Annotated in this window: 56 protein-coding genes, 1 tRNA gene and 1 other annotated feature (2 of these 58 cut by a window edge); of the genes, 4 read left to right on the top strand and 53 right to left on the bottom strand. The window is 55.8% G+C overall.

What is annotated here, in order from left to right; all coding sequences use genetic code 11:
* From GT003_RS32810 to GT003_RS02535, 23 genes are all read right to left on the bottom strand, one after another.
* Positions 1 to 1,050 carry the 5' portion of a LysM peptidoglycan-binding domain-containing protein gene (locus GT003_RS32810; RefSeq protein WP_161694084.1) on the bottom strand. 636 nt of this gene lie to the left of the window's left edge, so the window shows 1,050 of its 1,686 coding nt (coding positions 1-1,050); the start codon lies at positions 1,048 to 1,050; its stop codon lies off the left edge, out of view.
* Positions 1,051 to 1,258: 208 nt separating this feature from the next.
* Positions 1,259 to 2,134 (bottom strand): prephenate dehydratase, encoded by an 876-nt coding sequence (pheA, locus tag GT003_RS02640; protein ID WP_161694082.1) that lies wholly within the window; start codon positions 2,132 to 2,134, stop codon positions 1,259 to 1,261.
* The gene (gene thrB, locus GT003_RS02635) at positions 2,131 to 3,108 is read right to left on the bottom strand and encodes a homoserine kinase (RefSeq protein WP_161694080.1); all 978 of its coding nucleotides are present in this window, start codon (positions 3,106 to 3,108) and stop codon (positions 2,131 to 2,133) included. The genes pheA and thrB overlap by 4 nt, the downstream gene beginning before the upstream one ends.
* Before the next feature lie 139 nt (positions 3,109 to 3,247).
* Positions 3,248 to 4,534: a homoserine dehydrogenase gene (locus GT003_RS02630; RefSeq protein WP_161694077.1), complete on the bottom strand. Its 1,287-nt coding sequence runs from the start codon at positions 4,532 to 4,534 to the stop codon at positions 3,248 to 3,250.
* A 25-nt stretch (positions 4,535 to 4,559) separates the two neighbouring features.
* A complete protein-coding gene (locus GT003_RS02625; RefSeq protein WP_161694075.1) occupies positions 4,560 to 4,997 on the bottom strand; it encodes an ACT domain-containing protein in 438 nt (145 codons plus the stop codon).
* A 172-nt stretch (positions 4,998 to 5,169) separates the two neighbouring features.
* Positions 5,170 to 6,519, bottom strand: a complete 1,350-nt coding sequence (gene obgE, locus GT003_RS02620; RefSeq protein ID WP_161694073.1) for a GTPase ObgE — start codon at positions 6,517 to 6,519, stop codon at positions 5,170 to 5,172.
* A gap of 17 nt (positions 6,520 to 6,536) precedes the next feature.
* A complete protein-coding gene (locus GT003_RS02615) occupies positions 6,537 to 7,265 on the bottom strand; it encodes a Spo0B domain-containing protein (protein ID WP_161694071.1) in 729 nt (242 codons plus the stop codon).
* Positions 7,266 to 7,397: 132 nt separating this feature from the next.
* Positions 7,398 to 7,703, bottom strand: a complete 306-nt coding sequence (gene rpmA, locus GT003_RS02610) for a 50S ribosomal protein L27 (protein ID WP_090641680.1) — start codon at positions 7,701 to 7,703, stop codon at positions 7,398 to 7,400.
* Between the two features lie 14 nt (positions 7,704 to 7,717).
* Entirely contained in the window at positions 7,718 to 8,059 is a 342-nt protein-coding gene (locus tag GT003_RS02605) for a ribosomal-processing cysteine protease Prp (protein WP_161694069.1), read from the bottom strand.
* An 11-nt stretch (positions 8,060 to 8,070) separates the two neighbouring features.
* Positions 8,071 to 8,382 carry a 50S ribosomal protein L21 gene (gene rplU / locus GT003_RS02600; RefSeq protein ID WP_161694067.1) on the bottom strand — a complete coding sequence of 104 codons (312 nt, stop codon included), beginning with the start codon at positions 8,380 to 8,382 and terminating at the stop codon, positions 8,071 to 8,073.
* Between the two features lie 202 nt (positions 8,383 to 8,584).
* Positions 8,585 to 9,820 carry an Rne/Rng family ribonuclease gene (locus GT003_RS02595; RefSeq protein WP_161694065.1) on the bottom strand — a complete coding sequence of 412 codons (1,236 nt, stop codon included), beginning with the start codon at positions 9,818 to 9,820 and terminating at the stop codon, positions 8,585 to 8,587.
* A gap of 43 nt (positions 9,821 to 9,863) precedes the next feature.
* Positions 9,864 to 10,751 (bottom strand): M50 family metallopeptidase, encoded by an 888-nt coding sequence (locus GT003_RS02590; protein ID WP_161694063.1) that lies wholly within the window; start codon positions 10,749 to 10,751, stop codon positions 9,864 to 9,866.
* Positions 10,744 to 11,736 carry a M23 family metallopeptidase gene (locus GT003_RS02585; RefSeq protein WP_161694061.1) on the bottom strand — a complete coding sequence of 331 codons (993 nt, stop codon included), beginning with the start codon at positions 11,734 to 11,736 and terminating at the stop codon, positions 10,744 to 10,746. The genes GT003_RS02590 and GT003_RS02585 overlap by 8 nt, the downstream gene beginning before the upstream one ends.
* A 133-nt stretch (positions 11,737 to 11,869) precedes the next feature.
* Positions 11,870 to 13,018 (bottom strand): FtsW/RodA/SpoVE family cell cycle protein, encoded by a 1,149-nt coding sequence (locus GT003_RS02580; RefSeq protein WP_161694059.1) that lies wholly within the window; start codon positions 13,016 to 13,018, stop codon positions 11,870 to 11,872.
* 7 nt (positions 13,019 to 13,025) lie between these two features.
* On the bottom strand, positions 13,026 to 13,817 hold the full coding sequence (minD, locus tag GT003_RS02575; RefSeq protein WP_161694057.1) for a septum site-determining protein MinD: 792 nt from the start codon (positions 13,815 to 13,817) through the stop codon (positions 13,026 to 13,028).
* Positions 13,818 to 13,834: 17 nt separating this feature from the next.
* Positions 13,835 to 14,494 carry a septum site-determining protein MinC gene (gene minC, locus GT003_RS02570; protein WP_338045860.1) on the bottom strand — a complete coding sequence of 220 codons (660 nt, stop codon included), beginning with the start codon at positions 14,492 to 14,494 and terminating at the stop codon, positions 13,835 to 13,837.
* Between the two features lie 66 nt (positions 14,495 to 14,560).
* Positions 14,561 to 15,085, bottom strand: coding sequence for a rod shape-determining protein MreD (gene mreD / locus GT003_RS02565; RefSeq protein WP_161694053.1), 525 nt, complete (start codon positions 15,083 to 15,085; stop codon positions 14,561 to 14,563).
* Positions 15,082 to 15,945 carry a rod shape-determining protein MreC gene (gene mreC / locus GT003_RS02560; RefSeq protein ID WP_161694051.1) on the bottom strand — a complete coding sequence of 288 codons (864 nt, stop codon included), beginning with the start codon at positions 15,943 to 15,945 and terminating at the stop codon, positions 15,082 to 15,084. Before mreC ends, mreD begins: the two co-directional genes overlap by 4 nt.
* A gap of 114 nt (positions 15,946 to 16,059) precedes the next feature.
* The gene (locus tag GT003_RS02555; RefSeq protein WP_161694049.1) at positions 16,060 to 17,094 is read right to left on the bottom strand and encodes a rod shape-determining protein; all 1,035 of its coding nucleotides are present in this window, start codon (positions 17,092 to 17,094) and stop codon (positions 16,060 to 16,062) included.
* Positions 17,095 to 17,138: 44 nt separating this feature from the next.
* Complete coding sequence (radC, locus tag GT003_RS02550; protein WP_161694047.1) at positions 17,139 to 17,831, bottom strand: RadC family protein; 693 nt, start codon at positions 17,829 to 17,831, stop codon at positions 17,139 to 17,141.
* 60 nt (positions 17,832 to 17,891) lie between these two features.
* Complete coding sequence (locus GT003_RS02545) at positions 17,892 to 18,521, bottom strand: Maf family protein (RefSeq protein ID WP_161694045.1); 630 nt, start codon at positions 18,519 to 18,521, stop codon at positions 17,892 to 17,894.
* Between the two features lie 34 nt (positions 18,522 to 18,555).
* On the bottom strand, positions 18,556 to 18,798 hold the full coding sequence (locus GT003_RS02540) for a DUF4321 domain-containing protein (protein ID WP_161694043.1): 243 nt from the start codon (positions 18,796 to 18,798) through the stop codon (positions 18,556 to 18,558).
* 62 nt (positions 18,799 to 18,860) lie between these two features.
* Positions 18,861 to 20,315: an SPOR domain-containing protein gene (locus GT003_RS02535; protein ID WP_161694041.1), complete on the bottom strand. Its 1,455-nt coding sequence runs from the start codon at positions 20,313 to 20,315 to the stop codon at positions 18,861 to 18,863.
* A gap of 140 nt (positions 20,316 to 20,455) precedes the next feature.
* Between GT003_RS02535 and GT003_RS02530 the strand changes: the two genes are divergently transcribed.
* Positions 20,456 to 20,788, top strand: a complete 333-nt coding sequence (locus GT003_RS02530; RefSeq protein WP_161694039.1) for an ArsR/SmtB family transcription factor — start codon at positions 20,456 to 20,458, stop codon at positions 20,786 to 20,788.
* A 155-nt stretch (positions 20,789 to 20,943) separates the two neighbouring features.
* Here GT003_RS02530 and GT003_RS02525 read toward each other — a convergent pair whose 3' ends face one another.
* From GT003_RS02525 to GT003_RS02415, 23 genes are all read right to left on the bottom strand, one after another.
* Positions 20,944 to 21,120, bottom strand: coding sequence for a hypothetical protein (locus GT003_RS02525; protein WP_161694037.1), 177 nt, complete (start codon positions 21,118 to 21,120; stop codon positions 20,944 to 20,946).
* A 114-nt stretch (positions 21,121 to 21,234) separates the two neighbouring features.
* Positions 21,235 to 22,629 (bottom strand): UDP-N-acetylmuramate--L-alanine ligase, encoded by a 1,395-nt coding sequence (gene murC, locus GT003_RS02520; protein WP_161694035.1) that lies wholly within the window; start codon positions 22,627 to 22,629, stop codon positions 21,235 to 21,237.
* 7 nt (positions 22,630 to 22,636) lie between these two features.
* A complete protein-coding gene (locus GT003_RS02515) occupies positions 22,637 to 24,013 on the bottom strand; it encodes a bifunctional folylpolyglutamate synthase/dihydrofolate synthase (RefSeq protein ID WP_161694033.1) in 1,377 nt (458 codons plus the stop codon).
* 6 nt (positions 24,014 to 24,019) lie between these two features.
* A complete protein-coding gene (locus GT003_RS02510; RefSeq protein ID WP_161694031.1) occupies positions 24,020 to 26,680 on the bottom strand; it encodes a valine--tRNA ligase in 2,661 nt (886 codons plus the stop codon).
* A 162-nt stretch (positions 26,681 to 26,842) separates the two neighbouring features.
* Positions 26,843 to 27,083, bottom strand: a binding site (T-box leader).
* Positions 27,084 to 27,230: 147 nt separating this feature from the next.
* A complete protein-coding gene (locus GT003_RS02505) occupies positions 27,231 to 28,736 on the bottom strand; it encodes a LysM peptidoglycan-binding domain-containing protein (RefSeq protein ID WP_161694029.1) in 1,506 nt (501 codons plus the stop codon).
* A gap of 193 nt (positions 28,737 to 28,929) precedes the next feature.
* The gene (locus tag GT003_RS02500; RefSeq protein WP_239565634.1) at positions 28,930 to 29,946 is read right to left on the bottom strand and encodes an RluA family pseudouridine synthase; all 1,017 of its coding nucleotides are present in this window, start codon (positions 29,944 to 29,946) and stop codon (positions 28,930 to 28,932) included.
* A 40-nt stretch (positions 29,947 to 29,986) separates the two neighbouring features.
* Positions 29,987 to 31,288 carry a glutamate-1-semialdehyde 2,1-aminomutase gene (hemL, locus tag GT003_RS02495; protein WP_161694027.1) on the bottom strand — a complete coding sequence of 434 codons (1,302 nt, stop codon included), beginning with the start codon at positions 31,286 to 31,288 and terminating at the stop codon, positions 29,987 to 29,989.
* Positions 31,289 to 31,371: 83 nt separating this feature from the next.
* On the bottom strand, positions 31,372 to 32,367 hold the full coding sequence (hemB, locus tag GT003_RS02490; RefSeq protein ID WP_161694025.1) for a porphobilinogen synthase: 996 nt from the start codon (positions 32,365 to 32,367) through the stop codon (positions 31,372 to 31,374).
* Between the two features lie 3 nt (positions 32,368 to 32,370).
* Positions 32,371 to 33,954 (bottom strand): uroporphyrinogen-III C-methyltransferase, encoded by a 1,584-nt coding sequence (cobA, locus tag GT003_RS02485; RefSeq protein WP_161694022.1) that lies wholly within the window; start codon positions 33,952 to 33,954, stop codon positions 32,371 to 32,373.
* Positions 33,951 to 34,913, bottom strand: coding sequence for a hydroxymethylbilane synthase (gene hemC / locus GT003_RS02480; RefSeq protein ID WP_161694021.1), 963 nt, complete (start codon positions 34,911 to 34,913; stop codon positions 33,951 to 33,953). The genes cobA and hemC overlap by 4 nt, the downstream gene beginning before the upstream one ends.
* 4 nt (positions 34,914 to 34,917) lie before the next feature.
* Positions 34,918 to 35,601: a precorrin-2 dehydrogenase/sirohydrochlorin ferrochelatase family protein gene (locus GT003_RS02475; protein WP_161694019.1), complete on the bottom strand. Its 684-nt coding sequence runs from the start codon at positions 35,599 to 35,601 to the stop codon at positions 34,918 to 34,920.
* Between the two features lie 64 nt (positions 35,602 to 35,665).
* Positions 35,666 to 36,484 (bottom strand): cytochrome C assembly family protein, encoded by an 819-nt coding sequence (locus GT003_RS02470; protein ID WP_161694017.1) that lies wholly within the window; start codon positions 36,482 to 36,484, stop codon positions 35,666 to 35,668.
* A 28-nt stretch (positions 36,485 to 36,512) separates the two neighbouring features.
* Entirely contained in the window at positions 36,513 to 37,898 is a 1,386-nt protein-coding gene (hemA, locus tag GT003_RS02465) for a glutamyl-tRNA reductase (RefSeq protein ID WP_161694015.1), read from the bottom strand.
* Positions 37,899 to 38,122: 224 nt separating this feature from the next.
* A complete protein-coding gene (gene speD, locus GT003_RS02460) occupies positions 38,123 to 38,521 on the bottom strand; it encodes an adenosylmethionine decarboxylase (RefSeq protein WP_161694013.1) in 399 nt (132 codons plus the stop codon).
* Positions 38,522 to 38,854: 333 nt separating this feature from the next.
* Complete coding sequence (locus GT003_RS02455) at positions 38,855 to 39,445, bottom strand: non-ribosomal peptide synthetase module (RefSeq protein ID WP_161694011.1); 591 nt, start codon at positions 39,443 to 39,445, stop codon at positions 38,855 to 38,857.
* Between the two features lie 168 nt (positions 39,446 to 39,613).
* On the bottom strand, positions 39,614 to 40,243 hold the full coding sequence (gene yihA / locus GT003_RS02450; RefSeq protein ID WP_161694009.1) for a ribosome biogenesis GTP-binding protein YihA/YsxC: 630 nt from the start codon (positions 40,241 to 40,243) through the stop codon (positions 39,614 to 39,616).
* Positions 40,244 to 40,261: 18 nt separating this feature from the next.
* Positions 40,262 to 42,616 carry an endopeptidase La gene (lon, locus tag GT003_RS02445; protein WP_161694007.1) on the bottom strand — a complete coding sequence of 785 codons (2,355 nt, stop codon included), beginning with the start codon at positions 42,614 to 42,616 and terminating at the stop codon, positions 40,262 to 40,264.
* Between the two features lie 86 nt (positions 42,617 to 42,702).
* Positions 42,703 to 44,409, bottom strand: coding sequence for an ATP-dependent protease LonB (gene lonB / locus GT003_RS02440; protein WP_161694005.1), 1,707 nt, complete (start codon positions 44,407 to 44,409; stop codon positions 42,703 to 42,705).
* A gap of 149 nt (positions 44,410 to 44,558) precedes the next feature.
* Positions 44,559 to 45,680 (bottom strand): flavodoxin-dependent (E)-4-hydroxy-3-methylbut-2-enyl-diphosphate synthase, encoded by a 1,122-nt coding sequence (gene ispG, locus GT003_RS02435; protein ID WP_161694003.1) that lies wholly within the window; start codon positions 45,678 to 45,680, stop codon positions 44,559 to 44,561.
* A gap of 101 nt (positions 45,681 to 45,781) precedes the next feature.
* The gene (gene clpX / locus GT003_RS02430; RefSeq protein ID WP_161694001.1) at positions 45,782 to 47,038 is read right to left on the bottom strand and encodes an ATP-dependent protease ATP-binding subunit ClpX; all 1,257 of its coding nucleotides are present in this window, start codon (positions 47,036 to 47,038) and stop codon (positions 45,782 to 45,784) included.
* A 49-nt stretch (positions 47,039 to 47,087) separates the two neighbouring features.
* Complete coding sequence (clpP, locus tag GT003_RS02425) at positions 47,088 to 47,669, bottom strand: ATP-dependent Clp endopeptidase proteolytic subunit ClpP (protein ID WP_161694000.1); 582 nt, start codon at positions 47,667 to 47,669, stop codon at positions 47,088 to 47,090.
* Positions 47,670 to 47,940: 271 nt separating this feature from the next.
* Positions 47,941 to 49,242 carry a trigger factor gene (tig, locus tag GT003_RS02420; RefSeq protein ID WP_161693998.1) on the bottom strand — a complete coding sequence of 434 codons (1,302 nt, stop codon included), beginning with the start codon at positions 49,240 to 49,242 and terminating at the stop codon, positions 47,941 to 47,943.
* A gap of 91 nt (positions 49,243 to 49,333) precedes the next feature.
* On the bottom strand, positions 49,334 to 50,224 hold the full coding sequence (locus GT003_RS02415; RefSeq protein ID WP_161693996.1) for a hypothetical protein: 891 nt from the start codon (positions 50,222 to 50,224) through the stop codon (positions 49,334 to 49,336).
* A gap of 330 nt (positions 50,225 to 50,554) precedes the next feature.
* Between GT003_RS02415 and GT003_RS02410 the strand changes: the two genes are divergently transcribed.
* Positions 50,555 to 50,631, top strand: a tRNA-Arg gene (locus tag GT003_RS02410).
* 199 nt (positions 50,632 to 50,830) lie between these two features.
* Here the strand turns inward: GT003_RS02410 and GT003_RS02405 are convergent.
* From GT003_RS02405 to GT003_RS02390, 4 genes are read right to left on the bottom strand one after another with little or no spacing between them, the layout of a single operon-like run.
* Complete coding sequence (locus tag GT003_RS02405; RefSeq protein ID WP_161693994.1) at positions 50,831 to 51,202, bottom strand: LytTR family DNA-binding domain-containing protein; 372 nt, start codon at positions 51,200 to 51,202, stop codon at positions 50,831 to 50,833.
* Between the two features lie 56 nt (positions 51,203 to 51,258).
* Positions 51,259 to 51,381, bottom strand: a complete 123-nt coding sequence (locus GT003_RS02400) for a cyclic lactone autoinducer peptide (protein ID WP_338045861.1) — start codon at positions 51,379 to 51,381, stop codon at positions 51,259 to 51,261.
* Positions 51,374 to 51,907: an accessory gene regulator ArgB-like protein gene (locus tag GT003_RS02395; RefSeq protein WP_161693992.1), complete on the bottom strand. Its 534-nt coding sequence runs from the start codon at positions 51,905 to 51,907 to the stop codon at positions 51,374 to 51,376. Before GT003_RS02395 ends, GT003_RS02400 begins: the two co-directional genes overlap by 8 nt.
* A complete protein-coding gene (locus GT003_RS02390; RefSeq protein ID WP_161693990.1) occupies positions 51,904 to 52,536 on the bottom strand; it encodes a hypothetical protein in 633 nt (210 codons plus the stop codon). The genes GT003_RS02395 and GT003_RS02390 overlap by 4 nt, the downstream gene beginning before the upstream one ends.
* Before the next feature lie 463 nt (positions 52,537 to 52,999).
* On the opposite strand from GT003_RS02390, the gene GT003_RS02385 reads away from it, so the two are divergent.
* Entirely contained in the window at positions 53,000 to 53,872 is an 873-nt protein-coding gene (locus tag GT003_RS02385) for an SDR family oxidoreductase (protein WP_161693988.1), read from the top strand.
* Between the two features lie 109 nt (positions 53,873 to 53,981).
* Here GT003_RS02385 and GT003_RS02380 read toward each other — a convergent pair whose 3' ends face one another.
* The 3 genes from GT003_RS02380 to GT003_RS02370 all read right to left on the bottom strand — a co-directional run bounded on the left by GT003_RS02380 (position 53,982) and on the right by GT003_RS02370 (position 56,120).
* Positions 53,982 to 55,313 carry a 5'-deoxyadenosine deaminase gene (locus GT003_RS02380; RefSeq protein ID WP_161693986.1) on the bottom strand — a complete coding sequence of 444 codons (1,332 nt, stop codon included), beginning with the start codon at positions 55,311 to 55,313 and terminating at the stop codon, positions 53,982 to 53,984.
* A gap of 106 nt (positions 55,314 to 55,419) precedes the next feature.
* On the bottom strand, positions 55,420 to 55,767 hold the full coding sequence (locus GT003_RS02375) for a hypothetical protein (protein ID WP_161693984.1): 348 nt from the start codon (positions 55,765 to 55,767) through the stop codon (positions 55,420 to 55,422).
* On the bottom strand, positions 55,764 to 56,120 hold the full coding sequence (locus GT003_RS02370) for a hypothetical protein (RefSeq protein WP_239565635.1): 357 nt from the start codon (positions 56,118 to 56,120) through the stop codon (positions 55,764 to 55,766). The genes GT003_RS02375 and GT003_RS02370 overlap by 4 nt, the downstream gene beginning before the upstream one ends.
* Positions 56,121 to 56,307: 187 nt before the next feature.
* Between GT003_RS02370 and asnB the strand changes: the two genes are divergently transcribed.
* A protein-coding gene (gene asnB, locus GT003_RS02365; RefSeq protein WP_161694307.1) for an asparagine synthase (glutamine-hydrolyzing) crosses the window boundary here: on the top strand, positions 56,308 to 57,671 show its 5' portion. It continues 481 nt past the right edge of the window; only the first 1,364 of its 1,845 coding nucleotides appear in the window; its start codon is at positions 56,308 to 56,310; its stop codon lies off the right edge, out of view.

Genomic DNA, 57,671 nt, shown 5'->3' with positions numbered 1-57,671 from the left:
GTAACCATAGCCGCCCGTCATCGCCGGGGATACCATCGTCGGCTGCTCGTAACCGTAGCCGCCCGTCATTGCCGGCGATACCATCGTCGGCTGTTCGTAACCGTAACCGCCCGTCATCGCCGGCGATACCATTGTCGGCTGACCGTAGCCATAACCGCCCGTCATTGCCGGCGATACCATCGTCGGTTGACCATAGCCATAGCCGCCCGTCATCGCTGGCGATACCATCGATGGCTGCTCGTAGCCATAGCCGCCCGTCATTGCCGGCGATACCATCGTCGGCTGATGGTAGCCATAACCGCCTGTGGATGCCGGAGCGACGCTTGTCGGCTGGCTGTATCCGTAGCCGCTGTGAATCGGCGCTGACGATACCGGAGCCGCCTGCATGTCATGAAGCGACATGACCTCTGTAGCAGGAATACCGTATTGCTTGAACAAATCCACGCTTTGCTCGTAAGGCTTGTGAACGGGATATTTCTTCTCCGCAATCGGCACTTCCGTCGGTACCGGCATCGGAGTCGGCACCGGTTCTGGCATAGGCATAGGTGTCGTGTCCGCTTTCGGACCTGTAGGTTTCTTGCCCGTAGGTATTTTAACGGTCGGAATTTTACCCATCAACCCTTGAACGCCATGCATGACCGAAGCCGGATGAAGCGGATGATGGCCCGTTCCCGATTTGTGATGACCCGATTCCGTATCATGCATCTCCGGCATCGTGCTCGGCATGCCTGGTTTCGGAATGTTCACCACTTCGCCGGTCAGCAGCACGTTCGGGTTTTTGAGCTGCGGATTGGCTTTGATCATATCGCCGAGCGGAACGCCCCATGCCTTAGACAGTTTCCAAAGCGTATCCCCCTGCTGCACGACATGCTGGTGCATGATCTCCATGTCGCCGCCATGTCCTGCGGGAACTTTGATTTTCATGCCGATGTCGATTTCGTCCGGATTCGAGATGGATGGGTTGAGCTTTAAAATTTCTTCCAGCGATACGTTATACTTCTGCGCTATCATGTACAGCGTATCGCCCTTTTTCACAATATGAATTTTCACCCGCCAAAAACCTCCTGTCACGTTTTACGCCTTAGGCAGACGCGGCAAACGCCCGTTATCAATCCCTACATCCTATGCAGGAGGTGGGCGGGTGTCACCCTCCCGTACAAAAAAAAATTGAAGCACCCATAGGCCTAAACGCCTTAGGAGAGCTTCAATCTTCGTGCAGCAAGCGCTTTTTGAGGGTCATTCGCTCGCGTCGTTCAGGTTAACGCGGCGCGTAGGTGAAGCTTGGATAGCTGCCCAGCACGCGAACCTGGCATCCAATAGCTTCGATTTCGGCAATGGCTGACGGGAGCAGCACGGAGTCCATTGACATCTCGATATCGATCAAGAAGTAATAATTGCCTAATTTCTTCTTCGTCGGCCGCGATTCGATACGGGACAGGTTGATCCGGCGCCAGGAGAATGCGGAGAGCACCTGATGCAGCGCACCCGGATAATCTTCCGGCAGCGTAATCAGAATGCTTGTCTTGTGCTTCTCCGATTCCCGCAGCGTGAAGGGCTCCGGCCCCGCGAGCAGGAAACGGGTGTAATTGTTGTCATGGTCGGTAACGGCCGTCTCTAGCAGATCGAGATCATTGTCCGCCGCGGCGGACACTTGGCCGATCGCCGCCCAACCGCGTCCCGGGTTGTCGCGTACGTTGCGGACCGCCTCGGAAGTGCTTCCGACATGCTCCAGTTCGGCATGAGGGAGATGACGTTTCAAATATTGCGTGCACTGCGCCATGGCGACGGGATGACTCATGACTTTTACGATGCGGTCGTAAGCCAGCTCGCCGTTCTCCCCGTTCAGCTCGGCAGATGCACCGATCAAGTTTTGAATGGAAGGGTAGATCCATTCCGCTTGAATCGGCAAATTCACCTCGTCGACGAGCCAATCGGTATGCAGGCTGACGGAACCGTCGATCGTGTTCTCGATCGGAATGACGGCATAATTCGTTTTCCCTTCCGCCGTGGACAGAAATACGTCTGCGATCATCCGATGATACTCGTATCGAATATCGACGCCGAAGCCGTTCAGCATATGCCTGGCCGCTTCGTCGGACGTCGAACCTTTCGTCAAACACGCTACGCTAATCATGCCTTGACTTCTCCTTTGATTCGTTCCATGAACGGTACTGTCTTGCCTGCTTCGAAGGTGGTGAGCTCGGGACCGTCCAAAGCGGGCGCAAGCCACATCGTTTGAGCCTCGATACCGTGCTGCTTCAGCGTATTCAGCAGGAAGGCTTCCAGCTCCGCTTTCCTAGCGCTGCGGCGGTCGACGAGCGTCAGCAGGGTCGGTCCGGCGCCGCTCAGCGCCACGCCAAGCGCCCCGCGGCTCGTCGCCTGCTCCAGTATCTCCGACATGCCCGGCACGAGCGGTGCACGATAGGGCTGATGCAGCTTATCGCGCATGGCGAATGAGATCAATTCCAGATTCCCGCTGGCGAAAGCCGCGACGAGCAGCGAACTGCTCGCTACGTTGAAGACGGCGTCCTTCATATCGAGCTTGTCGGGCAGCGCATGTCGCGCCTTCTCCGTGGACAACTGGAAGGACGGAATCGCCACCAGCACTTCCAAATTTTCGTGAGGGGCGATACGAACCTTCTCCGCGCGGGTCCCGTCCCATGCGGAGACGACGATTCCCCCGAACAACGAGGCCCCGACGTTATCGGGATGGCCTTCCAGCTCGGAAGCCATCTGGAACAGCTTGTCCTCGCTAAGCGGACTGCCCGCCAGCGCATTCGCCGCCACGAGCGCGCCGACGATGGCAGAAGCGCTGCTTCCCAGGCCGCGCGTCAGTGGTATGTCGCTGTACATGGCGATACGAAGCTCCGGGATGTTGACGCCGGCTTCCTCGAACACCATCTGCGCGACTTTGTAAATCAAGTTCGTCTTGTTCGTCGGAATGCCGTTTAACCCGTCACCGTACAGCTCGATGACCGTTTCTCCGTCCTTGGTCGCTTCCATCTCGATCCATGCATATAGCGACAGCGCCATGCCAAGCGTGTCGAAGCCCGGACCGAGATTCGCCGTGCTGGCCGGAACTCTAACCAATACCTGGCCGTTTATCATACTCCCGCACCCTCCAGATGACGGATGGCGTAATGAACTCATAACCGCAGCTGCTTGTCATGGTTTCTTCATCCGTTAACGTAATGTACTTCACAAGCTATGCGATCTCGAATACGCCTTGCCGATGTCCGGTCGGCTGTTAGCCTTCAACCCGGTAAACGCTCTTGATGGCCTTCACCACTTCCATGCTCGCAAGCGACTTCAAGACGCGGGATGCTGCTGCTTTGTTCGCATCATGCGTAATAATGATGATTTCCGCTTCCGGATTGCTCGGATTCGGCTGCTGCAGCACGGATTCCAGGCTGACCTCATGCTCCGCGAATGCTTGCGTAATCCGGGCAAGGACACCGGCGCGATCCTGTACGTGCAGCAGCATGAAATATTTCGAAGCAATCTGCTCGTCGGTCTTGAGCTTCTTTTCTTTGTACGCAAGTTTCGCCTGCTTCCCGTTCACGCCAAGCTTCAGGTTCTTCACGACCGCGACAAGGTCGGCAACGATGGACGTAGCCGTCGGCATTTCGCCCGCACCCGCGCCGTAGAACATCGTTTCGCCGACGGCTTCGCCATAGACATAAACGGCATTATACACCCCGTTGACGGATGCGATCGGATGCGACGCCTTTACCATCGTCGGCTGTACCGAGACGCTGATAAAGTCGTCCTGACGCTCTGCGATGCCAAGCAGCTTCACTTCGTAGCCAAGCCGCTTGGCATACAAAATATCTTCGCGGCTGATTGCCGAAATGCCCTTTACGTCTACGTCTTCAAGCGCGACATTCGCACGGAAGCCGAGCGTGGCGAGAATCGTCATTTTACGAGCGGCATCGAGGCCTTCCACGTCGGAAGTCGGATCGGCTTCGGCATAACCAAGCTCCTGCGCCTCTTTCAGAACATCGCCGTATGCCGCGCCTTCCTTGCTCATCTTGGTTAAGATATAGTTCGTCGTTCCGTTCACGATGCCCATGATCTTAGTAATGCGATCGGAGGAGAAGCCCTCGACCAGCGTCCGGATGATCGGAATGCCCCCGGCTACGCTTGCTTCATACAAGACATCGCAGCCGTTCTCATGAGCCGCCGCAAGTATCTCGGGTCCGTGCAGCGCCATCAAATCTTTGTTGGCCGTTACGACATGCTTGCCGCGGGAGAGCGCTTCGAGAATGTAGCCTTTCGTCGTCTCGATGCCGCCCATCACTTCAACGATCACGTCGATCTCCGGATCATGAATGATGTCCCATGCGTCTTCCGTCAATTTATCCGGAGAAATGCCGATGGAGCGCGCTTTGTTCTTGTTCTGTACAAGCACTCGCTCGATGACGATCGGCGAACCTACTTGGCTCTGCAGGTCGCTCTGATGTCCTTCCACGATGCGCACGACACCCGTTCCTACGGTTCCCAGGCCAAGCAATCCTACTTTAATCGGTTTCATTCCGTCCTACCTCCAAATATATAATCTAGCCTTGCCCGATGATGGACGCCTTGCGAACGCCGTCCTGCCTGCGGAGCGCATCCATGAACTCGGACATCGTTCCGCTCATTAGAGAGGTATCCACGGAAATCACAACATTGGCAAGTCCCTGCAGCGGTATCGTTTGATGAATCGTCAGCACGTTTCCTTCGTAGCCGGCCACGAGGCCGAGCACCTTGGACAGCACGCCGGAGCGATGGTCCAGATCCATGGAAACGGTGGCGATCGTTTCCCGCTTGAGCTGATTCTGCGTGTATACGCCGTCTTTGTACTTATAGAACGCGCTTCGGCTCAAACCGACTCGCTCGGCCGCTTCGTGAACGGTCGCCGCTTCGCCGCGGCGGAGCATTTCCTTGACCTGAATGGTCTTCACGATCGCTTCCGGCAGCATATCCTCGCGTACGACATAATAGCGTTCCTCCACGGGCCGTCCTCCCAACAAAGACATCTGTTCTTCTATAGAGGACATTATATCGAATATTCGACCATGCGGCAATAGTCATTTCCACGAAACAAGCCGGTTTCTCCATAAAAAAACTGTCGAAGCCATGCTTGCAGTCGACCCGCAAACACAGCTCCGGCAGCTGTTCGTGATGCTATTCGTTGTAATAGAAGTCGCTTCCCTCGAAGAATTCGAACGTAAAGTCCGCGATTCGAACGATATCGCCATCTTTCGCGCCGATCTTGCGCAATTCCGCGTCGACGCCCATCATCCGCAGCGTACGCGCGAAACGCATGATCGCGTCGTAGGAATTGTTCAGATTCACGCGTTTCATGAACTTCTCGATATACGCGCTCTCGACGTAGAACCCTTCGTTCTCCTTGCCGACCGTGAAGGAACGATCCTCGTCCTTGTCCAGCGTATAGACCTTGCGCTCCGCGACGTCGCGCACTTCTTCGATCTGGCGCGTTTCCGGCACGGTTTCGAGCAGATCCATCGCCTTGTACAGCAGCTCTTGAACGCCCTGCTTCGTTAGCGATGACATCGCCACCACTTGATGCTTCGGCGATTCGTCCTCGTCAGCGTCACCATCGGCGTCCGCTTGCAGCTGTTCCAGGAATATCTCCAGGTTCGCTGCGGAATCGGGCATGTCCATTTTGTTCGCCACGATGATCTGCGGTCGTTCCGCAAGAAGCGGGTTGTACAATTCGAGCTCCTGGTTGATCGTCACCCAATCCTCGTACGGATCGCGTCCCTCCGAGCCCGACATGTCGAGCACGTGCAAAATAATGCGCGTGCGTTCCACGTGGCGCAGGAAGTCGTGACCTAGTCCGACGCCCTCATGCGCGCCTTCGATAAGCCCGGGCAGATCCGCCATGACGAAGCTGCGGCCGTCTCCTACGTCGACGACGCCGAGATTCGGCGAAATCGTCGTAAAGTGGTAGGCGCCGATCTTCGGCTGCGCCGCCGATACGATCGACAGCAGCGTCGACTTGCCAACGCTCGGAAAGCCGACGAGGCCTACGTCCGCCATCACTTTCAGTTCCAGGATGATCCAGCGTTCTACGCCTTCCTCGCCGTTCTCGGCAAAATCCGGCGCAGGATTGCTTGCCGTCGCGAACCGGCAATTGCCGCGTCCGCCGCGTCCGCCCTTGGCCACGATGATCTCCGAGCCGTGCTTCGTCATATCGGCAATGATCTCGCCGGAATCATCATCGAGGATGACCGTACCGGGCGGAATACGGATAACCGTGTTCTCCGCGTTCGATCCGTGCATCGTCTTAACTTTGCCGCGCTCGCCCCGCTCGCCTTTGAAATGCTTCTGGTAGCGGAAATCCATCAGGGTCCGCAGCCCGTTGTCCACGCGGAATATGACGTCGCCGCCTTTACCGCCGTCGCCGCCGGCCGGCCCGCCGTTCGGCACGTATTTCTCCCGGCGGTACGACACGATTCCATTCCCGCCGTCGCCGCCTTTTACGAATATTTTCGCCTTATCGACAAACATCTCTTTACGTCCTCCGTTTATGTCCCAAGCTGCGCTTCCAGCATCAGCATCCCTTTGCCGTAATCCGCATCCGCCACCTGCAGCGGAGAGCCTTGAAGCGCACGCTCGCAATTCGATTTCCAGTCGCTGCTCGATTGAAGTATGCCGTCGAAATGAAACGACAGCTGCAGCTTCTTCCCGTCCATGGATAAATCCATCAGCAGCCGGGACGCGTCGCCGCTGCCCGATGCCGCAGCGGAACGGTACGCTTGAATAAGCTCTATGATCGCATTCGCCGCGCGTTCCTTCTCCGGAAGCAGCTCGGCCAAATTCACTTCGCCCTCGATGTCCATGTCGATGATCATGGAATTGGTCCGGGTCCGGAAAGACTGCAGAAACATGACCAGTGACGGAACGCCGAGCTTCGCGATCTTGCTTTCGCTCGTCATCCGTTCCTTTATCTGTTCCACGCACTGAATCGTCTTATCCGTCTTCCCCATGCGAATGTAGCCAAAGATAATTTGCAGATCATTCATCCAATCGTGCCGATGATGATTCAACGTTGCAATTGCCGTTTGCTGCAAGCTCCGTTCCAGCACTTCCAGCCTACGGGCTTGCTCGCGCGCGAGAGAGCGGTTCCACAATACCGCCGCCGCTGCGGTCCATGCCAAGAATACGGCCAGCAGCCACCGCTGCGTCGGCCAACTAAGCGCTGCCGCCGCCGGCAAAATGACGGAAACGGCCGCAAACATTCGGATGCGGTTCATGATCGAGCCTACTTTCCTATTCTTTCCTAGTCTTAACCAGTATAGCACGAGTAAGAGGAAAGTTCATCCGGGGCCGAAGCGCCGAATAAAAAAAAGAAAACCCCGGTCTGCATGCAGACCGGGGCGTGTTGCTTATTCCGCTGCAGCGACAGCAGCAGCTGCAACCGGGTAAACGCTGACTTTCTTACGGTCGCGTCCCCAACGTTCGTATTTCACGACGCCTTCTACTTTCGCGAAGAGCGTATCGTCTTTACCGATACCAACGTTGTTGCCCGGATGAACTTTCGTTCCGCGTTGACGAACGAGGATGCTGCCAGCCGTTACCGTTTGGCCATCGGCACGTTTAGCGCCGAGACGTTTGGATTGGCTGTCGCGTCCGTTCTTTGTGGAACCTACACCTTTCTTCGAAGCGAAGAGTTGGAGATTCAGTTTCAACATGGATGTTCCCTCCTTTATTCACGAAATAGTTGACGAATGACAACAAACTTCCCGTACGAGGCTGCGATAGAGTCCAGCATCACGATCATACTTTCCAGCAGGAGCTGCATCTTCGCATCGGAATCTGCAGTCTCTCCAACCGGGATTTCGGATCGCAGCCAGCCGCTCTTCATCGAAGCCGGGAGTTCGCACCCCGCGAGCGCTTCGATTGCATTCACCGTGCCGACCGATACGGCCGACACCCCTGCGCAGACAATGTCCTTGCCGGGCTTGGCGAAACCAGCATGTCCCTCTATCGCAAACGATACGATCCGCGATTCGGCGGCAGACCGCCGCTCAATGTTGACCGTAATCATAGGATAACCTCTTAAGCTTGAATCTTGCCAATCGTAACTTTGGAGTACGGTTGACGATGACCTTGCTTCCGGCGGTAGTTTTTCTTCGCTTTATATTTAAAAACGATGATTTTTTGACCTCTGCCGTGTTTCTCGACAGTCGCCGTTACGGTAGCGCCGGAAACGACCGGTGTACCTGTAACGAATTCTTCGCCTTTGGAAACAGCCAATACGCGGTCGAACGTTACGCTCTCGCCTTCAGCAGCATCCAGTTTCTCGATGTAAAGAACGTCGCCTTCTTGCACTTTGTATTGCTTTCCACCCGTTTCAATGATCGCAAACATGTGTTGCACCTCCTTATTTCGAAGACTCGCCTGATGCAGGTGCCGAGAAAGAGGACTGACGCGGGCTTATGTACCTGTTCGGAGCGGTATTTGTCCTGCAATTCCAACTTCTCAATCGCAGACACCATAATATCTTAGCATACATTATATTCGATAGCAATGCATATTTTGGGCCAATGCCGGTTTACCCTGGCACCGTTCGCTACGATCGCGCTTCGTCCCGATGGCCGACCGAATCCTTCACGGGCAATATCTTCTGCTCGCGGACTTTCTTGCGCGTCATCTCCAGCAGTCCAAGCCTTGTCCAGCCGACGACCTGACATTTCGTCCGGTCGGAGCGGACGCGGCGCTCCAGCAGGTGCATCACCTGTTCGCGGTGCTGCTCTTCTTCCATGTCGATGAAATCAACGATGATGATGCCGCCGACATCCCGCAGCCGCAGCAGCCTCGCAATCTGCTCGGCCGCCTCCACATTCGTGCGGAATACCGTATCCTCGAGATCGGATGTGCCGACAAAACGTCCCGTATTGACGTCGACCACCGTCAGCGCCTCGGTTTGGTCCCATACGAGATCACCGCCGCACTTGAGCCGATAACGCCGCTGCGACGCTTCCTGAAGCTGTTCGTGAATATGATTCAGCTGAAAGAGCGAAGCGCCGCCGATCTGCGGCTCGAACAACCGAAGGCGCGGCAGCATGGCAGGTGCCAGCCGCTTCATCGTCGCCCTCGTCTTCCTGTAGACGGAACCGTCGTCGATCCAGATCTCGTCGATCTCGGTCGTCAGCAGGTCGCGCACGAGCCGGTGCACGAGATCCGCATCCCGGTGAACGAGCGTCGGCGCAGAAGCCGTCTCTCCCCGCTGCCGGATTTCATGCCAATGCTCCCTGAGAAACTGCACGTCCTGCTGAAGGGACTCCAGACTCTCCCCCTCGGCAGCCGTGCGCAGGATAACGCCTTCGCCTGGCAGGCGAATCCGCTCGCCGACGGCGCGCATGCGCGATCGTTCCGCTTCGGTCGAGACTTTCTTGGAAACGCCTATGTAGTCTGCGATCGGCATATAAACCAAATAGCGGCCAGGCAGCGAAAAATGCGTGGTAACTCGGGCGCCTTTGCCTCCAAGCGGTTCCTTCATTACCTGCACGAGAAGTTCCTGTCCAGGCTGAAGCAATTGGCCGATCTGCGGTTTTTCCTTCGGCTGCCGTTCCAGATGCGGATGAAGCACGTCGTCGATATATAAGAACGCGTTCTTCGGAAGTCCGATATCGACGAAAGCCGCCTGCATGCCCGGCAGCACGTTCACGACGCGGCCCTTATAAATACTTCCGACCAGTTGACCCGCATGTTCGGTTTTTTCCATGTAGTATTCATACAATGACGATTCATCGATAATCGCGATTTGCAGCATGTCTTTTTGACCGTGAACCAGCATTTTTTTCATTCCCATGACCTCCTGCCTCAGTCGGTCTCCACGGATACCTATTTTACATGAAAAGCTCCAAGACTGCACGGTCTGCTTTTCCGTCCGAGAGAAACCCGCTGACAAGCCGCTGTTCCGGCAGCACGGCCAGTATATCCCCTTTCTCCTCCATGACGACGATCAGATGATAGCTGTCCCGCTTAAACAGCCGCAGCGCAGCGAGCACGGTATACCCCTTCGGCACAATAATAGGAAACGCCAATGTTCCCCGCGAGACGGCACGGGTCGACGAAAGCGCCCTGTTCGTTAGAAAGCGCAGAAATAGAAACGGAATATTGCGATAAGCCGTCCAATTCGTAAGCAGCAGAAACAAGCCGACGGCGATCAGGTTGAGGTGAAGATGCACCGCGTTCCCGCTTAGCACGGCAGGCACGACGGCGCATACAATCATTAAAGCGCTAAAGAGCAGGCTAATCCTAGTACCCCAAACAAGCGTTCCGTGAAACGTCAGCGTGCGGCTAAGTCCCGCTTGCATCAGCTTCCCGCCGTCCAGCGGCAAAATCGGCAGCAAATTGAACAAGCCGATCATGAGGTTCGCTTGGCAGACGTACGCCGCCCAATCGTGCTGCCACAGTCCCAGCTGCCCCAGCAGCCAGGCGGCGCCCGCCATCCACGCGTTCTGCAGCGGTCCGGCAATCGCGACAAGCGCTTCTTCCCTAGCCGGCAGCCCGCTCCCGTCCTCGACCTCCGCCACCCCGCCGAAGGGCAGCAGCTTTACCTCGCGAACCGTCCAGCCAAAGCCTCGAGCAGCGATAACGTGGCCAAGCTCGTGAACGAGCACGATCGCAAACAACGTCAGCAGTTCGACGAAATAGCCCGTAAGAACAGAAGCGAGCATAATGAGCACGAAGAGCGGGTGAACGGACCACCGGATGCCGCCAAGTTTAATCAATCGGAACGACGTCCGCCGGATTGACGTATCGGCCTTGCTCCTTTACCGCGAAGAATAACAGGCTTTGGCTGCCATCCTCCGCCTTCGTCTCCGACAGCTTGCCGAGCGTCTTGCCCGCCTCGACCCAATCATTGGCGGATACGATGACGCTGCCAAGCCGGCCATATACGGTTACGCGCCCCCCAGCATGCTGCACCATGACGGTCGCGCCCTCGGTATCGCCGTTATTGGAAACGAGTATGACGCGTCCGGTTTCCGCGGCGAGCACCGACTGTTCCGGCTTGCCGGCGATTTCGACGCCGCTCAGCGTTTCCGCGAACGAGCGCACGACCGCGCCATTCGGGAGCGGCGAAACGATCGGCATCTCGACGGCGCCTTCGGCAAGCCGGGACTCCTCGTCCTTGCTGCCGAAGAACGGGATGAACGAAGGGGCACCCGCAAACCATTTCTTATAAAGAGACGCCGAAGCGTTAAAGTCCATATTCTCCGTTAGAGCGGCTGTTACCGCTTCTTGGCCTTTCTTCGCGGCGGGCATTTGCGTCTGGAACATCAGGTACACGATAACGAACAGCGCTGCTGCAATGACGGACTGAATGAACAGCCCGCGCACGATGAAGCGGCCGCCGGTCTCCGATGGATCGGGCGGAGGCCCTCCCGCCTTGCTCGCCCGGATATCCTTGCTTGGCAGCGGCGCAATGTTCCAACCGGCCGTTTGCCATGGATTGGGGTTCGCCTTCCACAGCCGTTCCGGATCTTCCTCGCGCAGCCGTACCGGATGTACCGAATGTTCCTGCATGTTCTCCACACGGCTGTCCGCCTGCGCGGGCTGCGGCAAAATCGGTTGTGCCTGAAGCCTCTTCGTCTGCGGCTCCAGCAGCTGAGGCTCTACGGAATGCCGCCCCGCCTGTGCTTGTGCGGCGTTACTCTCCATAATCCGGCGAATGCGCTCTTGTCTGCGTTCGCGGATGCCGTTTCGGGTATCCATCGCCAATCCCTCCACCTTTATACAGCTTGTTCACTCCAGTATATGAGACGCTTGGACGGGTTATGAGTTCGCCTGGAACACCGAAACGCTTGAATGCCGGAATGAAAGAAAACCGCCCGGCAGCGCCGGACGGTTAGGTAGCTAGTTCGTATTTCTCCTGATGGACTTTCACGCTGAATACGAGGCCGATGCAAAGCATGTTCAGCAGCAGCGACGTGCCGCCGTAGCTGATGAACGGCAGCGTGATGCCCGTAATCGGCATCAGGCCGATCATCATGCCGATGTTTTGGAAGACTTGGAAGACGTACATCGATACGATCCCGATCACGATGAATGATCCTCGCAAGTCATAACACTGGAAGGCGATAATGATCATCCTATAAATCAACAGGAAGTAGAGCATGAGCACGACCGCGGCGCCTTGGAAGCCGAACTCCTCGCCGATGACGACGAAGATCGCGTCCGAGTATGGATACGGAATGAATTTGCGGTTTTTGGACTCGCCCTTCATGTACCCATCGCCCATCAGCCCGCCTGAGCCGATCGCGATCTTGGCCTTGTTCGCCTGGTACACTTCCTTCTCGGAAGCGGTCTCCGGATTGAAAAAGCCGTTGATCCGCTCGTACCAATGGAGTTTGTGGTTCTTCGCCGCATAATCGTGGATCTCCGTGTTATAGGTATTAAACAAGAACATGAACAGCATGATCCCGCCTATGACGACGCCAAGACCAAGCAGGACGTGCGTATAACGGACGTTGCCGATCCACAGCATGCCCAGCACGATGACGAGATAGATAATGGCATTCCCGAGATCCGGCTGAATCATGACGAGCGCGAACGGCACGAACGAGAAGAACGCCACCACGAACAAATCCTGCCGCACGCGAAGCGGCTCGCCCTGGCGGCGGCCCATTAAGTAGGCGACGGTAATGATCAGAATCAGCTTGACCATCTCGGCGGGCTGGAACTGGAGGCCGCCCGGAAGCGGAAACCAGCTCTTCGCGCCGTTGATTTCCGGTGCCGTCAAATAGACGACGACGAGCAGAATCAAGCCGATGCCGTACAGAACGTACCACGCCTTCAAATAGATTCGGTAATCGAGCAAGGCTGCGACAATCGCGACGAAAAACCCAAGACCGTAGAAAATGATCGTCTTCGTGTCATAGCCGGCGTACTCCGGATTGCCGTACGTGGCGCTATGCACGAGCATCGTGCTCACGACCCCAAAGGCCAGCAGAATGACGATCATGCCCACATCGATTTTTTTCAGTTTATTCAGCACTTCACAATCATCCTATTCCAAGAAACTTGCGGAAACGCTTCATGACGCCGGCCTTCTCTTCCAATTGCATGAGGGGAACCATATCGCCCAGCATCCGCCTGGAAATATTGCGGTAAGCGATCGCCGCGCGCGAGGAAGGGTCCATGACCGTCGGTTCCCCGGCATTCGCGGAGCGGATGACCTTCTCGTCGTCGGGTACGATGCCGAGCAGGTCGATCGCAAGCACCTGGCAGATTTCGTCGATATCCAGCATTTCCCCGGATTTCACCATATTCACTCGAATGCGGTTGATGACGAGACGCGCTGGGACCTGCGACTGCTCAAGCAAGCCGATTACACGGTCCGCGTCGCGAACGGCCGCGTTCTCGGGCGTCGTCACGACAATGGCGCGGTCCGCCCCGGCAATCGCATTGCGGAATCCCTGTTCGATACCGGCGGGGCAGTCGATGATGACGTATTCGAACTCTTTCTTCAGCTCGAGAATCATATCTTTCACCTGCTCGGGCGTAACCGCGTTCTTATCCTTCGTTTGGGCAGCCGGCAGCATGTACAGCTCTTCGAACCGCTTATCCTTCACCAGTGCCTGGTTCAGCCTGCAGCGCCCTTCCGCGACATCGATCAAATCATAAATGATCCGATTCTCCAGACCCATGACCACGTCCAGATTGCGCAGGCCGATATCGGTATCCACCATGCATACCTTTTTGCCAAGCAAAGCAAGCGCAGTCCCGATATTGGCCGATGTCGTCGTTTTGCCGACGCCGCCTTTCCCCGATGTAACCACAATCGCTTCTCCCATGACTTCACACTCCCCGCTCAAGCTCTAAACACGATCGGCAGCCTGCGTATCCGCTGCAGCTGCGTCAACTTATCGATCTTCATTACACCTTCGCTCAGAAACGCAAACTCCATCAGCGCATCGCCCGTCATCCACTCGTCCGGCGGACGGCTGATGACATCGTCGATGCGCAGCTGCGTCGGTCGCAGCAGCGATGCTGCGATGACGGCTTCCTTGCGGCCTTCGCAGCCGGCATGCGCCAGTCCGCGGAGAGCGCCGAGCACATAAATGTCGCCCGTGCAGAGCACCGTGCCGCCAGGGTTTACGTCCCCCATCAGCAGCAGGTTTCCGTCATGCTCCATCGTTTGGCCGGAGCGCACGATACCTGTGAGCACTTTAATATTATTGCCGTCCTCGGGCTTCTCAGGGGCGATTGCTTCGCTCTCGACCGATTGCACAAGCAAATTGCCCTGCTGGCGAATCGTCGCCCTAATCCGTTCTTTATCTTCCTCGGTCACATGACGGGAGCCCAGCTTTACTTGGACATGAACGATAGGACCTGTCAGCAGCTGTTGATGCGACTTTTCCAATTTGTACTGCAGTTCGTCCAGCAAGATGGAAAACTCGCAATTGTCGTCAAGGAGAAAGATCAAGCCTTCTTTGACGCCTTTTATCGTAATATGCTGCTTCTCGGTCACGCTCGTCCCACCCCTCTCTCTATACGATTCTTTCATCCGCGCGCTTATTCCTGCATGGGAGCTGTCCTAAACTTCTTCTTCTTCGGTTTTGGGCTTGAGGCTGCCCTCGAACCAACGTCTTGCCGGTATGTACAGCGCCAATGCGAATAATAACTGAAGAAACAAGCTCGGAATGATGTGCTGGTACAGCGAATATTCATAAGTGAGGTCCGTAAGCCGGAATACCTTGTAAATGAAATAGACGACCGTATCGTAAACGAGAGTGGATAAGCCGATCATGGACAGCGCCATCAACAGCGTGCTGCGTTTGCGCTCCAGAAGAAGGCCCGTCATATAACCGACGAGCCCCATCGAGAAGGAATGAACGCCGATAATCCGGCCATAGAAGGCCAGGTCCTGCAGCAATCCGAAGGAAAGGCCGAGCAGCAGCGAGGCATGGCGTCCCCGGTATAGCGCGGCGAATAATACGAAAGCCAGCGTAAAATGAGGAATAATGCGCCCGACGAGATCGCCGGGAATCAGCCAATAGAAGATCGTCCCCTCGGAGAGGAAGAAGAGCAGCATGACGATGATAATGCGCTGCATGCTCATGGCGCCGTGTCTCCCGTATCCGGCGTTTGAACGACGAATACTTCCCTCAAATGATCGAAATCCGCAGCCGGCGTAATCGTCGCCGTATACGTAAGGCCGAAGTCTCCCACTTGGCTGCTGTCGACCGTGCCGATGACCATTCCGCGAGGGAAGACGTTGCCTTTGCCTGAGGAAATGACCGTATCGCCCTTCTTAAGCGGATCGTGCTCGGATATTTTGGACATGGACAGCTTGCCTGTTTCCGTATCGTAGTTATCCACGATGCCGAACGATTCTTCTTCCTTGCCGAGCACGGTCGCCGCGATCAGCTTCGTATCCGCCGAATTGACGTTCAGCTTCGTGATCGGCATGACGGACGAGAAGAACGGATCGACCCGAGTGATCAAGCCGACCAAGCCTTTGTTCGTCACGACGGCCATGTTCGGCTTGATGCCGTCCTTGGAACCCAGATTGATGCGGATCGTCTCGTCGTACGGGTCGGTGCTGACGGCTATGACCTGCGCGATGAGATATTTGTAATTGTCCAGCTGTCTCTGGCGCTCGGTGAAATGGAGATCGTCCTGAAGCTTTTTTAATTTGTCTTCCATGCCGTTGTATTTGATGCTGTCCCGCGCGTACGCGGCGGCGGCGATGCGCAGCTGCTCGTTCTCCTTGTAAACCTCGCGCATATGGGAGAGATCGTGAATCAGGTTCGATACATAACCAGCAGGCCTGTACAGCCATTGTTGGAAGAAGCCCGACGTATCGAGCGCGAAATTCTCCGGCCACGTCAGCTTCTTCCGGTCGCCGATGGAGAAGCCCATTACGGCGACGAAGAGAATAAACACGATCATGAGCACAAACATCCGTCTGTTGCGCATCCAATTAAACACTTCGCTTCACCCGCCCATTCCATGCTGAAAGCCGAACGACCCTCATGCTCGTTCAACCGATCAGCGTCGCTCATCCGTTTTCCCCTAAGTCCACGTGCCGGATTACTTCTTGGAACGGGAAACTGGGCCTCCGCGTGTTTTGAACAAATCGATGTGGTCAAGCGCCCTGCCCGTTCCGATCGCTACGCAGTCAAGCGGATTTTCGGCAACGATGACCGGCATGCCCGTCTCGCGAGCCAGCAGCTTGTCCAGGTTTTTGAGCAGCGCGCCGCCGCCCGTAAGAACGATACCGCGGTCCATGATATCCGCGGACAACTCAGGCGGACATTTCTCCAGCGTGATTTTGACGGCGTCCACGATCGCATTGACCGTATCCGCAAGCGCCTCGCAAATTTCGTCGGATGAAATCGGAAGCGTCTTCGGCAGTCCGGACACGAGGTCGCGGCCGCGGATCTCGATCGTTTCCTGCTGTTCCGGGGCAAGCGCCGCGCCGATTTCCATCTTCAATTGTTCCGATGTCCGTTCCCCGATCATCAGATTGTACATCCGCTTGATGTACTGAATGATCGCTTCGTCCATTTCGTCGCCGGCAATGCGGATGGAACGGCTCGTCACGATGCCGCCCAGCGAAATAACCGCCACTTCCGTCGTGCCGCCGCCGATATCCACGACCATGCTTCCGGTCGGCTCCCAAACCGGCAGATCCGCGCCGATCGCCGCCGCGAACGGCTCTTCGATCGTGAATGCTTCCCGGGCGCCAGCTTGAACGGTTGCGTCTTTAACGGCGCGCTGTTCTACGGCCGTGATGCCGGAAGGCACGCAAACCATGACGTTCGGATGGCGCGGGAACAAAGAACGGCTTTTCTGCGCTTGGCGAATGAAATACTTGATCATTGTTGAAGTCGTATCGAAATCCGCGATAACGCCGTCTTTCATTGGACGGATCGCGCGGATGTTGCCAGGCGTACGACCGATCATCTTCTTCGCATGCTCGCCGACAGCCTCGATTTTCTTTGTATCGGTACGAAGAGCAACCACGGAAGGCTCTCTTACGACAATTCCTTTTCCTTTGACATAAACCAGCGTGTTAGCCGTACCCAAATCGATTCCTAAATCCTTCGAAAAACCACCAAACATAGTTGTATCTTCCTTTCTTTCGTAAGACAATCCCTCTTATTATATTACATGTGGCCTTGCTCCTTCAAACTTATAAAGCGATTGTCACCTATTACCAAATGATCCAGCACGTCGATGCCGACAAGCTCGCCCGCTTCCGTCAAACGCTTGGTAAGCGCAATGTCCTCGGGGCTCGGCGTTGGATCGCCGCTGGGGTGATTATGCATGCAAATCAACGAAGAACTGCTGAGCTTGATGGCCGCGCGAAACACCTCGCGAGGATGGACAAGCGTCGCGTTCAACGTACCTACGGATAACGTTTCGGTCGCTATGACTTGGTTCTTCGTATTCAGAAACAAACAGATGAAGTGCTCCTGCTTCAAATATCGGAGCTCCTCCATCATCAATCCGGCGGCATCCGCGGGCCTTCTAATCGTCGGCAGCTCGCCCTGCTGGCTGCGTGCCAGACGGCGCCCGAGCTCAATCCCGGCGCGCAGCTGCACGGCTTTCGCAGGTCCGATTCCGCGTATCTCGGTGAGCTCCGCGATGCTCATATCCACGAGACCGCGCAGGCTGCCGCATTGATGAAGTATACGGGAAGCTAGAAGAACGGCGGATTCGCTCTTCGTTCCCGTACGCAGCAATATCGCAAGCAATTCCGCATGACTAAGTGCATCGGCCCCAACGGTCATCAGGCGCTCTCTAGGTCGGTCTTCGTTAGGGACGTTTTTCAGCAAGAAGGCTTTCTCTGCTTCCATGAACGTTCCCTGCTTTCAGCTATGGTGATGGAGCCGCGAGAACGGCTAATGGCCGGTCTCTTAAATAACGGCGATATTGAATTCGGACAGCATGTCCGCAAGCAGCGAGAGCGGCAGGCCGACGACGTTGAAGTAGCAGCCGTCGATTCGGTCTACGAGGACTGCGCCCCGTCCCTGGATGCCGTAGCTTCCGGCCTTGTCCAGCGGCTCGCCGGTATCGGCATAACGCGCGATGACCTCGGGATCGAGCGGCTTCATGACGACCTCCGTCTTGCGGTGCGCCGTTATCTCGCGGCCCGTATGCGGATCCAAGCAGGCGACGCCGGTAAATACCTGGTGCCGCCGGCCTTGCAATCGGCTTAACGTACGGATGGCGTCCTCCCGGTCGAGAGGCTTGCCCAGCACTTCGCCGTCCAGCACGACAATGGTGTCCGCGCCGATGACGAGCGATCCGTCCCTATCCTCGGGAGCGAGAAGCCCGGCTGTCGCTCTTGCCTTGCGAAGTCCGAGCTGTTCGACGATTCGGGACGGTTGCCAATCAGGCGGCGTCCCTTCATCCGTATCGCTGGGCAAAATGAGAACCGGCAAGGAAAGGTCGAGTGAAGCGACCAATTCCCGCCGGCGGGGAGAAGATGAAGCCAGCACGAGCTGGCGCAAATGTTCGGTTGGATTACTGCGGGATTGAACCATTGAGGCAAAGCTCCTTATCGCTTCTGACGGTTACCTATAGTTTGCGGTACAGCCAAATCGCAAGCGCGAGACCGGCGATGCTGAGCAAACTTAAATGAATCCGCAGCGTGATTGCATAGCTGAGCACGAGCAAATCCGCGGTGGGCGACCACACGATCGTGGTCGAATTCGTTAGAAACGAAAGTCCTGGGACCGTCGACAGCGAACGAGCGATAAGCGCGCCGGCCAGCAGGCCGATCAGCATGAACAGCAGCAGTACCCAGAAATTTTTCTTCATCTTCCAACGTCCCTCGCCATTTTTTGACACGTACTCTACATTATACGCGCAGCGGAAACGCTTTACAATGATTCGATCGATTCAAACCAGCCTTTCTGGATGAAGACGGCGTTCATGAGCGCGGTCTGCATGGACCATAAGTAGGCATCCGACGGCTTCTTGACATATTCGCCCGCCGCAACCGCTGCCGTATTCATGGCTTGTTCCAGCTTCCGCAGCGTATCCTGATCCGTCTTGCTCGTCAGCCCTGCTTCCAACCGGGAAGCGGATGCCGTCCACTTCTCGTGCAGCGCCTGCCATTGCGTTACGGCGTCTGCGTCCGATTGCCCGATTAATCGGTCAAGCGTCATGCTGTCCAGCTTGGCGAGCAGCCCCGACGTGTTCTCGAAGAAGGCTTGAACGTCGGAGGCCGCGCCTTTGTAAGGCATAGCCGAAAGCGCCGGAAGCTCGATCTGCTTCACGTAAACGTCCATCCCGGTCAACGTCTGGCCGAGAAGATCAGCCGCATCCCGGTCCGTGGACATGCCCACGTAGATTCGGAAGTCCTCCTGCGACGTCAGCGAGGCAGCGGCAAGCCCTTTGCCGTGAAGCTCGGCCGCAGCGGCGTCCAGCCCGTCCTTGCTGCTGAATACGCCATATTGAAGCATATAATAGGATGCGGCAGGCACGTCGACCTTCACCGTCTTGGCAGTGCCGGCATTTACGGTACTCGCCGCGTTTTTATCCGCGTTTTTATCCCCTGCCGCGGCTGCTCCTTTTCCTCCGTTCGCCGTTCCGGCCGCAGACGGATTTCCCGCTGCTGTACCGCTGCTTACAGCCGGCAGCGCCGCATCCGGATTGTTCGCCGAACCTGAAGGGCCTCCCCCCGTAAACAGGGTCAGCACGAAGTAACCGAACAGGGCGCCCGTTGCGATCGCGCCGGCGACCGACGCGAACACTTTAAACCACGAAGGCCCCTGCGCCGGACGTTTGCCCGTGCCGGATACCGGAGATACGAACGCCTTATTCGATCCGCGGCGTCCCTCATTGTTGTCATATCGATCGACCACGACATCGATCAGCGGATACATATCGATGACCTGCGGCGGGGAGACGCGTTTGGAATAAGCATGCAGGCTGCGTTCTTGATCCGTCTCTTCGTCGCCAAGCAGAATAGCGGGTCCTGTATCGCCCATCGGCGGCAAGTCTGCCTCCGTCGGCGCGGTCGGCTGTGTCTTCGAGGAAGCGTACGCCGAATAATCCGCCGGCTCCAGCGATGATCTGGATCCGCCAGGGCGCGGCTTCGATCCCGTCTTAGGCAGTTGGCCGTCGGATTCGCGGATTAACTGCTCCAAGGCATGGGCATCATTCTGAAAAGGACTATTCCAGGAGCCGATATCGGCCGTAAATGACAGTTCCTCTTGAAAGTAAGGCACGGCGTTCGTGTCCGATGCGCGCTGCCTCTCCTGCCGCGGCAGCTCCTCGCGAGCCCCGCTCTGTTTATCGAATCGATACGTAATGCGTCCCTTCGCACTCATCGCACTCTCTCCTTGTCCACGTACTCTAGTACAAGTCTATGAGAGGGTTGAGAGAATTATGACCCGCCTGCGGCTATTAAGCCTTAAGCCTTATATAATATTCGTTTGCAGGAATATTCTAAAGGGGGTATATTGAAAGGATGAATGCAACTTTAACCGCTCTTGCCGAGCCACATCGACTGCACATCGTCGAACTGCTGCGCCATGGGCCCCTGCCTGTGGGCGATATTGCCGATCGACTGCACCTCCAGCAGCCTCAGGTTTCCAAGCATCTGCGCGTCCTGCACGATGCCGGGCTCGTCGGCGTACAGCCCGCCGCCAATCGGAGGATCTATAAGCTGGAGACTCGTCCTCTCCAAGAGTTGGACGTCTGGCTGGATTCGTTCCGCCGCCTTTGGGAGAATCGCTTCGACCAATTGGAGGATTATTTGCAAGAACTGCAGAGGAAGTCCGCAGAGCCGAACGGCGACTAGGAGGGCCGAATAGCCGGCTCACGCTCATTTAACACTCGGAACAAGGAACGCACGCAAGCAGCCGATGCACGTTCCCGCCGTCCGCGGTATCGGATTCACGACCGGCAAGCCATCCCTGCGGGGCTGGCTTGTTTGCGTTCTATGGGCCCGGCGCGTTATCCGGCGCAAGGATAATATAAGGCGGCGATCAGGGTCAGGGCGGTACGCAAAACCAGGGCAGCCCGCAACAAAAAGACAGCAGTAAAGGCGGCGGTTATGGAGCTGGCGGCAAAGGATCCGGCTGCGGCAAGGATAACGCGCACGATTAACGCAGAGAAAGCCGAAAAATCCAAGTTGGATCTTCCGGCTTTTGCTTGTTTCCCATGCGGTCCGCACCATCCTGTCTATCAGGTGCTATAAGTTAAAGGCCGCTGCCCGGAAAACCGGGAGCGGCCTTTGCCTGTTACTCAAGCTTTGGCGCGAAGCGACTTCGCAAGCGCATCGGCTACCTTCCAAATGTCGCCGGCCCCCATCGTGATGACGAGGTCGCCCGGCTTCACCCGTTCGGTCAGCACCGCCAGCGCCTCTTCCTTCGAAGGATGGTAGGACGTGTTGGCATTGCTGTTCTTGATGATCATCTCGACCAGCTTTTTGGAATTGACGCCCTCGATCTGCTGTTCGCCTGCCGGCGAATAGATATCCGTAATCAATACCTCATCCGCCTCGAGGAAAGCGCGGCTGAACTGCTCGAGCAGGAAGAACGTCCGCGTGTAGCGCTGCGGCTGGAAGACGGCGATGATGCGTTTGCCCGTCGACTTCGCCGCGCTGATCGTCGCTTGGATCTCCGTCGGATGATGCGCGTAGTCATCGATGACAAGAATGTCATTCACTTCGCCAAGCACTTGGAAACGACGTTTCGCTCCGCGGAAATCGACGATCGCTTCGGCGATGGATGCGAAAGGAATTCCCGCTTCCAGGCAGGTAATGACCGTCGCCATCGCGTTGTATACATTGTGCCGGCCAGGGACGGACAGTTCGATCCGTCCCAGCAATTGTCCTTGCTTCGACATATCGAAGGAAACCTTCCGGTCTCCAAGCGTGATGCCGCTGGCCTTATATACGGCATCCTGGTCGATGCCGTAGGTCAGCACGCCGTTACTGCCGAGCGGTCCGGACACCAGTTCAGGGAGCATCTCCTGAATGTTCTCGTCGTCCGCGCATATAATTGCGCTGCCGCCCTGCTTGACTTGACTCAGAAACTGAACATAGGCCGCTTTCAATTTATTGAAATCACCGTCGTAGTTCTCCAAATGATCCGGTTCGATGTTCGTAACGATCGCGATCGTCGGATGGTACTGCAGGAAGGAGCCGTCGCTCTCGTCTGCCTCCGCAACTACGTATTCGCCTTTGCCGGCTTTCGCATTCGTGCCGACATTGACGATTTCGCCGCCGATGATGAACGTCGGATCCGTCTTGCAATTTTCCATGACGAGCGCGATCATCGACGAGGTCGTCGTTTTGCCATGCGCGCCCGCAACGGCTACGCCTTTGCCGTTATTCATAAGCCTAGCCAGCATTTGGGCGCGGTGCAGGATCGGAATATTCAATTCCTCCGCCGCTCTGCGTTCTACGTTGTCCCTGGACAGTGCCGTCGAATAGACGACGAGATCCGCTCCGGTGATATGTTCCGGTTCATGGCCGATAAAAATGCGAGCTCCCTTGGCTGCAAGCTTCTCCGTCAGTTCCTGCCGGGCTACGTCGGAGCCGGTTACTTTATAGCCCATCTCCAGCATGACACGCGCGATTGCGCTCATGCCGTAACCGCCGATTCCGATGAAATGAACGTGTTCTGCTGTATTCAAAGACGGTTCACCAACCTTTTTCAGAATCCGTATTGTAAAGCAATTTGGACCGGACGTCGGCAATCAAATAAAGCGTGCCAGTCACGACCGCCAAATCCGCCTTGCCGGTCGACTGCTGAAGTCGTGCAAGCGCCTGCTTCCAATCCGGTTCTACGATGAGCTCGAAGGAATACCCTTCTTCCTCCCGAAGCTCTTGAACGAGCGTTGCCAGCGAAGAGGCAGGTAAAGCCTTTCGAAAATCCGCCTCTGTCACGATAAGCGTATTCACTAGAGGTAGTATATGCCGTAAAGCGTCACGATGATTCTTATTCGCCAGCATCCCGATCATAAGGTGAAGATGCTCGTACGCATACGTATCCTTGAGCGCTTCCGCAAGCATTTGCGCGCCTTCGGGATTATGGGCGCCGTCGATGAGAACGCGGGGAGAATCGCCGATCATTTCCAGACGGCCAGGCCATGCGGCATTGCGCAGACCTTCCCTCAAATCCTCGTCTTCCAAAATAAGCGCATAGTATTGCCGCAGCACTTCCAGCGTCATGACAGCGACCGCCGCATTGGAGCGTTGGTGCGCGCCGTTCAAGGTAATCGCCAGATCGTCGATCGAACGGAAGATTCCGTCGAAGCGGAACGACTGCTCATTCTCCCGTGCATGCAGCGTTACCTCATGGAACTGGTCGCCCATCATATACAGCGAGCTGTTCTTCGCCTTCGCGGTTTCGCGGATAATCGCCGCGGCTTCCGGCTGGCTGACGGCGCTGATGACGGGAACGCCGGCCTTGATGATGCCCGCCTTCTCCGCTGCGATCTCTTCGAGTGTATCGCCGAGAATGTCCATATGATCGTGGCCGACGTTCGTAATCACCGAAACGATCGGCGTCACGACGTTGGTTACGTCCAGGCGGCCGCCGAGGCCGGTTTCCCATACGACGAAATCCGGATAGGATACGGTGCCGTAATACAAAATCGCCAGCGCGGTGGACACCTCGAACATGGAAGGCGAACCAAGCTCCGTAGCCGCGATCTCTTCGACCAGCGGCTTCAGCCGGTTCGCGAGCGCCAGCAGCGTCTCTTCCGGGATATCCGTGCCGTTGTATTGGAACCGATTCGTGAATTTCGTAATGTAAGGGGACGTAAACGTCCCCACGTCATAACCGCAGCGCAGCAGCACGCTGGTCAAATAAGCGCAGACGGAGCCTTTGCCGTTCGTTCCCGCCACATGGATGAACTTGATCCGGCGCTCCGGATGGCCCGTCATCTCCATCAGCTTCCGGATACGTTCCATGCCCGGGCGTATGCCGAACGGAACGAGTCCTTCGATCCACTGCCTGGCTTCCTCGTAGGATGCCAACGGTCTATTTTGATGTTCCTGCATCTGTTCGTTCATCTCGCTTCAGCCTCTCAATTCCGCGATCCGCGCTTTCACTTTATCGCGTTTATCGGCATAATCGGCCATTTTCGCCTTTTCTTCCTCGATGACTTTGGCCGGTGCCTTGGCAACGAAGCCTTCGTTCGCAAGCTTCTTCTCTACGCGCTGCACTTCGCCGTCCAAATGTTGAATTTCTTTCTCCAGACGGGTGATTTCCTGCGCGATATCGATCAGCCCGGCTAGCGGTAAATACATCTCGGCTCCGGTAACGATGGCCGTCATCGCTTTCTCCGGCGCATTCAGGTCGAGGCTGATCGCTAGCTTCGACGTGCCGCAGAAGCGGACGATAAATTCTTCGTTGCGGGCCAGAATGGCGGCTTCGTTCGGGCTGGAAGGCTTGATTTGCAGCTCGATCTTCTTGCTCATCGGCACGTTGACCTCGGCGCGGATGTTCCGTACCGACCGAATCATCTCCATCAGCAGCTCCATCTCGGCAACGGCATCCGGCGCTTCGAACGCCGCGTCATAGACGGGCCATGGCGCAAGCATGATCGTCTCGCCTTCATGAGGCAGATGCTGCCAGATTTCCTCGCTGATGAACGGCATGAACGGATGAATCAGCCGCTGCGTGCGGTCCAGTACGTATGCAAGCACGGATTGCGTCGCGCGCTTCGCCTCGGCATCCTGACCGTTCAAGTTCAGCTTCGCGAACTCGATGTACCAGTCGCACAGATCATCCCATATGAAATTATACAGGACGCGGCCCGTCTCGCCGAAATCGTAGGCGTCGATCAAACGCGTCGTATCCGCAACCGCCGCGTTCAGGCGATGCAAAATCCAGCGATCCGCGGTGCCCAGCTTCACGTTGATGTCGATATCGGCCGCCGTAACGCCTTCGAGGTTCATCAGCGCGAACCGGGAGGCGTTCCAAATTTTATTCGCGAAGTTGCGGGCCTGCTCGACGCGCTCCCAGCGGAATCGAAGATCCTGGCCCGGCGTGCTGCTCGTCGAAATCATATACCGCATCGCATCGGCGCCGTATTTCTCGATCACTTCGAGCGGATCGACGCCGTTGCCGAGCGATTTGGACATTTTCTTGCCGTTCTCGTCGCGGACGAGTCCGTGCATCAGAACATCCTTGAACGGAATTTCATCCGTGAATTCGATGGCCGTGAAGATCATCCGGGCAACCCAGAAGTAAATGATATCGTATCCCGTAACCAATACGTCCGTGGGGTAGAAGCGTTTCAGATCTTCCGTCTGTTCCGGCCAGCCGAGCGTGGAGAACGGCCACAGCCCCGAGCTGAACCAAGTATCGAGCACGTCTTCGTCCTGACGGAGCGATTCGCTTCCGCAGGCGGAGCAGGCCGATTGCTCTTCGCGCGCGACATGCATGGCGCCGCAGGCGTCGCAATACCAAGCCGGGATGCGATGCCCCCACCAGAGCTGACGGGAAATACACCAGTCGCGAACGTTCTCGATCCACTGCAGATACGTTTTGTCGAAGCGGTCCGGAACGAAATTCACGCCCTTGCCGTTCTTCTGCGCGTCGATGGCGGCGTCCGCGAGCGGCTTCATGTCGACGAACCATTGCGTCGACAGATACGGCTCGACGACCGCGCCGCTGCGCTCGCTGTGGCCGACTTGGTGAACGTGATCCTCGATTTTGATGCATACGCCGCTCGCCTGCATGTCGGCCACGATGCGTTTACGGCAGTCCGCGCGGTCCATGCCGTTGTACGGTCCCGCTTCTGCGTTCATCGTGCCGCTTTCGTCCATCACGACGATTTGCGGCAGGCTGTGGCGCAGGCCGACCTCGAAATCGTTCGGATCGTGGGCCGGCGTAATTTTGACCGCGCCGGAGCCGAATTCCTTCTCGACGTATTCGTCGGCGATGATCGGAATTTCGCGGCCGATAATCGGCAGGATGATCATCTCGCCGATGAGATGCTTATAACGCTCGTCTTCCGGGTGAACCGCGACGGCCGTATCCCCGAGCATCGTTTCCGGACGCGTCGTCGCGACCGTGATGAAACCCGAGCCGTTCTTGAGCGGATACTGCAGATGATAGAGATGGCCGTTCACTTCTTTATGCTCAACCTCGATATCCGACAATGCCGTGCGGGCGGCCGGATCCCAGTTAATGATTTTTTTGCCGCGGTAGATCAAGCCTTTCTCGTAGAGCCGAACGAATACTTCGCGAACGGCTTGGGAGAGACCCTCGTCGAGCGTGAAGCGTTCGCGCGAATAGTCCAGCGAGAAGCCCATTTTGGCCCATTGCTCGTGGATGGTCGCTGCATAGCTGTCCTTCCACTCCCATACCTTCTCCAGAAACTTCTCGCGCCCCAGGTCATAACGGGACTGGCCTTCCTCGCGCAGCTTCTGCTCCACCTTCGTCTGCGTCGCGATGCCGGCATGGTCCGTGCCTGGCAGCCACAGCGTATCGTAGCCCTGCATCCGCTTGGCGCGAATCAAAATATCCTGCAGCGTAAAGTCGAGGGCATGCCCGATATGAAGCATCCCGGTAACGTTCGGCGGCGGAATGACGATCGTGTACGTCTCGGCCGAAGGGCGCTTGCCCGCTTCGAAAAATTTACCTTCCCTCCAAAAAGGATACCACTTCGTTTCCGCGGCCTTCGGGTCATAGGTCGTCGGCATTTCGGTTATGAGTTCTTTCTGCGACATGTGCATTCCTACCTCCAAATTATGTCCTCATCCGTCAATTGCGCGGAATCGCGCAATGCCGGCTTAGATTCGCTAGTAAAACGGCTGCCTTTCGAAATACGGCGAGCGCACGGCTCTCCCATGGGCGTAAATCGAAAAAAAAATAAACCTATCGCCCTTATAGCAAAGGACGAAAGGTTTTGGCTTCCGCGGTACCACCTTTGTTCCGATACGGACGATTCCGTCCATACGGCAACTCATTAACAGATAACGGCTGCAGCCGGCCGCAACTACGCGAATGTCTTCGCTTCATTCCGGCAACTCCAGGGCGACCAGTCGCAGCATATTCCTGCAGAACCTCGCAGCGCAATCGGTTCCACTCTCTGAAGGTATTCCTGCCACTCTTCCCCATCAACGTCATTATAAACATAATTATTGCCTTATTTTTTCTATCATACACGTTCTTATTTGCAATCGTCAATCCCAGTGGGCCGCACCCTGGCTCGATTATATGGCAAAAGCCTGCCGAGAGGCCTCCTTAGAGGCTTTCGGCAGGCTCTACTATGACGCTTCAAGGGATGTACAGGACCTGGCCTTCGCTGACGCTTTGATCGCTTAGCCGGTTGTAGAGCGCGATCTCCCGCGCTTGCAGCTGGTAGCGGCCGGCAATAAGATCCAGCGTTTCTTCGCGCTGCACGATGCAGATGCGCATCTTGCGGAACGCATGATCCTCGTTCGGACGAAGCAGGTTTTTCCATTCGATTTCATCGCCGGAGGATTTGCGGTTCTGCGCGGCTTCGCGCTCCGCATGCTGTTCCGCGGCAGCTTTGGCCTCCTGCTCCCGCCTGCTGGACTGGAGCAGCGACCTGAAGCTGACATTGGCAGCTCCTTGCTGCGCCGTTTCGTCCTCCGCAGGCTTGCCGGCCAGCGCGACGCGAAGCTGCTTGCGCTCCGTATCGGTATCCTGCACGGAAACGTCGCCGAACAGCTGCACGGCTTCGGGCGCCGGCTGCGTGCGGAATGGAGACTCGGCTTCCGGCTGCGCGAAAGCGGACGGTACAGGCGACGCCTCTTCCGGGGCAGGCTCCGGCTGCCAAGTCTGCTGCTGCGGAGCATCCGCTTCAAACGCCGGAGATTCGGACGTCTGAGCGAATTGCTGCCGCTCGGCGTCCTGAGCCGCTTCGCGCTCGGCTTCCTCAACCGCTTCCTGAAGGATCTCTTCTTGACGCGCAGCTTCTTGCAGCACCGCTTCCTGGCGGTCGGCTTCCTGACGGGCAGCTTCCTGGCGGTCGGCTTCCTGACGGGCGGCCTCCTGGCGGGCGGCTTCCTGACGGGCAGCCTCCTGGCGGGCGGCTTCTTGGCGGTCGGCTTCCTGACGGGCAGCCTCTTGGCGATCGGCTTCCTGACGCGCGATTTCCTGCTGCGCATGGACCAGCAGCTCCTGCTCTCTGGCTCTGGCGGTACGGGCCAGCGCTTCGCGCGCCTCCTCCGCCTCGGCCCGGGAAGCCAAAGCTCGCTGCGCGTCCTGCTCTTCTGCTTGACGGGATTGCTCCGTCTCCCAGAATTGAGGCGGCTGCGCCAAATATGGCTGCTCCTCCGAACGCTGCGCGTCAAAGAACGAAGGCGCTTCGAACGGTTGTTCCTCATCCCTGCTGTGCACGACGGTATACGGTTCCTCCCGCTGCCAATCCGCCGCCTGCGAGCTAGGCTGCTCGATTTCGATGCCGAACAACGACAGCACGCCCGTGATGTTGAGCGTCCGCGTGGACAGCACATCCACGTCGAAGTTGTCGATTTCGACGGAGATGTCGTCCAATCGGTGAATGCGGTTCAGCGGCAGCGTAATTTCGACCGGAATCCAATGCTCCAGCGACTGCTCCGACAGCGGCTGCTCCTCCGAACGATATACGCCCGTCAGCAGCAGATGTCCTTTCAGCAGAACCTGCTCGTCTTGCTGCACAACGCCAATGCGCGGAACGAGCTCGATTTCATCCAGCTCGTCGATAGCCGCCACTTCATCAGGCAAATGCACCCGCTCGTAAATATCAAATCGCAAACCGTTTGACTGGCTTGGCACGCTAGTCGTCCTCCCTTCCCCTCTTCCAATGCTTGGTTGCCGTTTCCATCAACCATAAGTAAGTATTAGGCCGCTCATACTCTGCTTATCTTTCTATTGGAATGAAACCCGCAGCGCCGGCAAACAAGCGACAGGCGTTTCATCTTGCCTATTTAACTATATGGCAAGGGGGTGGAAGGCATGACTACGATTTTCACAGGGACGCGTAGCGGCGCCGGACTTCGGCGAACCATGCCGGTTCCGGAGCCTGCAAGGTCATCTCGCTGCCGCTCCACGGATGCCGGAAGGTCAATTGCTCGCCTCGAAGCGCCTGATGGCGCAAAATCGCATCTCGTCCGCCATACAAGGCATCGCCGACGAGCGGATGACCCAAGAAGCTCATATGGACGCGGATCTGATGGGTTCTTCCCGTTTCGAGCCATAGCCGGACGAGCGCGGCTCCTCGATAGGTTTCGAGCGTCTCGTAATGCGTGACCGCTTCGTCGCCTCCCGGCGTTACGATGCGCCTGGAACGGTGGTGCCGGTCTTTTCCGATCGGAGCGTTCACGGTGCCGCTCTTCCGCTTCGGAATACCCTGGACGACGGCGGCATATTGTCTCCCGATGACCTTGGCGCGCATGGCTTCATCGAGCCGCAGCTGCGCCAGCTCATTGCGTGCATAGAGAACAGGGCCTGCCGTATCGTCGTCCAGGCGATGAATATGTTTGGCGGGCTGCGGATCGCCATGCAGCAAACCGGTACGGGCGGCCGCTTCGTCAAGCGTGCCGCGTTGGCCTGGAGCGGAAGCATGTACCGGCATGCCAGCGGGTTTGTCCATGACGAGACACCAATCATCCCGAAACAACGCCTCGGCTGCAGGCGTTTCTATATCAGTCGGGACGGAAGCAACCGAGGCCGAAGCCGATGGCAGCGTATGCTGCGCTATACGGAATGCCTCGTCTCTAACGGGATCGCCCGGCAGGAAGTTCCTCAGCCGGACCATGCCTTCATCCATTTGAATGCCGCCTATCGAGAACAGTCGATTCAGCCATTTCTCCGGAAATAAACCAAGGGCCAGCAGCCAAATCCGCACATGATGCGGATGGCTCCCGGCCTCGATCGGAGAGACGGCTATGCCTGCGTTATGCGCATAGAGAAGCAGGTCGGCTGCCGCAACCGACAGCCACTCTCCATTACGCGCATAGGGCAGCGCTTGACGATCCATGATCATATTCACTCATCTCCCATACTTGCTAACGAGCACGTTTCAACTATAGCCGGCGAAGCGCCTCATCATGCGCCTCGATCGTCGCATCGATGGCCGCCTCATCGTGAATACCCGACACGAACATGCCTTCGAATTGCGAAGGAGCGATGCTGATGCCCAGATCGAGCATGGCGCCGAAGTAAGCTTTGAACCGTTCCAGGTCAGCGGTTTTGGCCGTATCGTAGTTGATGACATGCGTTTCGGTAAAGAACGGGCAAACCATGGAGCCGACGCGGTTGATCGTGCTGGCAATTCCATGCTTCGCGGCATTGGCCTCGAAGCCAAGCTGCAGGCGAATGGACATGCGTTCCATTTGCTCGTACGTGTCAGGCGTCAGCAAGCTGAGGGTCGTGTAGCCGGCCGCCATCGCGAGGGGATTGCCGGACAGCGTGCCGGCTTGATAGATCGGTCCGCTCGGCGCCATCATTTCCATGATTTCCCGCTTGCCGCCATATGCGCCGACAGGCAAGCCGCCGCCGATGACTTTGCCCAGGCAGGTCAGATCCGGAGTTATGCCGTACAAGCCTTGCGCGCAATGGAAACCGACGCGGAAGCCGGTCATGACTTCGTCGAAGATCAGCAAACTGCCGTATTGGGTCGTAACATCCCGCAGGCCCTGCAGGAAGCCGGGCAGCGGCGGAACGACGCCCATGTTGCCGGCGACAGGCTCTACGATGATACAAGCGATTTCCTCGCCAAACTGCTCGAATGCATACTTTACGGCTTCCAGATCATTGTAAGGGACCGTAATCGTATGCGAAGCCACGCTTTCCGGCACGCCGGGACTGTCCGGCAGACCAAGCGTCGCGACGCCCGATCCGGCTTTGATCAGCAGGCTGTCGGCATGGCCGTGATAGGAGCCTTCGAATTTCAAAATTTTGCTGCGTTTCGTATATCCCCGCGCCAGGCGCAGCGCGCTCATGGTCGCTTCCGTTCCGGAATTCACCATTCGCACGACTTCGACAGACGGTACGCGCGAGCAGACGAGCTCCGCCATCAGCGTCTCCAATTCCGTCGGCGCACCGAAGCTCGTGCCTTTCTCGGCCGTTTTCTTCACCGCTTCAATGACTTCGGGATGCGCGTGCCCCATGATGAGCGGTCCCCAGGAAGCCACGTAGTCGATGTAGCTGTTGCCGTCGATATCGAAGACGCGGTAGCCTTCGCCGCGCTCCATGTAGACGGGCGTGAGGCCGACGGATTTGAATGCGCGAACCGGGGAATTAACGCCTCCCGGGATGACCGTTTTCGCTTTTGCGAAGGCGGCTTTGGACCGCTCGTCCGAGCGTTTGCGATTACTATCGATCATGGGTTGGTTGACACCTGCCTGTCTATTGTTTGTGGACATGCTATGCTTTTTAGGTGATATCGGGTCGGATACGGATGGTTTCCTTATTCACCGCGCAGCCAGCGTGCAGCGTCCAGGGCATGGTACGTAATGATGACATCCGCGCCTGCGCGCTTCATGCCTGTCAACGTCTCCAGCACGATGGCGCGCTCGTCGATCCAGCCGTTCGCCGCTGCTGCTTTCACCATGGAATATTCGGCGCTTACGTTATACGCGACAAGCGGCAAGTCGTATTGTTCCTTCAGCATGCGGATGACGTCCATATACGCCAGGGCCGGCTTCACCATCAGCATATCCGCGCCCTCGAGAACGTCGGATTCCGCTTCGCGAAGCGCCTCGCGGGCGTTCGCCGGATCCATCTGGTACGATTTTCGGTCGCCGAACTGCGGGGCCGATTGCGCGGCTTCGCGGAAAGGTCCGTAGAACGCCGATGCGTATTTGACGGAATAGGACATGATCGGGACCATTTCGAAGCCCGCCGCATCCAATCCCTCACGGATCGCGCCGACGAAGCCGTCCATCATGTTCGAAGGCGCGATGATGTCCGCGCCTGCTTGCGCCTGGGATACTGCCGTCTTGACCAGCAGTTCGAGCGACGAGTCGTTGTCGACTTCGGCGCTGCCGGTGCGGGGGTCGTGATGAATCATGCCGCAGTGGCCGTGATCCGTAAATTCGCATAGGCACGTATCCGCGACAACCAGCAGTTCCGGCGCCCATTCTTTGATCGCGCGCGTCGCCTGCTGGACGATTCCGTCCGCTTCGAATGCCGACGTTCCGACGGCGTCCTTGGTCTCCGGCAGCCCGAACAGCAGCACGGCTTTTACGCCCGAAGCGACGACGACATCGATTTCAGCCCTCAGCCTATCGAGCGACAGATGGTACACGCCCGGCATCGAGGAGATTTCTACTTTCACGTCCGTGCCATGCGTTACAAAAAGGGGATAGATAAAATCGTCGACGCTCAGCTGCGTTTCGCGGACGATGCTGCGCATCGCCGCCGTTCTGCGCAATCGTCGGTGTCTTGTTATTGGGAATGCCATCTATTAAACGCCTCCTAATTCAAATCGATGCGCCGCGCGCGATTCGGCGATGGCTTCGACAAGCTTGTCGATGGTCGCCTCTTCCGGTTGTATGGTCACGTTCAGGCCGGCCTCGGCAGCGGTTTTAGCGGTAACCGGACCGATGCAGGCAATGTCGATGCCGTTAAGCAGCGACTGCGGGTCCGCGACGCCCATGCGGCGGAGCACCTCCAGCAGATTCGTCACCGTGGACGAGCTCGCGAAGGTAATGACGTGCACGCCGCCGTTCTTCAACAGATCAAGCGTTTCTTCGTCTTGTTCCTGCGCGATAATGGTTTCATAGACATCGATTTCGACGGGCTCCAGGCCTCTGGCTCTCAGTTCGCGCGGCAGCACTTCCCTCGCCAGGTCGCCTCTTGGCAGCAGCACGCGCTGGCCGGGTTCCAACTGATCCGCTAAGCTATCCAGCAGATCTTCTGCCTGAAACTTTACCGGCAGCACGCCGGCGATGACGCCCCGCTTCTCCAGCGCTTCCGCCGTCTTGGGTCCAACGGCCGCGATGCCGGCACGGTGGAACTGGCGGATGTCGATGCGCAGCTTCTTCAGCCAATCGAAGAAATATTCGACGCCATTCACGCTCGTGAACATCAGCCAGTCGTACTCGCCGGCTTTCTGCAAAGCGGATCGAATGTGCGCTGCTGCCTCCGGCTCCGAGACGGGGCGCGTCTCGATGACCGGGAACTCGCAGGCCTCGCCGCCTAACTCTTCGATCTGCTCGCTAAGCTCGCTGCTCTGCGCTCTCGCCCGCGTAACGAGCACGCGCGTTCCGAACAGCGGCTTGCGCTCGTACCAATTCAGCTTCTCGCGCTGCAGCACGACGTCGCCGACGACGATGACCGCAGGCGGCTTGAAGTTCGCAGCCTGCACGATCGCTTCGATCGTTTCGAGCGTCCCCGTCACCGTGCGCTGCTCGACGCGCGTGCCCCAGCGAATAAGCGCCACCGGCGTATCGGCCGGTTTGCCGTGCTTGATGAGCTGCTCCGCGATATACCCGATCTTCGCCACGCCCATCAGAAAAACAAGCGTGCCCGTTGCCAGCGTAACTTTGTCCCATTGAATCGAATAATCGAGTTTATCGGGGCTCTCGTGCCCGGTAATAATGGATAAGGAAGAGGCCAGGTCCCGGTGCGTGACCGGAATGCCCGCATAAGCCGGAACGGCAATCGCAGACGTAATTCCAGGAACGATGTCGAATTCGATATTATTATTCACCAACAGCTCGGCTTCTTCGCCAACGCGCCCGAATATCGTCGGGTCTCCTCCCTTGAGCCGGGTAACGATCTTCCCTTGCAGCGCCAAATCGACAAGCAGTTGATTGATATCTTCCTGCTTCATCGTATGGCGGTCAGGCAGCTTTCCTACGTATATCTTCTCCGCTTCCGGCTTCAAGTAACGCAGCAGCCGCGGGCTTGCCAGTCTGTCGTACACGATAACGTCGCAGGCACGGATGCACTCCATGCCGCGAAGCGTAATCAGCTTCGGATCGCCTGGACCAGCGCCGACCAGGTAGACCTTCCCTTTGCTTTTCCCCGTTAGCAAGTCGATCATCCTCTCACTTCCGCCAGTATGCGGTCCGCTCCCTTGGCTTTCAAGCGATCGGCGGCTTCGATGCCGAGGGCATCCGGATCCTGTCCGCGAACCGTTTCCTTCAACAGCACGCTTCCATCGGCTGAGCCGACAATGCCCGTAAGCTCGATGACCGACGCGCCTTCGCCGCTTTCGATCAGCTTCGCGTGGGCGCCGATCGGTATTTGGCAGCCGCCGTTCAGCGCGCCGAGGAAGCTGCGTTCCGCGGCTACCGTCAGCGCGGTATCCGCATCGTTAAGCAGCGACAATAGGTGACGCACATCGGCGTCGTCTTCGCGGCATTCGATGCCAAGCGCGCCTTGTCCGACAGCAGGCACGCAGACCTCTTCGGATAGGAACGACGAAATTTTCTCGTCCCAGCCCATCCGATGCAAACCGGCAGTCGCCAGAACGATCGCATCGAAGCCTTCGGTTTCCAATTTCTTGATACGCGAATCGATATTGCCGCGAATCGACTCGATCCGCAGATCCGGACGCGCGTTCAGCAGCTGGCTCGAGCGGCGAAGGCTGCTCGTTCCGACCTTCGCTCCTTGCGGGAGCTCCTCGAAGGCGATGCCGCCCGCCGTAATGAGGCAGTCGCGCGGATCCACGCGCTTCGGCACCGCCCCGTTCATCAGACCCTCCGGCAGCTCGTACGGCATGTCCTTCATGCTGTGAACCGCGAGGTCGATTTCGCCGTCGAACAGCGCCTGCTCGATTTCTTTGACGAACAACCCCTTACCGCCGACCTTGGACAGCGTCACGTCGAGAATACGGTCTCCCTTGGTCACGATCTTGCGAATTTCGAATGTATACGGCAGCCCATGCTTCTCGCTCAGCGCCTTTAATTGATCGATGACTTGTCCGGTTTGCGTAAGCGCCAGCGCGCTCTGTCTGGTTCCAACGACGATAACTCTCTGTCCGTCTACGATATAAGTCATGTTTCTATCGTCCCCTCTCGGCCGCCCGAAGCAGCTTGGTCATCCATTCTTCGATATCGAAATCAATTTGGCCGGAGGACATCCCTCTGCCGAAGTCGTTCTTCCCTTGATCGTCTTCATTGGGCAGTTCCTCGGCAGCCAGGCGAAGTACGGCTGCCCGAAGCTCGGGATCGGCTACCTCTGCCAACACTCGCTTGCGCAGCGCGTGCAGCCGCTCCAGAAACGGCTCGTAAGCTTGTCCGTACTGCGCGGCAAGCCGCCGTCTCAGCAGGGCAGTCAACGCGGGACTTGCGCCGCCCGTCGTCAAGGCGATCACCAGCTCGCCCCGCCTCACGACGGAAGGCGTAATGAAGCTACCCGCTTCTCCCATTTCCGCGGTGTTGACCAATAGGCCGCGTTTCTCCGCATACACGGCAATCCCGCTGTTCAGCAGCCGGTCGTTCGTGGCCGCGATCAGCAGGAATGCGCCTTCGCTATCTTTATCTTGGTATTCCCTTCGCAGAAGCGCGATACACCCGGCTGCAGCAAGCTCTTCGAGCCTCGTCGTCACCTGGGGAGCCACGACGATGAGATCGTCCGCCCCGCCTTCCAAAAGCGCGATCGTCTTGCGCTCTGCGACCGCTCCGCCACCGACGACGACGCACCGTTTGCCGAATAATCTCACCATGATCGGATAATACGCCGACATTAGCCGTTCCTCCCCGCAAAGTCTCCTTATGCGTCACGACGCTTCACGCTTCGCACTTTACGCTTTACGACCATCCATGAAAATTGGATGCTTGGTTGGTGAAGACGTTCAGCAGCAGCACCGCGTAGCTGATGAGATTATAGCGCGCGAATTTCAAGCCCGTTCCATCGAACCACTGATGCTTTGTCACGTTCCAAATGTACAAGCCGAGCGCAATGAAGGAGATGATGACCTTCCAATCCAGCAGCAAGCCATAACGTCCTTCGATGAGGATGGACGTCACGGCAACGGCCAGGGAGAGCATAAGCAGCGGCGTTCCGACCAACGACACCCGAAACATGAACCGATCCGCCGCATCCAAGCTTGGCAGCCGCTGCATCCGTTTCGTCCACTGCTTGCCTTTGAGCCTCGCGAATAGAAACAGATACATGCCCGAGAATATCGCGCTGATCGTAAATGCGGTATATGCAAGAATCATGAGCGCGATGTGCACGATCAGCATGTCGTGGGCTAGTTCCCATCTCGCGAGCGAGGCTCCCGATCCGATGCGGAACAAATTGACGGTCAACACGGCAAAGCCAATGACATTGACGAAGAATACGATGAATTCCATTCGAAAAAAACGGCTCATCACTAACGAAATCGTAATAAGCAGCCAAGAGAATATAAGCAGGTACTCGAACAAGGTCATGAGCGTCATATCCAAATGCGATATGATGCGATGGACGAGAAAGCCCGTTTGCAGCACCCATACGAAAATAAGCAGCCCTGTTCCCACCTGCTTTGCTTGCCGGTTTCGATCGACGAAATCCGAGAAGTAAAACAAGAGGCTCAGGGCGTAGACATACAGTATTCCATCATAGAACCAATTATGAGTAACCATAGCCGCCTCCGCTACCCGCCAGGCCGATTTAGGTCAAAAGGGCCGGGACCGCGCCTTTTCCAAGCTTCGGCGCAGATTCCGCTGATAACGACGATTCCGCGCGCGCCGAAGGCTTCGCGGACGCCGCCTTCTGTTCGGCCCGCTCGACTTCTTCCTCAAGCGCGAATAATTTCACAAACATATCCATTGCTTGATCCGCGTGTTTCTCGCCGGACATTTCCTTTATCCGCACGATGGGATCGCTCATCATTTGATTCACGATGCTCTTCGTCAGCTTATGGATGATCTTGAGCTCACGGTCGCTTAGGTTAGGCAGCTTGTTAGCCAGGCTTCCCATCGTTTCCGCATGAATGGCAGCGCCTTTCGTCTGGAGCGCTTGAATCAGCGGCGCGACGCCAAGCGTCTTGTACCATTGACGGTAAGCTTCCAGCTCTGCCGCGATGAACGTTTCGATCTTCGCCGCTTCTTGGCGGCGCTGTTCCATATTACTCTCGACGATCCCTTCGAGATCGTCGATGTCGTACAGGAATACGTTCTGGACGGAAGCGATCGAAGGATCCAAATCCCGCGGAACCGCGATATCGATCATGAACAGCGGGCGCGATTTCCGTTTGCGCATCGCTGCTTCTACCTGTTCCCGTACGAGCACGAAGCCTTCGGAGCCCGTGGAGCTGATGACGATATCCGTTTCGTGCAGGCGCGCGATAGCCTCCGTCATGTTCAGCGGCGTGCCATTGAACTTATCCGCCAGTTGGACCGCGCGGTCATACGTTCGGTTCACGACGAACACGCGCTCCACGCCGCTGGAATAGAGATGCTTCGCCGTCAGTTCGCTCATTTTGCCGGCACCGACGATCATGACCGTCTTGCCGCCGAACTGGCCGAAGATCCGTTTGCCCAGTTCGACTGCCGCGTAGCTGACCGACACCGCCGCTTCGCCGACTGCCGTATCGGAGTGCGCCTTCTTCGCAAGCGTAACCGCTTGTTTGAAGATCGCGTTGAACAACGTTCCTGTCGTCTTCAGTTCTTGCGCCAGCAGGAATGCACTCTTTACTTGTCCGAGAATTTGCGTCTCGCCGATGACCATGGAGTCCAAACCGCATGTTACGCGGAACAAATGTTCGATCGCCCGTTCGTCTTCATACATATATAAATCCGAGGTAAACTGCTGTCTCGGCGTGCCGAACCATTTCTCCATAAAGCTGCGAATGTAGTGTCCGCACAGATGCGGGCGATCAACTACCGCATACAGCTCCGTACGGTTACAGGTCGCTACAATGACACATTCCATGATGCTTTTGGTTTGTTTGAGCTGCTTCAATGCCTCGGGCAGATCCCGATCGGCAAATGTAAAGCGCTCCCTCACCTCAACCGGAGCCGTACGATAATTCAGTCCGACAACGATAATGTGCATGTGCGTTCACCTGCCCTTCATCTTGATTTTCATCACTTAGTATAGCACAGTTCGACAAGCCGTACCCCCGCAATTATGAAAATTGTTTGAAATCACGTCATGAGTTTTCAAGGCTTTTCAAGTCCATAGAATGCGCCGTTTCCAGGCACGCAAAGAAGGCAGTTTCAAGACATGCAAAAAGGCCGCGATCGTAACCGCGGCCTTCATTTGATTCTATAAGAATGCTACACAAGCTCGACTTGCTTCATATCTGCTTCTACAACTTGCAGTTCTCCCATGCCGCGGACAAGCTTCTTGGCATGCATCATTTTCGGCTTCAAAACAGACATCATGTAGTCGATCGCAAGTTGCGGATCCACTGTTTCTCCACATGTGTAACAATCAAGAGCAGCGAAACCTCTCTCAGGATACGTGTGAATGGAAAGATGACTTTCAGACAGCAGTACGAGCACAGTTGCGCCTTGTGGCTCAAATTGTTGGGCTTGCACAGAGAGTACGGTAGCGCCGCATGCTTCAGCCGCCTCTACCATTTGGGCTTGTAAAAATTCCGCGTTGTTGAGTAGGTCAAAATCTACACCCCATGTATCAACAGCAACGTGTCTTCCGAAAGTTGAATATTCCATCTCTCGGTTCCCCCTTCCTAGGAATAAAATGTTTAGTAATTTCATCCGCTAGGACCTACGTCATTCACTGCCCGAGGGACTTTCCTCTCGCAACATTACCATGTCCTGAGTGAATCCTGGTTCCTAATATTCATTGCAACGAAAATAAAAATACCATCTATTGCGGAGAAAAGCAATAGTTTTTTTTGGGCACTATGTTTGGAGAAGGAACTGTAAACTCCAATTATAAGCGTATGTCGGCGGTACGGTTTCTGTGTTCGTCCCAATCCGCGGAAAAATAAAAAAAGCCGCAGCGAATGCGGCTTTTCAAAAAGAGGTGAGGCTATCGTCCACTCATGCTTCGAGCATGAACAGCTGCCTAGTATAAGAAGCTAAACGTTCATCGATAATGGCGGTTTGCGATAGGTCGCTGCATTGGTTGCGAAGATCAAGCAGCTGATCGATCGCGCCCTGTACGACTTTGATTTCGTTCTCGACGTCCATGATATGAAAAGCCGCTTCCAGCTGGCCGATCGTATCCTTGAACTCGAAGATCACCCTCGCTTCATTGTTTTTGTTTTCAACAATTTTGCGAACATTGCCTTGAACATAATGATACGTCATTGTGTAGTTCGGATAAATGCGATTTACGATGGCATCGCCCCTGAACGCCGCTACAGCTTTACGCATCGCATTCGTCAGTTTGGGATGCATGATCCGGCAGGAAAGCAAACTAACATACGCGTCTTCATGACGCTCGAAAGTTAAGCGGACCTCTTCTCGTCCTGCGTCGTCCTCGAGAACCATCTCGTGATTGCCGTTATCCAGTACCCGCACTTGCAGCTTGATATGCTGGTCTTCGAAGAACCGGACAAATCCCGCCATCTCTTCAGCCGTTAATTGCAGAGAAGCATTGACATACTCGGTGGCTATCCGCTGAGCCATAAAAATCTCCTCAATTCTATAAAGTAACGCGTTTGTAAAACCACTGCTTACGTATATTATACCCGATCGAGGTCTTTTATTCCTGCCGCCCAGCCGCGATATTCTCGCATATTTCTGAATAATTAAGGAGATTTCACAATGAGTCCGTGCTTATATGCGTTATCCTCGCTATTCGATTGAAACTTCTTCGGTTTCTTCCGCTTCTTCGCTTGTTTCCGCGATTACCTCGTCAATAATGGCCCAAAGCTCCTCGCGGCCAAGACCTGTCTCGGACGAGAACAGGACATGACGATCCTCGGGATGGAAACCCAGCTCCGTCTTGATCATCTTCACCTGCTTCGGCCACTGGCTCTTCGGCACTTTGTCCGCCTTCGTGGTCACGACGCATACCGGAATCTCGTAATGCTTCAGCCAATCGTACATCAGGATATCGTCCTTAGACGGCGAATGCCGGATATCGACGATAAGGAGCACCATTCGGAGCGGGTCGCGATCGCCCAGGAACGTCTCGATCATCGTCCCGAATTGCGCTCGCTGCACCTTGGACACCTTCGCATAACCGTATCCCGGGAAATCGACCAAGTAGACGCGTTCGTTCACGCGATAATAGTTCAGCTGCTGCGTCTTGCCAGGCTGCGCACTCGTGCGGGCTAACCCCTTGCGCATGATCATTTTGTTGATCAAAGACGACTTACCGACGTTGGAACGCCCTGCCAGAGCGAACTCTGGCAGGTCATCCACCGGGTATTGATCGGGCCTGACGGCACTGATCACAAATTCTACGTTCGTAATTTTCACGTTTCGTTAACCTGCTTTCTAATGCGTTTGTACCGGTGCCTGCGCTTCGTTGGCCGTGAGGGCATGCTGGAGAACTTCATCCATGGTGCTGACCGGCACGAATTCCATGTCCGCTTTCACGCTGTCCGGAATGTCGCGAAGATCGCGCTCGTTGTCCTTCGGCAGCAGCACTTTCTTGATGCCGGCCCGATGAGCGGCAAGCGATTTCTCCTTCAACCCGCCGATCGGAAGCACGCGGCCGCGCAGCGTAATCTCTCCGGTCATCGCGACCTCTTTGTTCACGTATCGGTTTGTCAGCGCCGAGATAAGCGCCGTCGCCATCGTGATGCCCGCTGAAGGTCCGTCCTTCGGTATGGCGCCTTCGGGAATATGGATATGAATATCGTTCTTCTCATGGAACTGAGGGTCGATTCCAAGCTCGTTCGCCCGCGAGCGCGTATAACTGAAGGCAGCCTGAGCGGATTCCTTCATGACATCGCCCAGCTTGCCCGTCAGGGTCAGCTTGCCGCTGCCCGGGAGCACCGTCACCTCGATGACAAGCGTATCGCCGCCGACCTCCGTCCAAGCAAGGCCGGTTACGGCGCCTACCTGATTTTCCACTTCGGCCGTGCCGTAGCGGAACTTAGCGGGTCCAAGCCATTCCTTCACTTTAGCGGAATCGACTTCGATCTCGTTCGTGCTCTCGTCAGTCACGATCGCCCTTGCCGCCTTCCGGCAGATCGCCGCGATCTGCTGTTCCAAATTACGCACGCCCGATTCACGGGTATACTCGCGGATCACTTGCAGCAGGCTGCTTTCGGCCAATTGCATCTGATTCTCCTCGAGTCCGTGCTCCTTCTTCTGTTTCGGCAGCAGATAGCGCGATGCGATTTGGAGCTTCTCCAATTCCGTATAGCCCGGAATATAGAGCACTTCCATCCGATCCAGCAAAGGACGCGGGATGTTATGGATCGCATTCGCGGTCGTAATGAACATGACTTTGGACAAGTCAAACGGCACCTCGATAAAGTGGTCGCTGAACGTGTTGTTCTGCTCCGGATCGAGCACTTCGAGCAGCGCCGAAGCCGGATCGCCGCGGAAGTCCATGGCCATCTTGTCGATCTCGTCGAGCAGGAATACCGGATTAAGCGAGCCGGCCGTCTTCATGCCTTGAATGACGCGGCCCGGCATTGCACCGACATACGTACGGCGGTGACCGCGGATTTCCGCTTCATCGCGCACGCCGCCGAGCGAGATGCGGACGAATTGACGGCCGAGCGACTTCGCGATCGAACGCGCCATGGAGGTCTTGCCGACGCCCGGAGGCCCGACGAGGCAGAGAATCGGCCCCTTCAGCTTTTTCACGAGCTGCTGGACGGCCAAATATTCGAGCACCCGTTCCTTCGGTTTCTCGAGGCCGTAGTGATCCTCGTTCAGGATGCCTTCGGCCTTGTTGACGTCCAGGTCATCTTCAGTCTGTTTGTTCCACGGCAAAGAGAGTAACCAATCGATATAATTGCGAATGACGCCGCCTTCGGCAGACGTGGAAGGCATCTTCTCCAGCCGGTCGATTTCCTTCTCGACCTTCTCCCTGACTTTCTCCGGGATGCCGGACTCGGCCATCTGGGTGCGAAGCTCTTCCACCTCGCCTGCTCGTCCTTCCTTCTCTCCGAGCTCCTTCTGGATGGCTTTCATTTGCTCGCGCAAATAGTATTCCTTCTGGGTCTTCTCCATCTGCTTCTTGACGCGCTGTCCAATCTTGCGCTCCAGCTCCAGCACTTCGCGCTCGTTGTTCAGGATGTCGAGCAGACGCTCAAGACGCTGCCGCACATCGATCGTCTCCAGGATATCCTGCTTATCCTTGATCTTCAGCGATAGATGACTGGAGATGACGTCCGCTAGCCGGCCAGGCTCATCGATATCGGAGACCGCGGCCAGCGTCTCGGGCGTTACTTTCTTCGACAGGTTAATGTAATGCTCGAACTGATTCAGTACGGTTCGCATCAGCGCGTCGATCTCCGGGTCCGTCGTTTCCGATTCCGGCAGCTCCCGGATCGAGACTTCATAGAACTCGTCGGTCGGCAAATAGTCGACGATCTCGGCGCGAACGACGCCTTCGACGAGCACGCGAATCGTGCCGTTGGGCAGCTTCAGCATTTGTCTGACTCTCGCCACGGTACCGATCCGATAAATATCTTCCTGGGATGGTTCCTCGATGTTCACTTCCGATTGCGAGCAAAGCAAGATCATGTGATCGTCCAGCATGGCGCGGTCAAGCGCGCGCACGGACTTCTCGCGTCCTACATCCAAATGAAGTACCATACTTGGATATACAAGAAGCCCCCGTAAGGGCAACAGGGGCAATCGACGACCTTTCCATTTAGCAGGTCCCATTCCAGCACCTCCGTCGTTGAAGTTTCCTGTTCACCTATCGTGACCGAAAACTTCGGCCTTAAGTCTTAAAGCCTTTCTCCATTTTATCACTCAACGGAATCCGCCTGCAAATAGGGCAGGCTCGTCGCGATAAAAACGTCGGCAGACTGGACTGGCGCCGCCGCCGGCGCATCCATATATTCCGCGCCGAACACATGACGGAATACTTCCTCGACATGATCCACCGGAATCACTTGCACGCCTTGCAAATCGGCAAAAATCGCCTGCCAGTTCTCCCGCGGAATAATGACGGTGTCGGCGCCCGCTTGGAATGCCGCCTCTACCTTGGCCAGCACGCCGCCGACGGGTTTCACGTTTCCGTGAATGCCCATCTCGCCCGTCATGGCGAGTTTGTTGTTGATCGCTTCGCCTTTGATGGCGGACGCGATTGCCGTTGCCATGGCGATCCCCGCGGAGGGTCCGTCGATCGGCGTGCCACCCGGGAAATTAATATGCAAATCATAGTTCTCCGGCTTCATGCCCATCCGTCTCAGCACGGTAAGCACATTCTCGATGGAGCCCTTCGCCATACTTTTGCGGCGGAGCGTCCGGCTGCTTCCGCCGCCGAGTTCTTCCTCGTCCACCACCCCGGTAATCGTGTAAACGCCTTTCCCTTGACGCGCAACGATAGCGCTGACTTCGATTTCAAGCAGCGTACCCATATTAGGTCCATAAACAGCCAGGCCGTTTACGAAACCGATCTGCGGCGCAGAAGGCACCTTCCTGTCCGGACGCGGAGGGATTTGACTGCTGTTCACGACCCACTCGACGTCGGCAGCCGTGATGAATTCGCGCTTCTCCGACAGCGCCAAGCCTGCGGCAAGCTGAATGACATTGACCGCCTCGCGGCCGTTAGTGGCATAACGCGTCACGACGTCGATCGCCTCCTGGGAAGGGGGTAGACCGATCTTCTTCAACGCGTTGACGGCAATTTGCGAGATTTCGTCCGGCAGCAGCGGCCGGAAATAGATTTCCATGCAGCGCGAACGGAGCGCGGGCGGCAGCTCTTGGGGCGACCGCGTCGTTGCGCCGACAAGCCTGAAATCCGCAGGAAGCCCGTTTTGAAAAATATCGTGTATATACATCGGAATGTTGGTGTCTTCCGAATTGTAGTACGCGCTCTCCAGGTACACCTTGCGGTCTTCCAGTACTTTTAACAATTTATTCATCTGAATGGGATGCAATTCGCCAATCTCGTCAATAAACAGCATGCCGCCATGAGCTTTCGTCACGGCGCCCGGCTTCGGCTGCGGAATGCCCGCTACGCCCATCGCACCGGCGCCTTGATAGATCGGATCATGCACGGACCCGATGAGCGGATCCGCAATGCCGCGTTCGTCGAAACGAGCGGTCGTCGCATCGATCTCCGTAAACTTCGCATCCGCAAGAAAAGGCGAAGTCGGGTTCTTCTTGGCCTCTTCGAGCACGACGCGGGCAGCGGCGGTCTTACCGACGCCCGGCGGGCCGTAAATGATGACATGCTGCGGATTCGCGCTGCAGAGAGCCGCCTTGAGCGCACGGAGGCCGTCGCGCTGGCCGACGATGTCATTGATCGTCTGAGGCCGGGTCTTCTCCGACAACGGCTTCGTTAGCGATACGGAGCGCAGCTTGCGGAGCTTATCCATTTCCTTGCGGGACTCCCGGTCGACAGCCGTCCGGTTCGTCTTCTGGTTGCGAAGCAAATTCCAAAAATACAGACCGATCACGATCGCGAAAAACACCTGAATAAACATTAGAACCACGCTTAAACTCATTTGCGTTACTCCTCTCGTCACGGAAGCGCAGCCCATTGCCGCTCATTCCGCACCTAAAAAAATCCGGCCTCACAGGGCGTATACTTTTCAGTATTGCCCCCGGCCGGATGGAATAATCGCACTATTCGACTAAAGTTTGAATGCGTTGGTCATGCCGTTACATGCGGACCCGGTTGATGCTTGCGTCCGGGAATTTCGCCGGTCTCCTCGAAGACGCGTACGATCTCGTCGATTTCTTTCTTGAGCTCGGACAGCAGATCGGCTTCCGGCACTTTACGGATCATCTCCCCGTAACGGAACAGCATGCCTTCTCCCCTGGCGCCAGCAATGCCGATATCCGCTTCGCGCGCTTCGCCGGGCCCGTTTACCGCACAGCCCAGCACGGATACCTTGATCGGTACCTTGATCTTGCTGATGTAGTCTTCGACCTCGTTGGCAATCGAGAACAGGTCAATATCGAGACGGCCGCAGGTCGGGCAAGAAACGAGCGTTGCCGCGTTCGTGATCAGACCGAACGTCTTGAGCAGCTCGCGCGCGACCTTGACTTCCTCCACGGGATCGGCGCTTAAGCTGATGCGGACCGTATTGCCGATGCCCATCGCGAGCAGAGCGCCGATGCCGGCAGAGCTCTTGATCGTGCCGGTGTGCAGCGTCCCGGCTTCCGTAATGCCAAGATGAAGCGGATAGCGGATCACTTCCGCCGCCATGCGGTACGCTTCGATCGCCATCGGCACATCGGAAGCTTTGAGCGACACGATAATATCGTGGAAATCCAGCTCTTCCAGAATGCCGATATGGAACAAGGCGCTCTCTACCATGGCTTCCGGCGTCGGATAGCCGTACTTCTCGAGCAGATGGTTCTCAAGCGAGCCTGCATTTACGCCGATCCGAATCGGAATATTGTGTTCCTTGCAGGCTTTCACGACCGCTTCGACTTTCTCGCGGCGGCCGATGTTGCCCGGGTTGATCCGGACCTTATCCACCCCGTTCTCGATGGCGGCCAAAGCCAACCGATAGTCGAAATGAATATCCGCCACGAGCGGGATATGGATCCGTTTCTTGATTTCTTTGATGGCTTCAGCGGCTTCCTTATTGTTGACGGTGACGCGGACGATCTGGCAGCCGGCTTCTTCGAGCCGCAGTATTTCGGCAACGGTCGCTTCCACGTCTGCTGTCTTGGTCGTGCACATGCTCTGGATAATGACCTCGTCGCTGCCGCCGATCGTCAGCGGACCAACCTTTACCGGAACGGTATCCTTACGCAAATACATGATCTAACCTCTCCCATGAACGTCAAAGTCCACCCCTGCCAACCGCATGATGAAAGAAGCGGCAGGCAGAGGTGGAAACATTTGAAGTGTTATTTAGTGGATCAGGCGCTCTCTTCCTTCTTCTTGCCCTTCTTGGAAACGAGCTCCGGCATGATTCGGTCTTGAACGACCTTCTCCGTGATGAGGCAGCTGCTGACGTCGTCGCGCGACGGCACCTCGTACATCACGTCAAGCATCAAGCCTTCAATGATGGCACGCAGACCGCGCGCCCCCGTATTCCGCTTGATCGCTTCTTTCGCGATGGCTTCCAGTGCTGCCATTTCGAACTCCAGCTTCACGTTATCCATCTCAAGCAGCTTCTGATACTGCTTCACGAGCGCGTTCTTAGGCTCGGAGAGGATACGAACAAGCGCGCTTTCATCAAGCGGCTCCAGCGTGGAGATGACCGGCAGACGACCGACAAACTCAGGAATAAGCCCGAATTTGAGTAAGTCCTCCGGAAGCACCATCGACAGGTATTCGCCTGCTTTCAGATCTTTTTGGCCGTCGCCCGCCGTATTGAAACCGATGACTTTCTTGCCGATCCGGCGTTTGATCAACTGCTCCAAGCCGTCGAATGCCCCGCCGCAAATGAACAGGATGTTCGTCGTATCGATCTGGATGAATTCTTGGTGCGGATGCTTGCGTCCGCCTTGCGGCGGTACGGATGCAACCGTGCCTTCCAAGATTTTGAGCAAGGCCTGCTGCACGCCTTCGCCGGAAACGTCGCGCGTAATCGACGGGTTCTCGGATTTGCGTGCCACTTTATCGATCTCATCGATGTAGATAATGCCGCGTTCGGCTTTCTCCACGTCGTAATCGGCCGCTTGGATCAGCTTCAGCAAAATATTCTCGACGTCTTCGCCGACATAACCTGCTTCGGTAAGCGATGTGGCATCCGCGATCGCGAAAGGCACGTTGAGAATCTTCGCCATCGTTTGCGCCAGCAGCGTTTTACCGGAGCCTGTCGGTCCTACGAGCAAGATATTGCTCTTCTGAAGTTCGACATCCTCCAGTTTGCTTTGCGAATTCACGCGTTTGTAGTGGTTGTAGACCGCTACGGAAAGCGATTTTTTCGCTTGCTCCTGTCCGATAACGTATTGATCCAAAATATTGCGGATATCGCGCGGTTTCGGAATGTCCTTCAAGTCAAGCTCTTCTTCGTGCCCGAGCTCTTCCTCGACGATTTCCGTGCACAGTTCGATACATTCATCGCATATATAAACGCCCGGTCCGGCAACAAGTTTGCGCACTTGATCCTGCGACTTGCCGCAGAAAGAGCATTTCAATTGGCCCTTTTCGTCATTGAATTTAAACATGAGTTTTCACCCCTTCTTGTTGGTTCACCTGTATTTATAGGGACTTCGCTTAGAGGGACGTGACAACTTTATCGATCAAGCCGTAGTTTAAAGCTTCTTCGGCGCTCATGAAGTTGTCGCGGTCCGTGTCGCGGTCGATGCGATCGTAAGGCTGCCCCGTGCGGTCGGACAGAATTTGGTTCAGTTTCTTCTTCGTCTTCAAGATCCAATCCGCGTGAATCGCGATATCGGAAGCCTGACCACGAACGCCGCCAAGCGGCTGGTGAATCATTACTTCGCTGTTCGGGAGCGCGAAGCGTTTGCCTTTGGCGCCCGCCGTCAACAGCAGCGAACCCATGCTTGCAGCCAGCCCGACGCAGATGGTCGAGACATCCGGCTTAATGAACTGCATCGTATCGAAAATACCCATTCCTGCAGTTACGGAACCGCCCGGAGAGTTAATGTACAGATGAATGTCCTTCTCCGGATCATCGGCGGCCAGGAACAACAGCTGAGCGATGACGGCATTGGCTACATCGTCGTCGATCGCACTTCCTAGAAAAATTATCCGATCCTTCAAAAGACGGGAGTAGATATCGTAAGAACGCTCTCCCCGATTCGTTTGCTCAACGACCATTGGTATCAGATTCATGCGACCAACCTTCTTTCGTTATCGACTTGTAAATCACACTTATTCTAACATGTTCCGAATGCAATGTCATTTTTCTGAATACTACATTATACGATACGGGCAAAGACATATGTACGTGACTGTTCCCTACCTGGCCATAAGAATTCAAAACACCGTGATTTAGGCGGCGCGGCAAACGACGATCGAAGCCTGCCTGAATTCCGAAAACTTCGGTGAGGATAAAATAAGGCACGTGGGTACGTGCCTTATCCAAGAATTTACGTTAATTGAGTTAGGCGACAACGGAAGCCGTTTTGCTGTTGTCGAGCAGGAACTTGATCGTTTTGCGAAGCACCAGGTCTTCTTTGATATTATCCAAGTTGCCGTTGGATTCGAAAATCGAACGAAGTTCTTCGGCAGGACGGCTGTATTGTTGGGACAGGTTCTCGAGTTCTTCGTTCAGATCCTCGTCGTTAACAACGATGCCTTCGTTCTTGGCGATTTGCTCCAGAACAAGGTTATTGCGAACGCGTTTCTCTGCGTCGCCGCGCATTTGACCGCGCAGGGCAGCTTCGTCTTGACCGGAGAATTGGTAGTACAGGTCAAGGTTCATGCCTTGCATCTTCAGGCGGTTCTCGAAATCGCGAAGCATGAAAGAAGTTTCGGAATCGATCATCGCTTCAGGGATGTCGATAACGGCTGCTTCAGCCGCTTTCTCTACGACAGCCGCTTCGCGAGCGGATTCGTTTTCTTTCGATTTGCGTTCAGCCAGCTTCGTTTGCAGATCTTGCTTGTACTCTTCGAGCGTATCGAACTCGCTGACGTCTTTCGCGAACTCGTCGTCAAGCGCCGGAAGGTTTTTGCGTTTGATTTCATGGACTTTGACTTTGAAGACAGCAAGCTTGCCGGCAAGGTGCTCCGCTTGGTAGTTCTCAGGGAACGTTACTTCAACGTCCTTGAAATCGCCCGTTTGCATGCCTACGACTTGTTCTTCGAATCCCGGAATGAACGAACCGGAGCCAAGCTCCAAGGAATGACGCTCGCTCTTGCCGCCTTCGAAGGCCTCGCCGTCCACATAACCGTCGAAATCGATAACCGCGATGTCGCCGTTCTCTGCCGCGCCTTCTTCAAGGACAGTCAGTTCAGCATGACGCTGCTGCAGACGGTTAAGTTCTGCCGCGATTTCCTCTTCCGTTACTTCAGCTTCAGCTGCAGGAACTTCAAGGCCTTTGTATTCGCCAAGCTCGACTTCAGGTTTAACCGTTACTTTAGCGGTGTACTTGAACGTCTCGCCTTTCGCGAATTGCTCTACGTCGATCTCAGGACGGTCAACAGGGAACACGCCTGTTTCTTTCAGTGCAGCGGAATACGTATCAGGAAGCAAAATGTCGATTGCATCTTGGTACAGGCTTTCGATGCCGAAACGCGCTTCGAAAATGCCCCGCGGTACTTTGCCTTTACGGAAACCAGGCACGTTTACTTTCTGAACGACCTTCTTGAATGCTTTGTCGATCGCTTCATTAACTTGTCCTGCCTCAACTTCTACGTTGATCGAGACAAGATTCTTGTCTATTTTTTCCCAAGTTGCTGTCATGTTATGCTTTCCCCTCCAAATTAAATAACGCTTCTGCGTCAGATCTTACCCGTAATAAACCATTCTAGTATAATCAACATTCCACCGAATATCAAGACTTGTCCCCGCCATCTTCTAATCGAAATTGAACGATTTGACGCAAGGAGCGGCAAGCCTGCTCGTATCTGAAGCGAAGGGCATCCGTAATCCCGTATGTATCGCGGACATCGTCGTCGTTAACGCGCCCGTAAAGCGACAACTCCAATACTTGGTGAAGCGCAGCCGAATAGCAGTCGACCGTATCGTCGTCGTCATTCAGAAGGCGATTATAGGCAGACGTGCCGTAGATGCACTGCAGGCATTCTTTCCACAATTCCCGCGCAAAATGCGGCAGCGATGCCTCGTTGACTTCCGTTACCGATTCGACCCGTTCGACGACTCTCGCCGCTACCAAAGGGAATTCATCCTCCGAAAGCGGTGTCGCTTCGATCTCCAGCTCGACGTGCTCGCCCAGCCTCTCGAGCGCGACCGTGCCGGATGCGCCGCGCTTCTTCAAACATTGGAGCGCTTTGAACTGCAGCTGCGGATGAAGTTCGGAGCCGGTCAGCCAAGCCAAGATAACTTCGTCGACGCCAGGATAGGTTAAGTAGGCCGCTCGTTCCAGCGCCAGCAGCTGCTGGTCCGCAACCGGATGGTGCTGCATGATATAAAGCACTTGCTGGACGTAATCCTCGTCATGCTCGGCGGGACTAAGCGCCTGTTCGCGCAAGGCTGCTTCATTGTCATTGTCTTCTTCTATGTAGGGTGCTGCAGAACTCCCGTCGCTCGATTTGTCGTAGGTAGGAAAAGCGACGTCGAGCCAAGTCAATAAATTGCTCCACTCGTCGTAATGACGTTTCTCTTCCCCTTGGCAGTTGAGCAGAAAGCGCAGCAAATTCTTGGCTTCGACATACTGCTCCGACTCGAGCAGCCGGGTTAATTGGTTCTGGTATTGATCCAACATGCTGGGAAATAAATAGACATTCTCTCTACTGTCGTCATGGGATGAATTGGATGTCGTAATAGAATCACCGCCTTGTTTGCCGTGCTCCTGCCGGCCTGTTGTTCGGATAGAGTTCGATTATAACACTACCTGCCGTTCATTTCCATTTTGGCCGAAGCGGTAGTATTTGAAACAGTCCGATTGGTTTGCGTTCAAATCCAGAGCTTGCCATGCAGGATTCCGCCATCGGATTGGTTTGCGTTCAATGCCAGGGTTTGGAATGTGGATGGTATAAAAAATGAATTTTATGGTTGCATTATCACTATTCGCATGCTATGATACTTCCTACGTGTCCCAGTAGCTCAGTTGGATAGAGCACACGCCTTCTAAGCGTGTTGTCGGGGGTTCGAATCCCTCCTGGGACGCCATTCATACACTCAGGACACGATTGCATGACAATATAGAGAGCCTCGTAATCCCTGCAGCACCAAGGGTTTCGAGGTTTTTTTCGTTATTCACGTCCTCAATCCGATTTCTCTCGGCTCATCGTAATAACCACTCTCTATGAACCGTCCCCGAAACAAAAAAGCATGTCCCAGGATCGGACATGCTTACATGCAACAAGCATCAATTCAATACCAATCCCGTCTTGGCAGCAACGAATTCAATCAATGCGGACTTGCAACGACCGGAAAAGTAGCATCGTTTCGATTTGTCATTCAATTCCGTATCGAAAAAGGCGATGTTATACGTCTTGTCCAGCTGACGAATGTTGTTGGCATTAATCAGGCAGCCCCGGTCCGCAATAAAGAAATTGTACCCGTTGGATTCAAGCGCTTGCGCAAAATACTTGATCGTGCCCGGAGCATAAAATAGTGCATCTTTCGTGTGAATCACGACATAAGGTTGCTCCGATTGTAAATAGAAGACATCTGCAACGCGGATGTTAACGAATCCGGAAGCTCCTTCAATATCTCTAGTTACTGCTAATTGAAGCATAACCCTTCACCATCTCTTTTCCGACATATCTGTTCACGGCGAACGGAACCTGCGGACTACTTGAGCAATTCGGCAGGCGTTTCTTCTTGGTGCACGTACAGCCAGCTGGCAGTCGTCACGACTACTGTTGCCAGACCGCAGAGAACGGTAGCGATCATGCTGAATGCTTTTTTATTCACGATTTTTCACACCTCCTCTCATGAGGAGTGTAGCTGCCTGGGCCAAAAACGTAACCGCCAGCACGCTTGAACCGATAAAAAAATTACTTGCTACGATGATGGTAGAAATTGCCTTAAGAAGTGGGAAATAACGTGGAGGAATCCGCGTTTGTTTCTCGATCTGGGATGGAGAAAAAATCGCGACGATCGCAATGCTGACGATATTCACGGCAAGCAGAAGTCCGTCCGACAGATTCGGGGTGAGGGCGAGCAAGGATAGCAATGCTGTCGAAACCGCAATGCAGGTGATGCCTGATTTCAAATGATACCCGCCGGATGCTTGCCTCAGCAGAGCAAACGCGACAAGTACCGTAATCGTATCTTCGATATGGCCGGTCGCGATTCCTGCCAAGAGAGTAAGCAAGATGACGGACATCATATTAATGATGAAGGAGATCGAGTAAGCCATTACCGCTATGCTCCCGGGATGATCGGGAGCGCGCTGCTTGATTTGGGCGGCGAGAACGAGCGAAAGTCGTTTGATCATAGGCCGTGTGTTTTCTCCCTTCGAACGGAGTAATAAAGAAAAATGAACAAACCGGCAAGAGAACCGACAAGATTCCAAAATAAGTTTTGTTGGAAAATCAAGTAAATGAAGCCGACGATCAGAATAACGATGAGCAAGGTGACAATCATCCCCTCTCCCCATAAACGCAGCTTCTCCAAGTCAAACGTAAATCCATAGCCCTTCAGATAAAGAAATCTGCTGCCTCCGTAACAAATGGCTCCTGTCAGCAGCTGAACGAAATACCCGTAAATCTCCTTATCCTGCATATGGGAAACCCCGCCGAAAACCGAGTACACGATAATCGTCTGTATGGCCATGAAAAAAGCAAAGCCCGTCAGCGTCATAAAGATGGACCAGATTAAGGGGACTCGGACGATCGTTTTGAAAAATAGCATCGTAATGACCAGATTGACGATAGGCGCTACCGCGAATGCATCCTCGACATTGAAATGCCTCGTCAAGTAATTCTGATAATTGATCAATTCGATAATCAGGATGGAGTGCCAGAAATAACGTTCGAAATTGACGCGAAAACAATATAACGCGAGCGTGTAGAGAGAAATTCCCTCCAGCGTGGAGAAAAACATAAAAAAGGCAAAGTCAGTCATCTGCTATCGGACCCTTCAATTTTATCTCGTATAAGGAAATCGTATGTTTTCATTCGGATCAGGCGATAAGCGAAAAAGCTTCAGACTTTGTCAACTCACTACTTTAGTCCCACCTAAAAATTGCATTTCTCAATTTACATCTTATTACACCTCCATGTTTGGTACAAGCGAATATTCGCCAAATACCGCCTGTTTTTACACATTGAAGCTTATAAAATCGAAATCATATTTAGGCCTTCAGCCTGCTTGCGCCGATCCGGCCTATTTTCATGCCCACGGGATGACAAGGATGATTGCGTTAGGATAAGCAGCCAAATGTTTAAATAAAGGAAGACCGAAGCAAAATAGACAAATTGCGCACAGCGAACGTTGGAGAAACAAGTCGCAAACGAAGGCTTGTTTCCGTATGTCCATCGAACAAATCCGTGCAGGCAACCACTTTACATCGAAGGAGAGATCTCTTATGACCAAGCAGCAAAGCAACCGGCCGACCTCGTTCCCCCCTCAGCATCAAAACCGGCAGCCCGGTTTGGAGAGCGAGATGAATCCGAGGCCCCAGTTCCAATCCGAATCCTATAAAGCAGCGGGCAAGCTCGCAGGCAAGGTTGCCGTCGTCACCGGCGGCGACAGCGGGATCGGGCGGGCTGTCGCGCTCCTCTTCGCCAAAGAAGGCGCGGACGTCGCCGTCTTATACCTGGACGAGCACGACGATGCCGGGGAGACGAAGAGCCTGATCGAAGGACTTGGGCGCAAATGCCTGGCTGTCGCGGGCGATATCGGGGATCCCGCCTTTTGCAAAAGCGCGGTGAATGACATTGCCGCCAAGCTCGGCGGACTGGACATCGTCGTAAACAACGCGGCAGAGCAGCACCCCCAGGATAAGCTGGAGCAGATTACGCCGGAGCAGCTCGAGCGGACGTTCAAGACGAATATATTCGGCATGTTCTATATCACGCAGGCCGCGATGCCGCATCTGAAAGCAGGCTCGGCGATCATTAATACGGCTTCCATCACGGCTTATCACGGCAGCCCGACACTGCTCGATTATTCCTCGACCAAAGGCGCGATCGTCTCCTTCACCCGTTCGCTCGCCATGAATCTCGCCGAACAGGGTATCCGGGTTAACGCCGTGGCCCCGGGTCCGATATGGACGCCGCTTATCCCGTCGACCTTCGACGCGGACAAGGTCGCCAAATTCGGTGCCGACACGCCGATGAAGCGCGCGGGCCAGCCTGAAGAACTGGCCCCGGCCTACGTGTACTTGGCTTGCTCCGACTCCTCGTACGTCAGCGGCCAAGTCATTCACATCAATGGCGGCGAAATCGTCAACGGCTAACCGCCGTCTCAAAAACGTAAAAGCCGGCAGCGTTATCATGCAGCCATGCATGGTAGTCGCTCCCGGCTTTTTTGTGTCCACTATATCCATTCGTTACGAATAGATTGATTCAGATCCGCTTCAGCAGCCGCGCGATGGACCGGTCCGCTTCGCGGAGCACGATTCCTCTGTCAACCGTCTTGACGCGACCGTTCTCCACGACAAGCTTGCCGTCGATCCATACGTCCTGCACGTTCCCTCTCGACGCCGCATACACGACCCGCGAATAGGGGTCGGCTTCATAGGAAGGAAAAGTATGGAAGTCATCCAAATCGAGCAAAACCAGGTCGGCCTTCTTTCCCGGCTCGATGCTGCCGATCAGATGGTCCAGGCCAAGCGTGCGCGCGCCGCCGATCGTCGCCATTCGAAGGACGGTCCGCGCGTTCATCGCTTCCGGGCCGCAGCGGACTTTGTGAAGCAGCGCGGTCAAGCGCATCTCCTGAAACATATCCAGCGTATTGTTGCACGGCGCGCCGTCCGCGCCGATGCCGATATGGATGCCTTGCTCCAACAGATCCGGCACGGGCGCGATGCCGGATGCCAGCTTGAGGTTCGAACCCGGACAATGCGTCATCCGCGTTCCGGTCCGCCTGAGGATCTCCCGCTCTTCGTCGTCCAGCCAAATGCAATGCGCCAGCACGAGCCGTCGCGAAGTAAGGCCGAGGTGATCCAAATAGACGATATTGCGCATGCTTCGCTGCCGCATGACCAGTTCGATCTCTTCGAGATTTTCCGCCGCATGGGTATGCACGAGCACTTGATGTTTCGCCGACAGGTCCCTGACCTCCGTCAACAAACGCTCGGAGCAGGATACGACAAAGCGCGGGCTATAGGCGTATTGCAGTCGACCGCCGTCATGTCCATGCCATTTCTCGAGCAGCGCCGTGCTTTCGGCGAGCGAACGGTCCGTATCCTCCTGCAGTCCCGCGGGCACGTCTCCTCCATCGTCCATCATCACTTTCCCGGAAATCGCTCGAATTCCGCTTGCCGCAAGCGCTTGAAACGCGAAATCCGTATGGCTGACCGTCTCCATATCGAGAATCGTCGTCGTGCCGCTTCGCAGCAACTCGCCGATCCCGAGCAGCGCGGAATAGTAGACGGACTCTTCGTCATGCGCCGCCTCGAGCGGCCAAATCCGCTTGCGCAGCCAGTCCATTAACGCCATGTCGTCGGCTTGCCCCCGGAAAAGGGTTTGACAAAGGTGGATATGGGTTTGGACGAAGCCGGGCAGCAGCAGCTTTCCCTTTGCTTCAATAACGGCAGTCGTCTCCGGGTCATACGACGTAATCCGGGAGCCGACAGAAACGATGATATCCTTATCGAACATAACATCTCCGGTAAGTATCTCGTCCCTATCATTCATCGTGACGATCGTCACGTCGCGCAGTAAAGTCATTCTCATGGAATTTCCCCGCTTCCATCGAATAATCGCAAGCATCCGTGTTAACTATGCTGACATTATATCATGGATGGAAGCCCAGTAGAGAATGATTTACTGACCCACGCAATCAAGACCAATCCATCAATCGCCGAATATCCGCCCGCACGCCCGGATAAGAGAGCACCTGCTCCTTGAACGATTCCCGCTCGCCCCAATCCGTCTTCATCGTCGGGGTATCGAACAGGTCGTCGGTGATATCCGTGAAAGCCTGATGCATATTATTGTCGTACCAGTCGATATCGCTTCTGGCGTCGTTGTTCACGACGGCGATCATATCGAAATCATTGTCCGCGGATTGACCGAAATACGCGAGCAGATCTTGATTCTGCGCCTCGCTCGTATGTACCTCGACCTCCGCGCAATGCAGGCCGTCGCGATCCGCCGCTCGTCTTACGTGCGCTTCCGTCACGATCATTGCAGGCTCCCTTCGGGAAACAGCCCCATCGTTGCCACATGGCGCTTCGTTTCATCCGTGCCGAGCTCGTAGAGCAAGCGGTAAATATCCTCGAGCAAGCCGTCCGTACCGGCATTGATTTGTTTGTCGCTTGCCGAGCTGAACGGGGTCAAGCCGTAGACGGCCGTTTGCGCCTCGTCCATGGAAGCCAGCTCTTCGAACAGCTCCTGCAGCCGATTTAATTCTTCTTCATTCGCGGTTATGACAAGCTCGTAAGACGTCGCGGTCGGGTCTTCGAGAATCGATCCTGCCTGGACGGATACGTAATACGTTTTGCGTTCATACGCGGATGCCTCATGCTCGTTAGCCATCATGGGAAACTCCTCCTAAAAGCTTTGTGCGTGCAGCTTGTAGCCGGTCAAAAGGCAAGGAAAAAAACTGCTTCGAAAGCATAATCCTAGGTCTAGCATCCCCCGGCGGACAGACATTTTATCCAATTTATCGGCATAACCATTCTAGTATCGCTGTTTTTAACCTTGCAGCCAGAAAGGAATGAATACCATGTGTGGATTCACGGGCTGGATCGACTGGACCGCCGACCTGACGAAACAATCCATTATCCTGGAGAAAATGACCGAGACGCTGGCAAACCGCGGCCCGGACGCCTCCGGTACCTGGATCTCGCCGCACTGCGCGCTCGGCCACCGCAGACTCTCGGTCATCGATCCCGCAAACGGAGCGCAGCCGATGGTTCGCACCGCCGACGACGATACGTATGTCCTCGTCTACAACGGGGAGCTCTATAACGCGCCGGAGCTGAAGAAAGAGCTGGAGGGCCGCGGACGCCGGTTTACGACGACCTGCGATACCGAGGTGCTGCTCGTTGCCTATATGGAGTGGGGACCGTCCTGCGTGGAGAAATTCAACGGCATCTTCGCCTTTGCCCTGTGGGATTCCCGCGAGGAGCAGCTGTTCATCGCCCGCGACCGGCTCGGGGTCAAACCGTTCTTCTTCTCCCGTCAGCTGGGCCGCTTCATCTTCGGGTCTGAGCCGAAGGCGCTGCTGGCGCATCCCGCCGTAAAGCCGGAGATCGGACCCGAGGGCTTGGCGGAGATATTCATCGTCGGACCGGCGAGAACGCCGGGCGTCGGCGTCTATCGCGACCTAACGGAGCTGCTGCCCGGCCAGTGCGCGATCGTTAACCGCGCCGGCCTCCGCGTGACGCATTATTGGAAGCTCGAGAGCCGCCCGCATACGGAGACCGTCGAGCAAACCGCCCGCTCCGTCGGCGACCTGCTGAAGGATACGGTCGAGCGCCAGCTCGTCTCGGACGTACCGCTTTGCACGCTACTCTCCGGCGGGCTCGACTCCAGCGCGCTTACGTCGCTCGCGGTCAATTATTATAAAGAAACCGGACAGGGAACCGTCCATACGTTCTCCGTCGATTACGTCGATAACGACAAGCATTTCAAATCGCATGCGTTCCAACCGAATGCGGACGCGCCTTGGATCCAGCGGATGACCACGCATCTGGGCACCATTCACCATGGGACGGTAATCGATACGCCGCAGCTCGTGACGGCGCTCCATGAGGCGATGACGGCGCGCGACATGCCCGGCATGGCCGACGTGGACTCGTCGCTCCTCTTGTTTTGCCGGGAAATCAAGAAAGAAGCGACCGTGGCGATCTCCGGCGAGGCAGCGGACGAAATATTCGGGGGCTATCCGTGGTTTCACCGCGAAGAAGCGCTCAACGCCGGAACGTTCCCGTGGTCGCTGGCTGCGGGCATGCGGGCAGATCTGCTCTCGCAGGACGTCGCTGCCTGGATCAGGCCGCTGGAGTATATCGGCGACCGGTATCTCGACGCCGTCGCGGAGGTTCCGCATCTGCCCGGCGAAGACGAGAGCACGCGCAAGATGCGGCA

The sequence above is a fragment of the Paenibacillus sacheonensis genome (assembly GCF_009909195.1).
GTDB lineage: Bacteria > Bacillota > Bacilli > Paenibacillales > Paenibacillaceae > Paenibacillus_Z > Paenibacillus_Z sacheonensis.
This window is presented reverse-complemented; position numbering and strand designations above follow the sequence as displayed.

Bases quoted from the DNA above. Each gene is read 5' to 3' on its own strand.
- pheA (WP_161694082.1), bottom strand. From the start codon at position 2,134: ATGATTAGCGTAGCGTGTTTGACGAAAGGTTCGACGTCCGACGAAGCG.
- thrB (WP_161694080.1), bottom strand. From the start codon at position 3,108: ATGATAAACGGCCAGGTATTGGTTAGAGTTCCGGCCAGCACGGCGAAT.
- GT003_RS02630 (WP_161694077.1), bottom strand. From the start codon at position 4,534: ATGAAACCGATTAAAGTAGGATTGCTTGGCCTGGGAACCGTAGGAACG.
- obgE (WP_161694073.1), bottom strand. From the start codon at position 6,519: ATGTTTGTCGATAAGGCGAAAATATTCGTAAAAGGCGGCGACGGCGGG.
- GT003_RS02615 (WP_161694071.1), bottom strand. From the start codon at position 7,265: ATGAACCGCATCCGAATGTTTGCGGCCGTTTCCGTCATTTTGCCGGCG.
- rpmA (WP_090641680.1), bottom strand. From the start codon at position 7,703: ATGTTGAAACTGAATCTCCAACTCTTCGCTTCGAAGAAAGGTGTAGGT.
- GT003_RS02605 (WP_161694069.1), bottom strand. From the start codon at position 8,059: ATGATTACGGTCAACATTGAGCGGCGGTCTGCCGCCGAATCGCGGATC.
- rplU (WP_161694067.1), bottom strand. From the start codon at position 8,382: ATGTTTGCGATCATTGAAACGGGTGGAAAGCAATACAAAGTGCAAGAA.
- GT003_RS02595 (WP_161694065.1), bottom strand. From the start codon at position 9,820: ATGAAAAAAATGCTGGTTCACGGTCAAAAAGACATGCTGCAAATCGCG.
- GT003_RS02585 (WP_161694061.1), bottom strand. From the start codon at position 11,736: ATGGATACCCGAAACGGCATCCGCGAACGCAGACAAGAGCGCATTCGC.
- minD (WP_161694057.1), bottom strand. From the start codon at position 13,817: ATGGGAGAAGCGATTGTGGTTACATCGGGGAAAGGCGGCGTCGGCAAA.
- mreD (WP_161694053.1), bottom strand. From the start codon at position 15,085: ATGAGCATGCAGCGCATTATCATCGTCATGCTGCTCTTCTTCCTCTCC.
- mreC (WP_161694051.1), bottom strand. From the start codon at position 15,945: ATGCGCAACAGACGGATGTTTGTGCTCATGATCGTGTTTATTCTCTTC.
- GT003_RS02555 (WP_161694049.1), bottom strand. From the start codon at position 17,094: ATGTTTGGTGGTTTTTCGAAGGATTTAGGAATCGATTTGGGTACGGCT.
- radC (WP_161694047.1), bottom strand. From the start codon at position 17,831: ATGGAAGCAGAGAAAGCCTTCTTGCTGAAAAACGTCCCTAACGAAGAC.
- GT003_RS02545 (WP_161694045.1), bottom strand. From the start codon at position 18,521: ATGGTTCAATCCCGCAGTAATCCAACCGAACATTTGCGCCAGCTCGTG.
- GT003_RS02540 (WP_161694043.1), bottom strand. From the start codon at position 18,798: ATGAAGAAAAATTTCTGGGTACTGCTGCTGTTCATGCTGATCGGCCTG.
- GT003_RS02535 (WP_161694041.1), bottom strand. From the start codon at position 20,315: ATGAGTGCGAAGGGACGCATTACGTATCGATTCGATAAACAGAGCGGG.
- GT003_RS02530 (WP_161694039.1), top strand. From the start codon at position 20,456: ATGAATGCAACTTTAACCGCTCTTGCCGAGCCACATCGACTGCACATC.
- GT003_RS02515 (WP_161694033.1), bottom strand. From the start codon at position 24,013: ATGAACGAACAGATGCAGGAACATCAAAATAGACCGTTGGCATCCTAC.
- GT003_RS02510 (WP_161694031.1), bottom strand. From the start codon at position 26,680: ATGTCGCAGAAAGAACTCATAACCGAAATGCCGACGACCTATGACCCG.
- GT003_RS02500 (WP_239565634.1), bottom strand. From the start codon at position 29,946: ATGATCATGGATCGTCAAGCGCTGCCCTATGCGCGTAATGGAGAGTGG.
- hemL (WP_161694027.1), bottom strand. From the start codon at position 31,288: ATGATCGATAGTAATCGCAAACGCTCGGACGAGCGGTCCAAAGCCGCC.
- hemB (WP_161694025.1), bottom strand. From the start codon at position 32,367: ATGGCATTCCCAATAACAAGACACCGACGATTGCGCAGAACGGCGGCG.
- cobA (WP_161694022.1), bottom strand. From the start codon at position 33,954: ATGATCGACTTGCTAACGGGGAAAAGCAAAGGGAAGGTCTACCTGGTC.
- hemC (WP_161694021.1), bottom strand. From the start codon at position 34,913: ATGACTTATATCGTAGACGGACAGAGAGTTATCGTCGTTGGAACCAGA.
- GT003_RS02475 (WP_161694019.1), bottom strand. From the start codon at position 35,601: ATGTCGGCGTATTATCCGATCATGGTGAGATTATTCGGCAAACGGTGC.
- GT003_RS02470 (WP_161694017.1), bottom strand. From the start codon at position 36,484: ATGGTTACTCATAATTGGTTCTATGATGGAATACTGTATGTCTACGCC.
- hemA (WP_161694015.1), bottom strand. From the start codon at position 37,898: ATGCACATTATCGTTGTCGGACTGAATTATCGTACGGCTCCGGTTGAG.
- speD (WP_161694013.1), bottom strand. From the start codon at position 38,521: ATGGAATATTCAACTTTCGGAAGACACGTTGCTGTTGATACATGGGGT.
- GT003_RS02455 (WP_161694011.1), bottom strand. From the start codon at position 39,445: ATGGCTCAGCGGATAGCCACCGAGTATGTCAATGCTTCTCTGCAATTA.
- lon (WP_161694007.1), bottom strand. From the start codon at position 42,616: ATGGGACCTGCTAAATGGAAAGGTCGTCGATTGCCCCTGTTGCCCTTA.
- lonB (WP_161694005.1), bottom strand. From the start codon at position 44,409: ATGAGTTTAAGCGTGGTTCTAATGTTTATTCAGGTGTTTTTCGCGATC.
- ispG (WP_161694003.1), bottom strand. From the start codon at position 45,680: ATGTATTTGCGTAAGGATACCGTTCCGGTAAAGGTTGGTCCGCTGACG.
- clpX (WP_161694001.1), bottom strand. From the start codon at position 47,038: ATGTTTAAATTCAATGACGAAAAGGGCCAATTGAAATGCTCTTTCTGC.
- clpP (WP_161694000.1), bottom strand. From the start codon at position 47,669: ATGAATCTGATACCAATGGTCGTTGAGCAAACGAATCGGGGAGAGCGT.
- tig (WP_161693998.1), bottom strand. From the start codon at position 49,242: ATGACAGCAACTTGGGAAAAAATAGACAAGAATCTTGTCTCGATCAAC.
- GT003_RS02415 (WP_161693996.1), bottom strand. From the start codon at position 50,224: ATGTTGGATCAATACCAGAACCAATTAACCCGGCTGCTCGAGTCGGAG.
- GT003_RS02405 (WP_161693994.1), bottom strand. From the start codon at position 51,202: ATGCTTCAATTAGCAGTAACTAGAGATATTGAAGGAGCTTCCGGATTC.
- GT003_RS02395 (WP_161693992.1), bottom strand. From the start codon at position 51,907: ATGATCAAACGACTTTCGCTCGTTCTCGCCGCCCAAATCAAGCAGCGC.
- GT003_RS02390 (WP_161693990.1), bottom strand. From the start codon at position 52,536: ATGACTGACTTTGCCTTTTTTATGTTTTTCTCCACGCTGGAGGGAATT.
- GT003_RS02385 (WP_161693988.1), top strand. From the start codon at position 53,000: ATGACCAAGCAGCAAAGCAACCGGCCGACCTCGTTCCCCCCTCAGCAT.
- GT003_RS02380 (WP_161693986.1), bottom strand. From the start codon at position 55,313: ATGAGAATGACTTTACTGCGCGACGTGACGATCGTCACGATGAATGAT.
- GT003_RS02375 (WP_161693984.1), bottom strand. From the start codon at position 55,767: ATGATCGTGACGGAAGCGCACGTAAGACGAGCGGCGGATCGCGACGGC.
- GT003_RS02370 (WP_239565635.1), bottom strand. From the start codon at position 56,120: ATGATGGCTAACGAGCATGAGGCATCCGCGTATGAACGCAAAACGTAT.